Below are 57,671 nucleotides of genomic sequence, written 5' to 3' on the forward strand. Positions count from 1 at the left end.
TAAACGTCCGGCCGGCAGACGTTCTGAGGAGGAAGCTACGGCTTTAGCTCGGTCAGTGTACTATTCGGTTAAAAAAGCGGAAGAAGAAGGCTATATTCAAAAAAATTCAGGAGGGTATCGAATGCTATGGACAGCCGTGCAAAAATAGTCCTGGCGGCGCAAATAGAAGATCCCTTAAAGCGGCAAATGCGCGTTGCCGCTATTATTGCTACTGAATTGGAGCAGAAAGGCACACAGGCAGTATTGGTGGGGGGCTCGGCAGTGGAGTTCTATACTGTGGCCAATTATTTAACCCGTGATATTGATTTTGTTGTGACTAAGCCTGATCATATCGGTGAGGTAATGACAGGACTAGGCTTTAAAAATGACTCCGGTACATGGTACTTACCCGAGTATCAACAGGTGGTAGTCGAATTCCCGAAAGGCCCGCTGGATGGCAGTTGGGAGCGGGTACAGAAGGTTATTGGCCCGGATGGAACAAGTGTCAATATTATCAGTGTGGAAGATATATTAATAGACCGTGCTTCAGGAATTAGGTTTTGGAACGACCCGGATGAATGGGTAAAATATATTATGGTGGGAAACTATGACCGTATTGACTGGGAATACCTTGAGCAACGCGCCCGGGATTTGCAATGTGATGCCGTGATTCAAACTAGCAAGGAATGGGCTAAAGAAAAACGAGAAATTTTTCGGCAAGATTCGGGTGATCTGCAGGCGGAGGCAGAAAAGAAATCATAGGGAATAACGGGCGGATGCCGAAATAATGGCCTAATGTAAAAAGAGTAGTTTTAGGGACTGCTCTTTTTTTATTGGTTTTTCCAGGCAGGACTTGCCGGTAAGGCCGACGAAAACCTTAATAAACAGCGGCTTAAAAAGACTTTTTTACTCTATCTGCAACATGATCGGCTGCACTTGGACAAACTAAGAAAACCCTTGCACATGCTGGATTATGGAGATATTACTGTTTTGAAGAAGCCAGTATATCTCTTGGGGCAACGAATACATTAGATGTATTAAAATTTTGCCAGTGCTTATGCACGTCAGCCATTACTTGTAGGGCAACGAACACATTATAGAGGAAGGGAAGACTCTGGTGGTATTATAAAGATATTGAAGGAGGCCGTTCTATGCGATACTCGAAAGCAGTGGCTAAGAAACTAAGGGAGCTGGCTAATCAAGCGTATGAGCGGGAATTGCAACAGGAAATGAAAAAATTGGCAGATCAATTTAAACAATGGCAGGATAAACAAATAGATGTTTGGGATTTAGAACAAGCAATTCATAAATTTCATAACGGCGCGGCCAGAGAACTTTATAAGCGCTATACTATACTAAAACCAATTGAGGTTTTGCCCTATGCCCTATTTAGAAACATTATCGCCTATGAAGAACTGCCCGGGGAAATTACTGAAGAAATGAAAATGATAGTAAGGAATTTATATAACTTTGATAAAAATAGACAGAAGTATTTTGATGAATCTGAATAACTTTGCAGTGTAAACAGGGGAACAGGGGGTTGTTTTTGGTAATTACTGCCTGCATTACAGCAGGCAATTTTTTATTTTCTTGCTGCAAATGACATTTTATTACAAATAAATTATCATATAATTTAGTTAATAATTTGCCTGCAATTGTGAAAGGCAGTCATATTTTGCAAACAAGGGGGTAAGCGTGTAGTGCGGAAAAGAGTAATGGTCTTTCTAGCCGTCTCATTTTTGATTATTGCCATCATCGCTGGCGGCTGCAGCGCGGTGGAAGAGGTAGCGATACCTGTAAAAAATCAAAAATATCCCGAGAAGCCGATTACGGTAATTGTTCCCTACAACGCCGGGGGCGGTTTGGACCTGACGGCACGGTCATTGGAGAAATACGCGGTTCAGCATTTAGGACAACCCTTAACCATTATTAATAAGCCCGGCAGTGCCGGCGCCCTTGGCTGGAATGAGGTAGCGGCCGCGCCGGCTGATGGCTACACCGCCGGTGCAACTTCAAATGAACTCTTATTGCTATCGCTTTACGGCACAGGCAAATACAATTATTCAACTGCCTTAAGCCCGATTGCGCAGATAACAGCCGTGCCGCTGCTGTTGGCGGTACAAGCCGGTCAACCCTGGCAAACGCTAAACGACCTGACTGAATATGCCCGCAAGCAGCCAGGCCAATTGAAATTTGGTAATGTAGGCACCGGTTCATTTGCTCATGTTCTATGCGAGATGCTTAATCAAGCTGCGGGTATAAAAATTGAGCAGGTTCCTTTCTCCGGTGCGGGTGAGACGATACCGGCATTATTAGGCGGTCATATTCAGCTTATTTTTGTTAGTCCGGTACCCATCAAAGAGCATGTAAAAAACGGCACGGTAAAAATTTTAGCCATAACCAGTGAACACCGCATGGCTGACCCCGTGTTTGCTGATGTGCCGACTTTTAAAGAACTGGGCATTGACATTGCTATCGATAATTGGCATGGCATCGCCGTTCCCAAAGAAACGCCGGTTGCGGTTAAGAATAAGCTGGCAGAAGGGGTAAAGGCTATTATCAATGACCCTGAGTTTAGGGCGAATATGGAGAAGGTCGGCAACAAGGTCGAATATCTGGGGCCTCAAGAGTCAGCAGCAAAATGGTTGGCTGATAGCGAGCGGCTCAAACAGACGTTAGCAGAGTCCGGGATTATAGAGCAGATCAACACGCAGAAGAAATAAATCTTGCCGCCTGTCCTCCGGGGCGGGCGGTGTTTATTTAGCCTTTCATTTTTTTCAGCTTATACCGCAGCCAGCGGCTGCAGTCTGTCCAGATGGCAGTGCCAACAAAGCCGCCGATAAAGAGCCGTTCCCAGTTAAGGCCGCTATAGCACTGATCGATAAGTATAAACACTACGAAGACAATACAGACAAAGCTGCAGGCACGCATTGGTTTTCCCTCCAGCGAAGCAGAGTGTGTAGCGTTGGCTGTTGGCGGCAGAATGAGTGCAAGCAGATGGCGCACGAACTTGTTATTCCCGATTCCCAATAACGTATGCAAAGCCGAAGCGCCGGTAATCCTCCCAAAACAGGCTGCGGTTTGCCGGCAAGGGGGCGGGTTCGCGCAGACGTTTTTGTTCGTTCAGTGTTTCTTCCTGGGGCCGCTCTTCCGTATGCAGGTCTTGCCGGCACTGCGCAAACAGGGCTGCCCCTTGCGGCGAGTTTACCAAAATCACCGACACCCCCAAGGGGTCAAACCATTCCGGGCTGTATTTCTCGATGCCGAAATAATCGGCAATCGTCAAATCGGCAGCACGGTGGATATCGGTAAACCGGCACTGCGAGCAGGAAGGGCGGGCGATAGTGCCCACGTTTATGAACAACTGGTGAAACCGGTCGTCCTCATATACTGCCGGGCTGTTGTCTGTCGTAAACAGCAACCCCTTATTGCTGTTGGCCCGGCTCCAGCCGTCTTTCTTTGAACGGAATTGCACACTTGTGAGCTTGCCGCTTTTTTCCCGTTCCAGCAACCGCTTATATTCTTCCCAGATTAACGGGCTGGGAATACTGTGGCAGATTAAATCGCAAATATACAAATTCTCCGTAAGCGGTGATGGACCCAGAAAGCCGCGCAAGCCCGCAGCCTGGCAGGGGGTGCCGGTAAAAAGCACCCTGCGCCCCTGGCGCAGGTCAGCCTTGATTTGCGCATAGGTATCGCCCAGGTCGCTCTGCACATACTTTGAGATCCGCAGCCGGTCCCGCTGCGCGGGCGTTTCCGCCCGCCGGTGCAGAACCCGGAAATCCTCGTCAAAATCGGCGCCGTAAATAACGCCCTGCTGCCGCAGAATTGCATCGGCAATAGCGGTAAAGGCCCCGCCGGACGTCGATTGCCACAACACCGCCGGGGATTTATGCCGGGCCGCGTAAAAGCGGGGTATCCCCCCGGCTTTGTAATGGCCTGCCTGCAGCAGCGGGCAGCTTTGCGTACAGCGGCCACAGTCGATACAGCGGGCCTGGTCGATTGCCGGATATAGAAACCCTTCTGCGTCCGGCTTCATGGTGATGGCCTGGCGGCCGCAGACGCTGCGGCAGGCGCTGCAGCCGCAGCAAGCCTCTTTCGTTAAGTACACTGACTTCATTTTACCTGCTCCCTTCCCGGCTTGGCGCCAGATACCGGCGGTATTCATAAGCCTCATACCCAATCATGCAAATCCAGCCTAAGGCAACGCCAACGGCAACCGCAGACAGGCCATACTTCTCCACCAGCAGATAGGCGAGATGGATCCGGACCGGAATCTGCAAAGGGTGGCATACAGCGTAATGTCCATCCTGCCCAGCCCGCGGAAAAAGCCCTGGAAGATTACCGTGGCATAGGCGGAACCGCAGACCCCTAGCCCCCAATATTTACAATAGTCCCCTGCCGGCTCAAAACAGACAACCGGCAGGGGACTTGCAACCGTTAATACGAACAGGCTGTTGTCAGCCGGCTTTCTGGCGTTTGGGCGCCCATTCCTTCAGCCTGCCGATAAACTCATTCGTCAGTTCATTCAGCGTCAGGCCGCGGGCGGCTGCGTCCTCGTGGCTGAGGGTGGTGATTTTTTGGTTTTTGTAATAGATGACAGCCCCGGCAGCGGTGTGGGTAACCGTAAAACGGCTGCTGCTAAAGCCCGGATCGGCTGCCGCCAGGTACAGGGCGCCGGCTGTAAAGTAAGCACGGTAAAGCGGCTTATACCCGTTCAGGCTGACTGTGAAGGCCGGCAGCCGCCAGCCGTTATCGACCACTTCGGCTTTTTTGCCGTCTGTGGTCACCTGCGGGGTGATTCTGGCATCCTTCATGTATTTTTGGACCAGCTTCACCCGGTCCCCGGGATCAGGATGGGAGGAGAACAGTCCGTAGGAGCCTTTATTAGGCAAATCATCGAGTTTTTCCAGGGTGAGCAGCATGCTGTAGGGGTTATAGCCCGCCAGATGGACATGCTTAAAGCCCTGCTGGTCGGCTTCCCGCTCGTCTTTGCGGCTGTACCCGGCCATGATGGCATTTTGCCCCAGGTTTTGCAATAACGCCCCGCGGTCGCCAAAGGCGACCCCGAATAACACACTGACGGCCAGGGATTTTTCAATCTGTTTTACACTGTGACGCCTGACGATATGGCCGATTTCATGGCCAATGACCCCGGCTAGTTCTTCATCGGAAGGCATATAATCCACCAGACCCTTGAATATGTAAACAAAGCCTCCCGGCGCCGCCAGTGCGTTCACGTCTTTGGAGTTAAGTACTTTAAAAGAATAGGTTAAGTCTTTACGGTCCGATACGGCAACCAGTCTGGCGCCGATTTGGGCTACCCGGGCCTGCAGGGCGGGGTCATCAACCAGCCCGTGCTTTTTTTCCAACTGCTCGGCAACCTTCGCGCCGATCGATATCTCCTGATTTGTGCTGATGATCGCGGCCGCCGCCAGCGGCAAGCCGTACATATTGATCATAATGACAAAACAGATCAGGAGGCCTGTGATCCGGCGGAGATAAAGCGTCATCACCAGTCCCCCCAGTTGTCTATCAAATTTGGTTTTAATTAGGTAGTTCGACCTTTTCGCCATAAAATCCTGTTTTTAAATTCTGGAAGGGACGGGAATTGGGGTTAAAAACACGGGGACAGGGAATTGTTTTGACTCACCGGCCGTGGTATAATTTGGCCAGAGGTGAGGGTTATGGCCAGAAAGCCAAGAGCGAAAAGCAACAGCGGCATCTATCATATTTTGTTGCGGGGGATTAACCGGCAGAGTCTGTTTGAGGACGACGCAGACCGGCTGAAATTCCTGGAAGTGCTCGTAAAATACAAGGAAATCAGCCATTGCCGGATTTTTGCCTATTGTCTGATGGATAATCACATCCATATTCTCCTGCAGGAAGGCCGGGAGCCTCTGGGGCGGATGGTCCAGCGGCTGAGTTCCAGCTATGTGATCTGGTATAACGGCCGCCATGACCGGTGCGGCCACTTATTTCAGGAACGGTTTAAGAGTGAGCCTGTAGAAACCGACAGCTATTTTCTGACGGTTTTGCGGTATATCCAGCAGAATCCGGTCCAGGCCAGCCTCGTCAGTGATGCGGCTGACTACCGCTGGAGCAGTTATCATGAGTATATTGGCGATAAGCAGTTCGTGGACCGGGAATATGCCCTGGCTATGTTTGCCGACAAGACCGCCATGGCGATTGCGCGCTTTGTGCAGTTTTCCAACACCGCCAACAGCGACAGCTGTCTTGAGCTTCCTACCAGCAAAATCAGTGTGAGTGACGATGCTGTACGCAATATGATTAGACAGCAATTCGGCCTTGAACCTAGCCAGGTCGCCCGGCAGACCAGGGAACAGCAGGCGGCAATCCTGCGGGGCCTGAAAGCGGTGAAAGGCACAAAAATCCGTCAGCTGGCCCGCATAACAGGCCTGGCGGCGACACGGGTGTGGAAAGCCTGAGCCAGGCCTGTGGCGGCACCTACTTTTTTAAGCCGCTGCCTGTTAAAGGGACGACGATTTTTAGGTTTTTATCATACCCTGTTGCAAAGTACTGGAGCATACCGGCGACGGCGACGCCGGCCGTAGGCTCGACATAGATCCCCATGGCGCCCAGCATGGCCTGGGCTGCCAGCACCTGCTCATCCCCGACGGCAACAAAATCGCCGTTGCTGTCCTGCACGGCCGCGATCATTTCGTGCAGGCGCCGGGGTTCCCGGATGGCAATGCCCTCCGCCACCGTCGGCGCGAAGTCTCCGGCCGGACGGCCATGGAAGCGGCTGGCGACCGGGGCGCAGTTCCGGCTCTGCACGGCGATAATCCGGGGCAGCCTGCCCAGCTCCTTGAAGCCGATATAGGCGCCGAGCAGCATCGTACCATTGCCGGCCGGCACAAAGATGTAATCAGGCACCCCGATCTGCTCCCAAATTTCGTAGGCCAGGGATTTCGTTCCCTCGAAAAACAGCGGATTATATACATGGGAGGCATAGTAAGCGGTCTGGGCGGCTTGCAAAATTGCCCGGGCCGTATCGTCACGGGTGCCGGGAACTTTGACAATATTGGCTTTATAGGCCGCGGCCTGTTTAATTTTTCCGGGCGAGGTGTCTGCCGGCAGGTAAATGCTGCACTTGATGCCGGCGGCGGCACAGTAGCCGGCGATAGCGGCCCCGGCGTTGCCGGAAGAGTCCTCCACCACCTCCCGGATACCGAGTTCCAGGAGTTTGTTAATCAGCGCAAAGGCGCCGCGATCCTTAAAAGAGCCGGTTGGCTGCAGATAATCCAGCTTCAGGTACACTTCCGTATGCAGCAGTTTCCTTCTCAGCACAGGGGTGGGCATTTCCCCCAAGGAAACAGTCGTCCTGACCGTTTCCCCTGCTGCTTTTTTCAGGCTGAAAAGGCCGCCGCACCGGCACTGGTAATCGAGGCCGTCCAGCGGATACTCCTGACCGCAGTCCGCACAGTAAAAGTTCATTCGGCATGCTCCTTTGTTATATTGTCCGGCACGATGGATATCGTGTTTTTTTTGTCCTTATTGTCCTGATTGTCCGTCGCTGCGGCGAATCTTTGCCGCTGGCAGGCTATGCGCCCGGCCAGCTGCCGGCGGAAGTCCTCCGGCCCCAGCACCCGGATCACCGGGCCAAAGGAAAGCAGGGTAATCAACAGTTCCATTTCATCCACTTCATAATAATAAATCTTCATATAACAGGTTTTAGTGGTTTCGTCATATTCCGAGCTGCGTTCAAAGTTGGATAATTGGGTAAAAATGCGCTCAAAGCCGTTGCGCTCATTGGTGATGGCGATCTCCACCGGCTGGGGCATGCGCAGGCTTTGGATGTGCCCGGCCAGGCCGGCCGGGGCCTGCCAGTCCATCATGGCCGCCGCGGTTATGCGGGCCAGGTTTAACTTGTAAAGACGCCGCAGTTTTTTCTGGCGGATTCTGACGCCAACCAGCCTGAACTTATCGTCCTTCAGGGAATATTCCAGCTTATAAGGGGCGAAATAGGCCGACAGGCGGTTGCCTTTGCCGCTTTCATAGGTGATCAGCAGTACCCGTCCGGCCTGGAGGGCTGCCAGGATTGTTGAAAACAGGGCCCGGTATTCCGGGCTGTCATAAGCATCGCCGTCATTGGCCATGTCAACAGGCAGGAGCTGCTCCGGCCGGTAGAGCGGTTCGACCCCGGCCAGCAGGGACCGGTATCGGTCCAGGTCTGCCGCCGTGGCAAAAAGAGTAAACCGTTTATCGACGATTATCGTCTTCAGCCAGCGTTTCTGCAGTGTTGTCAGCAGCGGCGGCAGGCTGGGGGCGACCGGCTGCCAAGAGCCATCAGGCTTGCGTTGCAGTAAGCAGTAGCCTTCCCGGCCGGTATGGAGCAGGCGCGGGGTAAGGGTCAACGGGGTTTCGGCAAAGCCGAGCGCAGCCACCAGGGCGGCAATGTCGCCGGTGGTTAGGCGGCGGACGGCGGCCGCTTGCAAGACCTGGTTGATGATGTAAAAGTAGCGGCTGTGAATTTCACTAAACAGGTCCATCGTTTCCTCCGTTCCGGTACATGTTGTCCATGCGCTGTATATCGTCGATAAACTGCTGGATAACCGGCCGGTTTGAGCCGGTCAGCGAGATAATCCGCCCGATAAACGTCCGCAGCCAGGGGACCATTTCCTGCGTGTCGGTAACCTCGATATGATAGGAAAAGGTATTGGCCGCCAGTTTTTCCACACTGCCGTGTTTGCCCTCGCGCCTCAGCCGGGTCAGAACATAAGCCTCTGTGTCTTCGTCAATAAACAGTACCATTGTCAGTTGTTCAACCTGGTTTTTCCGGCCCAGGAATACGCCCCAGGTCCGGCGCAGCCTGTGTTCCAGTTCTGCCAGCCGTTCCGGGAAGTCGGCGCAGGCTGCCAGTACTTTGATATCGCTGAGGTAGTCCAGGCGGAAGGAGAAGAAGTTGCGGGTCCGGTTGTTATAGGCCAGCAGATAGCGGCGTCCGTGCTTGACGTTAACCGCTATTTTCAGCGGTACAATTGTCTGGCGGCCGGGATGTTTCGACCGGTTGCTGCCGGTGGCAATCTGGACAGACTTTTGCTCCTGAATGGCCGCTAAGAGCTGCAGCAGCACGCCGTCATCAAGGGTGTGGAAGGTAAACAGGTGGCGGAAGGAAAAGAGCCCTGGGCTATGACCGCAGTCGCGGCGGATAAAATACCCCAGCACACCGGCCGGTGTAATATTTTCGAAAAAATGGACAGGCGTCTGCAGTCTGTGCAGCAACTCAGGCAGAGCCTGATTAAAGGGGCTGGCATTGAGGAAATAGCCGAGGGTTTTGCCGTTTTTTTGTTTCTGAAAAAAGCCTGCCGCCGCGTATTCGTTTAGTTTATTGCGGACCGTCATGGTATCAGGCATTGGATACTCGTCAAAGCAGGACAGATACTCGCGGCAGAGGGCATCGGCGGCGGCCTGGGCGGTTAGCCCCGGCTGCTTTGTCAGGATGGCAAACAGGCAGAAATGCAGCAGGCAGTCATTGGCGGTAAACGACTTTGTTTCCCATACGGAAAACAGCGGATTTTGCGACAGGTCGCCGCTGTCGGTGCTGATGAACAGATGTTTGCCGCGGGCACTGGTTTCCCAGCGAATATAACCGGCGAGATAACTTTCGATCCGGCGCCGCTCATTATCATAACTCCGGCCGCTTTTACGGGTATAGTCAGTGCGGCATTTGTAGCCGTACACTAAAAAATCCCGGGCATAATCCCTGATTTTATTGAAGTTTTTTATTAACTCTGTAAATCCGGCCATAGCATCCCCCTTGTCTGTCCTGTTTTTATCATAGCAAACCTGCACTCTTTGTCAATGCGGGCCAGTTCGCAAACTTTTTTTAATGATGGCGGCTACCTAAACTGGTAAATTATACCCAGGGAGATGATTGTATGTATGTAATTTATGATAAAGAACAGAACCGGCACCCGATAAAGGTCTGGCTGCAGGCGACCGACTGCCTGGAAGAGGGCTGTCTCCAGCAGGCGGTAAACTTGTCTAATCTGCCGTTTATCCATAAATGGGTGGCCCTTATGCCTGACACCCATATGGGCAAGGGAATGCCGATCGGCGGTGTAATTGCTGCCGACGGTGTGGTTATCCCCAACGCAGTGGGGGTCGATATCGGCTGCGGGATGGCCTATATCCAGACGAATGTGGCCGCAGACCTGCTTAAACACACCAATACGGCCAACGGCTCGATGCTGCAGGGGATTATCGGCGATATCCTGCGCAATATCCCGGTAGGCTTTAAGCATCACAAGCAGCGGCAGGCTTCCCGGGTTATTGACGAGGCTCTGGCCAATCAGGACCGTTATACTTATGCGGCCAAGCTGCTGCCGGAAATCGAGTCCGGGTATTATCAGGTCGGCACCCTTGGCGGCGGCAATCATTTTATCGAGCTGCAGGAAGACGAAAACGGCCTGACTGGCATTATGCTGCATTCCGGCAGCAGGCATCTCGGCCACCAAATCTGCCGTTTTTTCCATAATGAGGCCAAAGAGCATAACAAAAAGTGGTTTGCGTCTGTCCCGCCTGAATACCAGCTGGCGTTTTTGCCGGTGGACAGCAGGGAAGGGGCGGCGTATATCGGCTGGATGCAGCTGGCGCTGGCCTTCGCCCAGGAAAACCGGGAGCAGATGCTGGCGGCCGTGACCGCTATTGTTGATAAATGGGTCAGCCGGTTTACCGGCTCCCGGCCCGAGTATGCCAATTATATCAACTGCCACCATAACTATGCCGCGCTGGAAAACCACTACGGAAAAAATGTCTGGGTCCACCGGAAAGGGGCTATCCGGGCCAGAACCGGCGATACCGGCATTGTTCCCGGGGCCATGGGGTCCTTTAGCTACCTGGTGGAAGGCCATGGCAACGCCGAAAGCTTCCATTCCTGTTCCCACGGGGCCGGGCGGCTGATGTCGCGCACGCAGGCGAAGGGAACCTTCCCGGTCGAAGCGGTTATGACAGACCTAAAAAGCTGCGGTGTTGTTCTGGGCAAGAACAACAAGGCGGATGTGGCGGAGGAATCACGCTTTGCCTATAAGGATATTGATACCGTAATCGCCAACGAGCTTGACCTGATGACACCGGTCAAGAAGCTGCGCACTATCGGCGTGGTCAAGGGATAGTGCTGTGCAGGAACAATTAGCTTGGCCGCTTGTCCCCTCAGGTTAAGGCATCTCCAGCCTTGCGGTGCCTGGGGCTATGTCCTGAGGTATGCCGGGAGAGCGGTTTGAAGAACTGATATACGGAGGTTCGACTCCTCCACCGTAGTTACTACGGTTTGCTATGCGGTTGCAGCATCAGCTAAATGGCAATCCCTTTGGGATGGGGTTCAAATCCCCTTTTGGCCTAACGGCCTGTCCGGCAGCCTGCTTCAGGAATCCCCTGCTTACTGTGCCGCAGGCACCGTAAAGCGGCAGGCTCAGACTTTGCGGGGCTGACGATCGCCTATGAGCCGGCTGGGCCCATGGCGTTGACAGTAAGCGGTTTTTCGCCGCCGGTGCAGTCAGCAATAGGTTTAATCAGCCTCCCGTCGACCAGTCTGCGGGGGTTCCTGCAAGAGCAGGTCAGTTAAATTTACTATACGACGGAGGAACACGTCATGCTAATAACAATCAGGGACCATGAACGGGGGTTAGTGTTCAAAGCCGGCAATTACCGGGGCGTATTGAAGCCGGGCAAGCATTTTGCTATGCCTTTTTCCGAAACGGTAATCGAGATTATGGATATCACCAGACCCTTTTATGTGGACGGCTATGATCTGGACCTGTTTCTTAGTGATGCCGGGCTGTGTCAGGAGCTTACCGTTGCCGACATTGCCGACAGGCAAATCGCCTTGCATTTTGTTGATGACAAGTTTCAGGAGGTTTTGCGTACCGGCAAATATGCATTCTGGAATGCGCTCAAGAAACACACATTTACCATAGTGGATATCAGCACCCCCGAAGTGGCCGCCTCTATTGACCGCAGTCTCCTGGCCAGGCCGCAACTGCGGGAGTATGCTGCCGTTTATGATCTTGAACCCTATATGAAGGGCATCCTGTTCTTTGATAATAAAATACAGCAGGTGTTGGAGCCTGGGCGGCATTATTTCTGGCTTGGCGCGAACAAGGTGGATATTGTCAAGGTCGATATGCGCAAACGCGACATGGAGATTAACGGCCAGGAGATAATGACTGAGGACAAAGTGCCGTTGCGGTTTAACTTCGTCTGCCAGTATAAAATTACCGATGCGGTCAAGGTAGTCATGGCTGTCAAGGATTATGAACAACAGCTTTACTTATTGTTGCAGCTGGTTTTGCGTGAGTATGTGGGCACCCTTAAGCTGGACGACCTGTTGAGAATGAAACAGGAAATAGCCGCTTATGTGCTAAGGGCATTACAGGGCAAGGAACAGGACTACGGGGTTGAATTTCTGTTTGCCGGTGTTAAGGATATCATCCTGCCCGGTGAGATTAAAGATATTTTAAATACCGTACTTGTTGCCGAGAAAAAAGCCCTGGCCAACGTTATTACCCGGCGGGAGGAAACGGCGTCAACCCGCAGCCTGCTGAATACGGCAAAGCTTATGGATGAGAATCAAACCCTGTTTCGCTTAAAGGAACTGGAGTTCTTAGAAAAGATCTGCGACAAAATCGGCAGCATATCGCTCAATGGCGGCGGGTTGCTGGAACAGCTGAACTCACTGCTGGCAGCAAAGAAATGACGAAAGGAGGCGATTGCATGAGGATGGCAGAAGCGCGCATGCAAGAGACAGATTCCCGATCCGTTGTGTGAGCCGGAGCCGCTTAATTCATTCTTCGAAGCTTGCTGCCGGCGGTGTGGGGCCTGCCAGGGAAGCCGTTTACCGCTGGTCCGGGCTGGCCGGAAACGAACTGAGTACAAACTGGCGGAATTTCAGGGTGGCCGGGGAGGCATAGCGGCTCTTAATCCAGGCTAGGCCGATGGTTCGGTAGCTGGGCGGGGAAGAGATCGGCACAAAGGCCAGCCGGCTGTTGCTGAGGCCAGGCAGGCGGGGGATGACAGCCACGCCAAGTCCGGCTTCCACCAGGCCGGCGACAGTGGGAATCTCCTCCCCTTCAAAGGTGATTTCCGGCGTCAGCCGTACTTCCCGGAACAGCTGATCTGTTAAAATCCGCAGGCTGAAATTGCTTTTCAGGGTGATAATGGGTTCGGCGGCGATTTCGGCCAGGGCAATGCTTTTCCGTCCGGCCAGCCGGTGCTCAGTAGGCACAGCAACAAATAGTTCTTCTGTATACAATGGGGTCCATTCCATATCTTCCCCGCTTCCCGGCGGCGTGGACAGGCACAGGTCGATTTCGCCGGCCTCCAGTTGCGCCAGCAATAAGTAGGATGGATTCTGATAAAGCCTGAAGCGGATATTGGGGTGTACAGCGCGAAACCGGCCCAGGAGGTCAGGCACAATATGGGCGCCCTGGGAATGTAGAAAGGCCAGGGCAACGGTTCCCTGATCGGGGTGAATAATGCTTTCGATCTCCCTTTTGGCGGCACGGATTTCCTGCATGGCCTGGCTACTGTGCTGTAAAAAAATTTTGCCAAACTGATTTAACCTGATATGTTTGCCCCGCCGCTCGAATAAAGGCACTCCCAGCTCCGCCTCCAGCCTGGCAATAGAACGGCTTAAAGCCGGCTGGGAGATGGCAAGCTGCTCGGCTGCCTGCGTGAAATGCTGCAACTGAGCAACGGTTAGAAAGTATTCCAGTTGATGCCACTCCATAATGGTAACCCACCTTTGTCAACAGGCTGTTGGGTATATATGGATTATCATAACCCGCTTCCCCGGCAGCGTCAACTAACTGCCGCCGGTACCATGCCAGCCCTAATCCCGTGAATACTGCCGGTCTATTTTCCGCAGCCCATCGTTGTCGTCAGTCAGCATACGTCCGAGTTATTATGATCTAAAATGCATTGATTTTATTAAAATGATGCATTGGACAGATGGCAGCGGAGCGGTTATTATAAGAGCAGAAGTTCAGTTACTGTTGGGGAGAGCGATACTATGCAGTTCATTCAAGACAAAAAACGAATTTCCTGGCACACCATTTCCGCCCTTTTTTTCGGCAGCTTTGTGACGTTTGCCTGCCTTTACAGTACGCAGCCGCTCATTCCGCTGTTTTCCGAGCAGTTTCAGGTCAGTCCGGCGGCCGCCAGTCTGTCTGTTTCGCTGGCAACCGGCTTTATGGCGGTTTTTATGCTGGTTGCCTCCTGGCTTTCTGATGCCAAAGGGCGCAAGGTGATTATGGGCAGCTCCCTGCTGGCCACTGCGGTACTGCAGGTCTTTATCGGTTTTAGTCCCAATTTTACCTGGCTGCTGGTACTGCGGGCCGTACAGGGAATGATGGTGGCCGGTTTTCCGGCCATCGCCATGGCTTATATTGGGGAGGAGTTTGATCCTGTCACCAGCGGCCTGGTGATGGGTATTTATATCAGCGGCAATTCTGTCGGCGGGTTGACCGGCAGGATGGTTGTCGGGGCGGTGACCGATTTTTTTTCCTGGCATAGTGCCATGCTGACTCTGGGCTTTATCAGTTTGGCCGCCGGGCTGTGGTTCTGGTTTACACTGCCCGATTCGCACAATTTTTCCCCCCGGCCCAGACCGGTGCTGGCAATTCTCAGGGTAATGGGGAATACGGTCAGCAAGCCGCCGCTGCTGCTGCTTAATTTGATTGGTTTTTTGGTAATGGGCAGTTTTGTTGCCGTCTACAATTATATTGGCTACCCGCTGATGGCGCCGCCTTACAACTTGAGTCATACGGCTGTGGGTCTGATTTTTGTCATCTATCTGGTTGGCACCTTCAGCTCAACCTGGCTGGGGCGTCTGGCCCTTACTGGCGGCAGGGCCAGGGTATTATTGCTGGCTGTTTGCATTATGGCAACAGGCGGCCTGATTTCATTAGGCACTGGCCTGGCCTGGAAAATTGGCGGGGTGGCTGTGTTCACGTTTGGTTTTTTCGGCTGCTATTCTATTGTCAGCAGCTGGGTGGGACAGTGTGCCGGCAGCGATAAGGCCGCCGCTTCCTCCTTGTATTTGCTTTTCCATTATACAGGCGCCAGCATTATCGGCGCCTGGGGCGGGACGTTCCTGGACAAGTATGGCTGGAACGGCATTGTGGCCCTGACGGTGGCGGCCCTGCTGCTGGCTTTGCTGTTGCTGGCTGTATTATACCTCTATACGCGGAACAAGGCGGCTCATGTTTTTCCTCAGTAGAGATAGGGGTAAAATTTTTTAAACATTTAATTGACAATGATTATCAATTTCATGTATTATTAATTAAGGAATAATAATTGAGGGCCGGGAGCTCCTTCACTAACTAGTTTTAGAGAGGGGGCTTTTTTATTTTGGAAAAAATTGTATAAATTAAAGGAGTGTGCCAGCACCTGCGAACAGGGCTGGCTAAGCGTACTTCCTCCTTCTTGCATTAATTAAAGTCAGAACATCCGTTTAACCGAACCGGGATATTACAAAGTTTAAAACTGTCAGGAGGTATATTGTGAAAAAGAAGATGGTAGGTTATGTTCTTTCGGCAGCCATCGTTACGGGGCTTTGCGGGCCGGTGGCGCCGGCCTATGCAGAAGAAACAACGATTGAACTGCAGGATTTATATGTAAATCCAGATTACGTGGAGATTGAGCGTTTAAGGGATACTAAACAAATCATTGTCATCAAAAAAGAAGAGATCCGGGAAAAAGGCTATAAGGGGGTCTCCGATGTTTTAAAAGATGTGCCGAGCATTTCCGTCGGGGCAACGGGCTTGGGCGATATTGATATTCGCGGGCAGGGCTCAGACCAGTCGGTAAGGAATATCCAGGTTTTGCTGGATGGAGCGCCGATCACCACCTTTGTCAGTCATCCGCTAAGCACAAATTATGATGTTGTTCCGATTGAGCAGATTGAAAAAATTGAAATCATTCCCGGCGGCGGTTCGGTTCTATACGGCTCGGGCGCTGCCGGCGGCATTGTCAATATCACGACAAACCTGCGCAGCATGAATAAACCGAACAAGACGATTTCGTCAGAATGGAATACAGATGGCTATCGCCTCAATTTCAATTACGGCGAGAGAATCAATGATAAATTGACGACAGAAATTGGCTATTTCAAGCAGGACCGGGATTTATATTTTAAAGATACGTATAAGGACAGCGAGTATTTCTCCGCCGGCCTTCAGTATGACGCCGGCAGGGGGCAGCGAATAACGTTTAGAATGAGCCGTTTGGAGGAAGAAGGTCAGTATATTGCCAATATCCAGCCCTACAAAGTAGCGCAGGCAGGAAGAGACTATGTGCCTGATTATGAAACATTTACCATTGGCTTGGATGCGGACGGACACAAAATAACGACTACAAGGAGGCCCTATTTATTTGCCAACAGGTCAATGGATTCATACAACCTTGGCTATCAAAAGGAGTTAAGCAGTACGTGGAAATTCAGCAGCGATCTTTTTTACAATACCGGCGATTTCATGAACAGCAAGTATGAAGATAAAAGAATGGATCATGACACCAAAGGCGCAAGACTAAAATTTGACCATGCCTATAGTGAAAAAGGCAACCTGCTGATTGGGTTGGATATTTACGAACAAACGGCAGAGATTGGCTATAACGACTATAAGCTTGTCAGTTCGGCCCAGAAGACATACAGGGCAGTTCCTTTAACTTTTCATTATAATAAAAAAACAAACGCGGCTTATCTGTTAAATAATATATCCAGGGGTAAATATACGTTTACGCAGGGGCTGCGGCGAGAAAAAATCGATTGGAATTTTGATAAGGTTGGCAATAACATCGACGGTGCAGGGACCTCCGAGCGCTGGAATACGGCGAAAGAGCTGTCGCTGGCTTACCATTACAATGATACGGGCCGGGTTTATGCCCGGTATGAGAGAGGCTACACCACTCCGGACGGAATCCAGATTACGGACGAAATCAGGGTGAATGGCAGCAAAAAATACGTTGGCACCTCGGCTAAAGATGAAATTTTTGATCTTTATGAAATTGGCTTGCGGGATAAGCTTGGCATATCCACTGTTAATCTGACGCTGTTTCATTCGAACACGGACAATCAAATGAATCGCCTGTACCTGTTTGATGCCAATGGGTCGCTGACGATGCAGACGCTTAATATGCTGCAAACCAAGCGGAAAGGCCTGGAACTTTCCCTGCGCCAAAGCTTTGGCAAGCTGGCTGTGCAGGAAGGCTATGCTTATTTGCATGGACAAAGTGATTACACCCATTTCGGACGCAATTTCCTGGAAGAAAATAACGGGAGCATTATTGACTGGACTAAAAGCGGCCTGAAAAAGGTTCCCCGCCATAAGGGCATCCTGAAAGCCGATTATGCGTTTGACGATAAGTTTGCAGTAGGGCTTAAATACACCTATTTCGGGAAATACAACAATTTTCTTAAAGACGCCGACAAAGCCGACGGCGGAGTTATGCAGGCCCATTCGCTGGTTGATCTGGATATGAAATATAAGGTGCGCGCAGATATGGAACTATATGGCGGCGTAACTAATCTTTCCAACCGCCGGTACTATGAATATGTGGGCGATTCTTTTGGCACGATTGTTCCAGGCTCTGAGCGCACTTATTATCTCGGCCTGAAATATGCCTTTAATTAGGCAAGCGGGAGTAAGACTGGCACGGGACAATTACAGTTTCGATTGTTACTGCTATTAAGTAGGTGGTATGTTATGGTGGAATGTGGACACTGGAAGAAATCCTTTTTGTTTTCATTAGGGATACACGGTTTGGTTATTCTCTTGCTCTCCTGGCTTGGTTTTCAGTTTTCTCCGCCGAAAATGAGCAATACCGGTGAAATTAATATCCAATTTATCCATTCCGGCGAGGAAAGCATGGCAGGCACTGGCGACGTTGCGGAACAGGCACAGCCTGTTGCTGCTCCGGTCATAGGCAAGCGTGTTTTGGCACCGGCAGCGGTTCCCGGGCCGGAAACAGAAAGCAGGGAACGCTTCCGGCAGCCGGACAACGGAGCGGAGCCGGTCCGGCCGGCAGAAAAAAATGCTGGCACGGGTGAAATAACCGGCACTGGCGCAAATTCAGCCGCGGCAGCAGGCCTGCGGACCGGCAGCGAAGCGGGAACAGCCAATCAATCCCAGGGGCAAGGCGCGGGCCAGGGGATTTTTGGCAACGGCAATTTTTTGGCTAATGGCGATGGCAGTTATACGGCATTACAGGCCGCGGGAATAGCCTATACGATTATCCGCGATGCGGATGCCAAGTATCCGGAAGAGGCCCGTTCCCTTGGCTACAGTCGTGTTGTCAGTGTACAGGCGAAAATTTTAGTGGGCCTGGACGGCTATGTGGAGAATGTAGAAATATTAAATTCTGTTCCCAACCTGGGCTTTAAGGAGTCCGCATTAAAGGCCCTGCGGAACATGCAGTTTGCCCCGATTTATTACCAAAATCATAACGTAAAAATGTATTTTACTAAAAAAATATATTTTCAGCCTTAAGATCAAGCCGCCATTTTATTCTCTGGCAATCGCGCAAGCCAATTATCTGTAATAAAGGTAATCAGGAGAGCCAATCTAAGTATGTTTTATAAGCAGGGCCCCCGCCAGGACAGATAAATCCCTGGCGGGGGCCCTGCGTGGGCAATATAGGCAGTCCAAGCGGGGGAGTTGAGTCAAACCCCTGACCGTAGTTAGACCTCTGCCCCCAGCTTTTCCGCCTGCTTCAGGGCCCCGGTATGAACAATATCACCTTTGGCGGACACGGCGGGGACAGCCAGTATGCCTTTATCCTGCCATTTCATATAATCAGCAATGCCCTTATAGGTTTCGATGGCACCGGTAAAAATGCCAAGGCCCGCGTCGGCGCCGCAGATTAAAAGCAGGCTTTCTTTAATCTTAAGCGGCCGCTTACAGCCCGGCATGGTATAGGCATAAAACTTATCAATCGCCGCCTTCAAATGAGACGATACCCCAAACCAGTATAGGGGGGATGCCAGCACAAGGGTATCGGCGCTTGCCAGCAACGGCTCCAGTTCGGCAAAATCGTCCTGAATCGCACAGGCGGTGCTTTTGCTCCAACAGGCCTCGCAGGCCCGGCAGCCGCCAATCTTTTTCGCTGCCGTGGCAAATTTGGTTACCCTGTGCCCGCCGGCCTGGGCTCCTTTAATAAAAGCATCGGCCAGCATGTCGCTGTTGCCGCCTTGTCTGGGACTGCCGGTAAGCACAAGAATATGTTTGCCCATGGTAATTCGCTCCTTTTTCATGGAATTTGTTTCCTGCTGGCACTATTATAACCTTTTGTCGATATATTTTGAAGTACGCACCTTTACCTTCCGTAGAGTAAAAATAATCCATACTATCTTAAAAGATAGTATGGATTGAAATGAAAAAGATAGTCTTGCCTGTTTTCCTGGTTTGCCGGTAGTGGCGCGAGCCGGCGTGAATCAGCCGAGGTCAAATTCGTGCCCCTGCGGGAACAGGCCAAATAAACCGCCGGTGTGGATAAACAGGAGGTTATTCAACTCCCGGAACCGGCCTTTTTTTATTTCCTGCACCAGTCCGTAGAAGGCCTTGCCTGTATAGACCGGATCCAGGACGATTCCCTCCAGTTTTGCCAATTCATGAATAAACTGTCTTTCCTCCGGCCGTCCCAGGGCATAACCGCGGCCGACATAACCGTCGATAATATGAGTGTTTCCGGGGTCGAAGGGGACCGGCGCCGCCAGATAAGCGCTGCTGGCCTGCAGTATTTGCTCTACTGCGTCCCGGAAATAGGCGGCATCATTGCAGACATTGAACCCGATGATCTTATGCTCTGTTTGCAGCAGTTCCCTGGCCAGCAAAAGGCCGGCATAGGTTCCGCCTGAGCCGACGGCTACTGCTATAGCGTCAAAGGTTACCTGTTGTTCCTGTTCCTGCCGGATGATTTCCGCCAGAGCGGAATAATAGCCGAAGGCCCCCAGACCGCTTGACGCCCCCTCGGGGATGACATAGGCGTTATGTCCTTGCCGGCTTAGCTCAACTTTGATATTGTCCATAATGTTTTGCCGGCAGTCCCGGTATTCAGCCTCGGTTACCCACCGGATGTCGGCTCCCAGCAGCCGGTCCAGCAGCAGATTGCCGGCAACGTCGGCAGCGGGGCTGCCCCGTAATACCAGTATGGCCTGTAAGCCGAGCCTGGCAGCGGCGGCGGCGGTGGCCCGGCAATGGTTGGACTGAATGCCGCCGCAGGTAATCAGGGTGTCTGCCTCCTGCTGCAGCGCTTCATGGATAACGTACTCCAGCTTTCTGACCTTGTTGCCGGCAAGTTCACTGCCGGTTTGGTCATCCCGTTTCACATAGATGGTGGGACCGCCCAGTTGTGCGGATAATCTCGCCAGTTTATCAATGGGGGTAGGTAAATTGGCCAGTTTTATGCGCTCCGGAATTTTGGTCATGAGCATTCACCCCTTATGCATTATAAATTAAGCAGATTATAGTTCATTTCCACCCTGACCGTCAATCAATAATTTCCAGATTGACCGAAAAAAGGGAACCCCCTGCTGCCGTGACAGGGCAGCAGGGGGGTTGTTTGTTGTGGTATATACTTACATTGACCAGGACCATAACCAGTTGAAGGCCATGCCTTCGATGGTTTCCCAGGGTTTCCGGATGAGTTCCTCATCGCCAAGAACGCCGCCCATCTCAGCATTTTTAACCGCCCAGGGAGTAAGGACCTGCTGGTTGCCTAAGCCGGGTATCTGGCTGCTGACAGGCAGGGGCGGCAGCGGACGGGGTTTAATGCTCTTATCATACCAGCCGTATTTCATTACTGCATCCACCATGGCCCGGACGTTTTCCGGTTTGGAGTTTCCTGGCAGATAGCAGCCGCCGCCCATGATGTAGCCGCCGCCTGGGCCCAGTTTTTCGCAGAGGAGCTTGACCCGGGCATCGATTTCTTCCGGTGTTCCCAGAATGAACATCCGGCTGAGGATGCCGCCGGCAATACACATGTGATGACCGATGTCTTCTTTGGCCTTAAAGATATCCCCCTGGTCATCAATATCGCAGAGGATCGTACCTTTCGGCAGCTCTAACACATGATGCCAGTGTTTGCCCCAGTCGCCTTCCATGTACATTCTGATTTTATAGCCGGCAGCGATAATCATTTCCATGGTTTTCTTAAATGATGGCCAGTAGAAGGTGTCAAATTGTTTCGGCGACATGAAGGTAGGCTTATGGGTCGGCACAAAGATTGGGTAGCGGCGCAGCGGATCTGCCGTCGACAGCGCGAACCGGGCCATAATGGGGGCCAGAATATCGCACGCTTCCAGTACTTTGTCCGGGCAGCGGCGGATATCCCGCAGCACTCCGGTCAAACCGCGCAGCACATCACCGATCGCGTCAAAGGGAGCGAGAAATGCCCCGGTTATCGGCTGCGGCATGCCGCACTGGTTTTGCAGCTGAATGCTTCTGTTGCGCATGATCTCGGCATACATGCCCTGGGCTAAACCGGCTTTGAGGAAAGCGAAATGGGAGCGGGCCGGGTCTTTGTCCATTTCACTAAAGACCCGCGGCAAAAATTTTTCCAGCATGAACTGGCCCGGATTGGCAATTAAGGCATCATATTCGTCGGCCTGCATATATTCAGCCTCTACAAACTGGGTAGCAACATGGGGAGCCAGGTCGCGGCCGGGGAACTTGTAGGTTCTGACCCCTAGCGCATCATACATGGGGGCCCAGAAACGATTATTCCGCAAAGCGTCAAATTCGGGAAAATCCCGGACGAAGTCCAGCTCGCTCTGCAGCCATTTTTGTGGATCATAGATGACTTCCTGCAGGCTGGCCGTATAGGATTCGGCAAAATTATTACTGCCGATGGCAATGGGAATCCGGTCAACCGGCTGTAAGGCAATCGCGTTTTGATAGCGGCCAAGGCGTTCTTCATAAAGTTCTTTTACATCGTTGCTCATATATATCACTCTTTCTGTGTAAATTTTTACCGGCGCTGTTATCGGTTGTCTATGCCTGGTTTACCGGCGGCCGCAAGGGCAGGAGGGCCAGGATGCCGACTATCGGACCAGCCGCCATCATATACCAGACGGTACTGAAGTTGCCGGTTAAGTCGATGACGCCGCCAAGTACCAAAGGTCCAATCATGGAGGCCAGCTGGAAGATAAAGTTTGTTATGCCGTTGGCCGTGGCGGCCCACTCTTTGCCGGCAAACTCCGAAACCATAAGGCTTAAATGCGGATTGGCGAAATAGGAGCAGAAGCCGTAAACGAAACCGGCCATATTCAGCATGGATAAGGTGGTTTGCGAACCGAAATAGACAGTTAAAGGGGCACTGATGAGATAGGCCGCAATGACAAGATTTTTACGATTGCCCAGCCGGTCCGATACCCAGCCTGAGATGACCGGCGCAATTACACCGCCGACACTGTACCAGATGAGAACCATGCCGGCTTCTTTAACAGTAAAGCCAAGGTTTTTAATATACACATTCGCCCAGGTGGCCACCCCTAATTCCATCCACATCAGACAGAAACCGGCAACAGCTACCAGGACGATATTTCTGTTGGCAAAAAAGACTTTAAAGCCGCCGAAAAACGACTTCTCGCCTTTGGGTTCATCCGAAGTCTTGACCAGCAGGTAAATTAATACCCCCAGGAGAGCGGTGGCAATGCCGATGCCCTGAAAAGCTCCCTGCCAGGAAAAAATGGCATTGAGCGTCGGTACGATATAGTTTGCCAGCAGTAACCCGCCTGACGGCGCCGCTAACAGCAAGCCAAAGGCCGTACCTCTTTCATGCGCCGGAAACCACTCCATTAGCGCCCGTGCGCAGCAGGCCATAATGGCGCCTGCCCCCAGGCCGGTCACAACCCGTAACACGAAGCCCATATCAAAAGAGGTGATTGAGCCCATGGCCCAGGTTGAAATCCCTTCAATCACTAAACTGACACCGAGAATCGTACGTACTCCAAAGCGGTCGGCAAGCATACCGGCGGGTATTTGCGTAATTACATAGCCAATATAAAATGCCATCATGTAGGCCCCGGCCTGCGACATATTCATATTTAACACCGGAACAACCACCGGAATGAGCGGCGGCCACGCGAAACGGGCCAGGAAAGTTAAGACGAAGCTGGCAAACATTAGCATCATAATGACCCAACGATATTGACTGTACTCTTGTTGACGTTCCATACATTCCCTCCTTTTTTACTCCATAAAGAATCTTGTTTATTCGCGTATACGTCTATACAAGTTGTATTCTGCATCAGTTTTCAAGTTCCTGCCTGTTATTGCAATAATTTTGAAATAATTTTAAACTTTCTTATATTGTCTTGCGAAAATAAAGAGTACAGATCCCGGTCGTTTGATGATATCATAGAATAAGCAGCAAGCAAGCCGGCCAAGGGGCGGCACCGCCTGCCGCCTTAGGCCTGGCTGTAATTCTTCAGCAGCCGGCCGCTGCCTATAGTGTGGTCAAAATAGCCGGTGACTTATACCTATTGTATATTGGCGTAAAAACCGTTAACAGTAAACAGCAGCTTGCCGGGAATGATCGCAGGCACCATCGCTGGACAGGCGGAAGTGAGATGAGGCGGCGCTTCCCTACGGGGCGGCGGCATTGGCCCAGCTGGCCTGGGATTATCTCACCGCCGGCGGCCCTGGGGAGTAGCCGAATTAAACCGTAAAGCCGGCCGGCATGGTTGCTCATGCCGGCCTGCAGCTTTACTTATGCGGACAAATATCTTATAATAAATATAATTGGGTTGTTCCCAGCTATATATAGTTATCTGATGCCAGGGCTATGCAGCATTGTTTGGATACGGTGACGACTATCTTATTACAGGTAGTCGTTCTATCTTTTATATCTCCAGCGGCTGAATGCGCAAAAAAATAAGGAAAGGGCTGATCCGGTGTCAAAAATTATTTTTATTACCAGTGCGGATAAAGAAAAATTGCTGAAAATGATTGGTTTGGAGAAAGAATTTCATGTGGGAGACAAAGAGTATCTGCAGAACCTGGTGCGTGAACTGAAGCAGGCTGTTGTTGTGGAGCCTGAGGAAATCCCCGGTGATGTGATTACCATGCGCTCGCAGGCTGTCCTGCAGGATCTGGACAGTGACGAACAGATGACCTGGACGCTGGTTTATCCGGAGGAAGCCGATCTGGCCGAAAATAAAATCTCCGTATTAGCGCCGGTCGGGACGGCGATGTTAGGCTACCGGACCGGGGATGTGGTCAACTGGGAGGTTCCCGGCGGCCTGATTCGCCTGCAGGTAAAGGAAATATTATTCCAGCCTGAAGCCAGCGGCAATTTTGAGCTATAGACACGGTGCGGCGCCTGCTGCCGGCGGTTGAGCAAAAGACCTGATTATAGAAAATCGGGTCTTTATTTTTTTCTCTGCCGGCGTATTGTTTTTTCCTAAGAATAGTAATGGCAGGCAAATCAAAACATAATAATAACAATCGGTAATTTTATTTTCAGTGCAAGGCATAATTTGTTATAATAAGCAATGATATATACATAGGATACGCTGTCTGCAACTACCATTTTTATGAGGCCGATACAAAACTAAATTTCCGGAAGTGGAGTCGTGCAATGCGTTTTTTACATAAGTTTACACTATTATTTAGTATATTGATCATCGCCAGCAGCTTTATTCAGTTTGGTATTTTTGAGCGTTCGTTTATCGCTACTACCAATTCTTTGTTCCTGGCGACAAATGAAAAAGCGGCATTTAATGTCGGCGAACAGCTTATTGCCTATTTTAACAAGATAGAGACCTCGCTGAAGGCGGTTGCCGCCAGCAAGCAAATCAGAAATAATCAGCTGCTGCTTGATGATATTAATTCCTTTATCCCGGAATTGGATTTGATCTTTATTATCGATAAGCAGGGCCGTGTTTTGCTGGCCAGCGGGGTGGACGGAGACCGCACCGGCTGGGATGTGTCCCAGCGGGATTACTTTCAGCAGGCTATCCGGGGCGAAACCTATATCAGCGGCGTCTTTGCCGCCCAGAGCGGCCGGAAAGTGATCTCCATTGCGACGCCGATCATTGAGAACGGCGGCATTACCGGCGTGGTGTTTGGTATTGTCCGGCTCCATGGCGATACCTTGGCGTCCATGTTTGATGATAAATCATTCGGCCGGGGCGGGTTTATTGCTATTTTAGACAGGCAGGGAACTATTGTTTATCATAACGACAGGAACCGCATCGGCGAGCAGGGCCGGGATTTTGTGCAGTTGCAGGGCGTAACCGGCTCGTCCATCATGCAGTACGAATCAGGCGCAGATTATTATCTTGGCTACAGCAGGGTGCCCGGGCTGGACTGGACGGTGATTGTGAATACACCGTCGGCAGAGATGACAATGCTGCGCAATAAGATCATTTACGAAATCCTGGCGGTTTCGTCGTTAGTGATTCTTGTCATTATCGCCATCGGCAGCTACACGGTGCGCCGGTATACGAAGCCGCTGGATAAACTGGTGGAGGCCTTCAGCGCTGTCCGGAAAGGAAAATACAAGAAGATTGCCCCTTACGGCTATGCAACTGAATTTAGCGAGATGATCCAGGTCTACAATGATACAATTGAAAAGCTGGAAGAGGTGCATGCCGCCCTGGAAGGCGCGGCCGATGTAGATGAGCTGACCAAGGTGTATAACCGCCGGTCTTTTGATAAAATTCAGGGCACTATCGAGAGTGAGATTCAGGCCGGTTCGCTGGAAAGCATCGGCATTATGATTCTCGATATTGATAATTTTAAGCTGACAAACGATACGCAGGGGCATTTGGCCGGCGATGAGGTACTGAAAGAATTTGCGGCAATTATTGCGTCGGTCGTGGGCGGGCGGGCAGTATTCCGGTTCGGCGGGGATGAATTTGCGGTGATTGTGCGGAATTGTTCCTATGACCGGATTGCCGCGATGGCTGAGGAGATCCGGCGGCGGTGTGAAGAGTCCTGCCATGGTTATACGGTCAGCATTGGCACCGCCGTTTATCCTGATAATGCCGGTTCGCTCGGGGCGTTGCTGGAACGGGCCGACAAAGCCCTGTATGTCAGCAAGGAGATCAGGAACAAAGTAACGGCCTATAAAGAGGGTTATTAAAAAAGCAGCCGGGAGCCGGCTGCTTTTGCTTTGGTCTACCGGAATTTATAAAGGCATTCTGTGGCCATAAGAACGAAGATATCCTAAAGGGTATCGTCCCAAAGGACTTGGCACAAGCCTTTTCTTACGGTTAAGGGAACAGCAGTGGCGCCGAATAGACGGCCAGGGTTAAGGTAAGGCTGCTTAACAAGGTGGTCACGAGGACAACCTGGGCGGCAAATTCGGGTTCATTGTTATATTCCAGGGCCAGGGCGGCACTGTTGCGGGAGGTTGGCATGGCACTGGCAAGCCATAATGCCTGGGCAATGATCCCCTGCAGCTGGAGCTGGCTGATCAGGAAAAAGCCAATAACCGGGGCAATAATCAGCCGGATGAAGCTGCTGATTATTACGGTTGCTGTATTCTGATGCAGGCTTATGCGGGCAATCTGGGCGCCAATCGAGACCAGGGCCACCGACAGCATGCCGTTGGCAATGGTATTTACCGGTGTCCAGATAAAGCCCGGCAGCTGCAGGTGAAACAGGTTGAAACCCAGGCCGGCGGCAAAACAGAGGAATACAGGTGTTTTTAGAAACCGGACGGTTGTTTCTTTTAAACCGCTGCTGCTGGCGCTGGTGTTCAGAATGCCAAAGGTAAAGGTAACGAAAATTTCAAAGAGCACCACTACCATTTGCACCGACATAGCCAGCGGATTATGATGAAACACCAGGTCATTCACCGGGATGCCGATATTGCCGTTGTTGGAGAGGACAATGCTGTTGGTAAAGCTGGCCGTCATGGGGCCGGTCAGCCTGCGGCTGCCGGCAATGGCCCGGGCAAGTGCATACAGGATAATAAACTGCATGACCAGGAAGCCGAATACCAGCAGCAACAGGGTTGCCGATGTTTTGGCCTCGTAGATTTTCACAAAGGCCAGGGCCGGAATGTAATAATAAAAGAGGAGCTTGGAAAACGTCTTCATCTCGAAGTGGAAAGTCCGGTGCAGGATGATTCCCAGCCCGACCAGCACAATCACCGGGAGAATCACCTGATTGAGGATGTCCAGAATAACCAGCGGGGCCACCTTCATTTCTTAATTTGTCAGCTGCTTTTCCCGGATCATTTTTAGCTTGCGGGTCAGTGTTGACCTGCCGATACCAAGGTAGGCCGCTGCTTTTTCCAGCGTGTCGTGCTCGGCAACCGCCCTGAGGATCAGTTCATGCTCCAGATCCTTTACCTGCGGGCGAATCTGATGGCTGTCGTCAACCGGCGGGGGTGTCAGCGCGCTTAAAATATTGGGAGCCACCAATTGCAGATAGCTTTCGATATCCTGCTCCTGCTCAAAGGAGTCGACAAAGAAGGCAAACCGCTGGACAATGTTTTGCAGTTCGCGGACATTGCCGGGCCAGCTGTATTTTTCCAGGTAAGGCAGTGTTTTAGTGATAATCGGCAACAGCTGCTGTTTCTTGCCGGGAGGAAGAAAGTGTTCACACAGCGGCTTGATGTCCTCCCGCCGCTCCGCCAGGGTCGGAATTTCCAGCCACAGTACATTGAGCCGGTAAAACAGGTCCTCTCTGATCATATTTTTATTCAACAAGTCTTCCGGGCTTTTGTTGGAGGCGGCGATAACCCGGATATCTACAGGAATAATGGATTCGCCGCCTATTCTGAGGACCTCCCGCTCCTGCAGCACGCGCAGAAATCGTCCCTGCACCTCCAGGGGCAGGGCGTCAATCTCATCGAGAAAGATTGTGCCGCAGTGGGCCAGTTCAAACAAGCCGTATTTGCCTTTGCGGCGGGCGCCGGTAAAAGCGCCCTCTTCGTAACCGAACAGCTCGCTTTCCAGCAGGGTGGGAGGGAGGGCGCCGCAGTTAACGGCCACAAAGGGATGGGCATAGCGTTCGCTGGCATTATGGATACTCTGGGCAAACAGTTCTTTGCCGGTGCCGGAAGCGCCGTACAGCAGGATTGTCAGGTCCGACTGGGCAAAGTTCGCCGCTACTTTTTTCTTGACGGCCAGAATTTTGGATACGCCGATGATATCGGCAAAGGTGGCTTTGGCCCTGAACTGGCTGTTGCCTGTTAACTCTTTGCGGATCTTGTTCTCGGCCTGCACCACCTTGGACGATTCCTGGAAGGTGGCCACGGCCCCCACAATTTCCGGGCCGCATTTGACCGGCACCCTGTTGGTGAAGATCCGGGCGTGGCCCGTATCCTGCAGCTCGCCGATTTCGGCCTGACCTGTGCGGAGGATGAGATCCAGGCGGGAGTTGGGGACAACATCGGCGATGTTTTTGCCGATAACGCTGGCTGCATCCAGTTCCAGCGCTTTTTCCGCCGCCTGGTTAAAGATCTCCACCGCTCCGGTGGCATCAACGGCGATGATCCCGTCATACGTGGCGTCAAGTATGGCTTCCAGGCGGCGGGACTTGCGCGATTCCTCCTTGCGCAGGGTGGCCAGTTTGTCGGCATCCAGGAAAGCGGAGTGCAGGGTGGCCCGGTTTGTCCGCAGAAAAACATTAGCCAGCCCGTATTTTTTGGCATACTGCACAGCCGGCCCCCCGCCGACAACGCAATATTCGCCTGAATGGGCCAGGGACCGCACTTTTTCCTCCAGCTCTTCCAGGCTGTGAAATAAAAGCTCGGTAATAGCAATGCCAAGGACTTTTTCCATGAGGTCCAGTCCCAGCAGCGGGGTGTCAAAGGTGGTTATGGCAATGTTTTTGTTAATCTGCCTGGCCTCGTCTAACCCCTCCAGAATATCATAGGGACTGGTATTAACCCGGACAACCGGGATCGTGAAGGCATTGGCCAAATACTTGGCCGTTCCGCCCCGGCTGATGATTACATCAACCGGGGGGCCCTCCAGTTTCCGGAGGATTTCGGCGGCCTCCTCCAGCCAGCCTTCATAAAATTCCACCTCTACATCGATGCTGGCGGCGACGGATTGGGCCAGAATCGATAAATCCCGGTAAGGAGAAACAAAAACAATACGATTCACAATACCCCGCCTTTCATAAATAGTGAGTAAACAGCGCTGCGTTATGGGCTGTGGCTGTAAAAAATCGAATAGCTGCTTAGGCAGTGATATCAATATTCTTGCATTATACTAGAGTTCGTTCAGTTCTTTGGCGGCAAGATCCAAATCATTGGCCAGCGCGCAGACCTGCTGGGTCACGGCGGACAGGTCCGTCATGGCGCTGGCAATCATATTTACCGCCTGGTCGGCGGTATGCACCTCGTCTGTAATCCTGGTGCTGTTGGACTGAATCCTGCCAACGGTGTTGACGCCGCTTTTTACCGAAACCTCTCCCTGACTGGCAAGTTTTCTCATTTCGGTGGCCACGACATGAAAACCTTGCCCGAATTTTCCCGCTCTTGCGGCCTCAATGCTGGCATTCAGCCCCAACAGGCTGGTCTGGCTGACAATTTCCTTCAGGGAGAATAACAAATCTTCCGTGCTTTTAGCATATGCCTGTGACCCCTGGACTATTTGCAGTAGTGTTTTCATGACGGCGGCAATTTCTTCAGCCTGGGCAGCCACTTTTTCGCAGGTTGCGGCGATACAGTGCATCTGCCTGTTGAGTTCGGTGGACATTTCCCGGGTTTTTTCATATTTATCGACAGGCAGGGAGATGGCATAGGCGCCTACCACCTCGCCGCCGCTGTTGATAATCGGGTTCGCGCAGCCAATATAAGGCAGGCCGCGGGCCGATTTATCCACTTTCCTAAAGATTTTCCGCTGTTCCTTCATGGCTCTGTCAACTAAGCTGCCTTCCCTGATTGGCTGGCCTACCGGAATCTGCAGATTAAGGTTTTCCGGCGGCACAAATGCCAGGTATTTTTCCCGGTCTGTAATGGTTATACCGATATTATAGGGGAGAGTCTTGAGAAAAAGCGGGTAGGTGTTCAATACTGCGGCCAGGATATCTTCGTTAGTGTTGGTCTCCATTATTTCCTCCAGGTAATGTAATATTCTAATTATTAAATATTTAAATGCAATTTTAATGCCAATATGCAGGGAATAAGCCGCATGGCAATGGCCGCCAGGCCCGGAGGCGGGGGAAACGGTCGGAGCTATCGGCAAAAAATAACAGAATATTAGCGTTTTTGGCCGTTGGGGAGGTGGGAATAAAAGCTAAGGCTGCACGGAAATGCAAGCGGAAAACTTGCAGTTTTTTTTTGTCCTGAACGCGGTTATGGCGGGTTTTGGCTCATATATGAGCCTGGGCTAACGAAATTCAGGCTCACATATGAGCATCGGCCTCCGGATGTTACGCGGCTGGAGCGGCTGCTTAACCAGGAGCGGCAGTAGAGCTTTTGACCGGAGAGGTTCACCGGCGAGCCTGAAACGGAAGCCGGAGGCTCGGAAATAAGCCTGATTGCCGCCCGCAGGCCCGTGAAAATCGGCCTATATATGGAAGTTAGATGATTGGCACAATTCTTGCGATTAGTCTTGGGCGTGAACCGGGAACAGTTTGTGATGGAGGGAGGCATTATTGGCCAGTCTAAAAACACCACATACTCACCAGACGCTGTCTATAGGGTAGCTAATTATCAATATGGAGGGATTTTGCATGAGTGGTAAGACAAGTAAATATCGTTGGTTTGTTTTAGGGTTGCTTTTCATTCTCTATACGGTGGCTAATGCCGACCGGGCGAATATTGGCTTTGCACTGCCTTATCTCCGGAAAGAGTTTGCAATGTCGAATACGGAAGCCGGAGCCATCATCAGTTTGTTTTTTATTGGGTACGCGGCATTGCAAATTCCGTCCGGGTTTCTTGTCAAGAAGTTTGGCGCCAGGAAGATGTTTACCCTGGGCATGCTGATGACATCCTTGTTTACCGGCATGATTGGCACGGCCAGCTCCGTACTGGGACTCAAGGCCCTGCGGGTGGGGGTCGGCATTGCCGAAGCGCCTGTGGCCATAGCTTGTACGGCCACAATCAACAGTTGGTTCCCGGCTAAAGAGAAGGGCACGGCTTCCGGTATTTTTCTGGCCGGCTCCAAGCTCGGGCCCCTGATCGTGCCGCCGCTGTGTGCCTGGATTATCTCGGTCTGGGGCTGGCGGGAGATTTTCTACTTCTTTATGATCCCGGGAATGCTGCTGGCGATTGCCTGGTTCTTTCTGGTTGCTGACAAGCCAGCCGAAAGCCGGTTTGTTTCGGAGGCTGAGGCGCAGTATATCGCCAATGAGACCGCCGCTGAGGCTGTGAAGCAAAGCACAGGCGACAGGCGGGAGTATAAGCTCTGGTGGCTGGACAAGATTGTCCGGGCCAAAAAGATTGAACCACTTGCCAGTTCGGCCCAGGTTTTCCGGTCCTGGGATATCTTTGGGGCAGCTTGCGGTTATTTCTTTATGGTGGGGATTGTCAGTGTACTGATGTCCTGGCTGCCGACTTATCTCGTAACGGTCAAGCAGTTTGCAATTATGAAAACCGCATTTGTTTCGGCCGCGCCTTTTGCCGGGACGGTTGTCGGCAATTTCCTTGGCGGCTGGGTATCGGACAACATATTAAACAAGCGCCGTAAACCGCTGATGATGGTTACCGCCCTGTCGACAACAATCATGATGTACTCGCTGATTAATGCGCCGGCTGAGCCTTATGCCCTGGCCTTCCTGCTGTTTGTTACCGGTGTTTTGCTGGCTCTCGGCTATTCGGCATTTATGGTGTATCCGATGGGCCGTACTAATAAAGAAACCTATCCGGTTGCATTCGGTATTGTCAATACCGGTGGTCAGCTTGGCGGTGCCGGTGCCCCGCTGTTTGTGGGCATGATCCTGGACAAGTTCAACTGGGATGCGGTGTTTTTGTCTTTGGCCATTGGGTCGTTGATCTGTCTGGCTGTTGTGGCGACCATTGTTGAACCGGTGGAAGACCCGTTGGAACGGGCTTAATTATATAATCAGAATCGCTCGGAGGAGGAACAGGGATGTTAAAAAATTCAACTATGCCAGGAGCTTTGCAAGGAATTACGGTACTTGACTTAACACGGGTTTTGGCAGGCCCTTTCAGTACGATGATGCTGGCCGATATGGGGGCTAATGTCATCAAAATCGAGGAACCGAAAAAGGGCGATGACACCCGCCATTTCGGACCGTTCAGAAATGGTGAGAGTATTTATTACATTACCAATAACCGCAATAAGAAAGGCATTTCTCTGAACCTGAAAGACCCCAAGGCCAAAGAGATGTTCAAAGAGATGGTTAAGAAGGCCGATGTCATTACCGAAAACTATCGTCCGGGGACGATGGAAAAACTGGGGCTTGGCTATGACGTGCTGAAGGAGATCAACCCCCGGATCATTTATGGCTGCATCTCCGGCTTCGGGCATTACGGCCGCTACAAAGACCGGCCCGGCTACGATATTATCGCCCAGGCTATGAGCGGGCTGATGAGCACCACCGGCTGGCCTGACTCGCCTCCCACCCGTACCGGTACGGCCACCGGCGATGTGTTGGGCGGGCTGTATATGACAATTGGCGTGCTGGCGGCGCTGCAGGCCCGGCATATAACCGGACTGGGCCAGAAGGTCGATGTGGCGCTGGTCGACTCGGCCATTGCCGCCATGGGCAATGTCAATATGCTGTATCTGGCTGACGGCACTCTCCCCCGGCGCATCGGCAACCGCTATGAGTCAACCTATCCGTATGATTCCTTTGCGTGTAAAGACGGCAGTTGCGTCATTGGCGCGGCTAATGATAAATTCTGGCAGATACTGTGCGGCCTGATGGAGAAACCGGCCATTGCGGAACTGCCTGAATACCTGCGCATCCGCGACCGGATAGAAAATCATGTTGCGGTAAAACGGGAGATTGAGGAATGGTCGAAGACCAAAACCGCCAGTGAGGTTGTTGATGCCTGCCTGGGGGCAGGCATACCGGCCGCCCCGGTGTATAATGTGGCTCAGGTCGTGGCTGATCCCCATATTTCTCAGGACCGGGAGATGTTTGTTGACCAGGAGCATCCTACTGCCGGCAAGGTGACTGTTACCGGCAGCCCGTTTAAACTGTCAGGCACCCCGGCTACCGTCAGAACCCCGGCGCCGGCGCTGGGGCAGGATAATCTCGCGGTTTACCAGGAACTGCTGGGGCTGGATGAACAGCAACTGGCCGAATTAAAGGCCGCAGGCGTAATTTAAAACAATAAGCGTGGCCAAATAGTTAATGTGAAAGAGGCGATCATATGCAGCTTCCTGAAAAAGTTGAAATTATCGAGGTCTGCCCCCGGGACGGCCTCCAGAATATAAAAACACCAATCCCTACGGCGGTAAAGATAGCCATTATCGACAGATTAGTGGACTGCGGTTTTAATTGGATTGAGGCCACTTCTTTCGTCCATCCCCGGGCGATTCCGCAGATGGCGGATGCCGCTGAGGTATTGACGACGGTTAAAGCCCGCCACGGCAACAAAGTTGGTTTTATCGCCCTGGCGCCCAACCTGTTCGGGGCGAAACGGGCGATAGAAGCCGGCGCCGATGCGATTACCTTTGTTGCCTCGGCCAGTGAGAAACACAACCTGGAAAATACCCGGCAAACCATTGCCCAGTCGGTTGCCGCCTTTGCCGAGGTTTGTAAGATTAAAGCCGACCGCAAGGTGCGCTTAGCTATCGCCACCGCCTTTGACTGCCCCTTTGCCGGCCCCGTGGCGCCGGCTAAGGTGGCTGAACTGATTGAAGCCGGCCTGGCGGCCGGAGCTGACGAATTTTTGCTGGCCGATACCATTGGTACGGCCAGTCCCCGCCAGATGGAGGCCTTGCTGAGTCTGGTACGGGTGAAATACCCGCAGCTTTCGTTTATTCTGCATATTCATGATACCCAGGGTATGGGGCTGGCCAATGTGCTAACAGCCCTCAACTTCGGCGTGACGCGGTTTGAGGGTTCGGCGTTCGGGCTGGGCGGCTGCCCCTTTGCCCCCGGTGCCGCCGGCAATATTGCGACCGAGGACCTGGTCAATATGCTGCACAAGATGGGGATAGACACCGGGCTCGATTATGAAAAGGTGCTGCAGGTAGCCCGTTTTATCGAAGCTGAACTGGGCATTCTGCCTGTGGGACACATGGCCCGTGTAGCTTGCCCGCAACCGTAATTTGTATCCTCCTTCTCTTTCCCTGCTGAGGGCGGATGGACGGATCGCTGGCGTTTTTTAGAGAAAGGAGGTGCAATATGGCCAGACCTGTATTTAACGGCGAGAAATGCAAAGCTTGTGAAATGTGTGTCCAGGCTTGCCCCAAGAAGATTCTGGAGCTGGGGGAGGCTTTTAACGGCAAAGGCTACAATATCGTTCGCTGCCAGGACGAAGCAGCCTGCATCGGCTGTATGATGTGCGCTAAAATGTGCCCTGATAGCGTAATTGAAATCTATAAATAAACAGTGGGAGAGAGCAGAAGATGAGTGAAAAGATATTGATCAAGGGCAATGAGGCGATCGGGGAAGCGGCCATCCGCGCCGGCTGCCGCTACTATTTCGGCTATCCGATAACACCGCAAAGTGAGCTGCCTGAATATATGGCCAAAAAGCTGCCGGCCGTTGGCGGCGTGTTCCTGCAGGCCGAAAGTGAAGTGGCGGCCATTAATATGGTCTATGGCGCGGCCGCAGCCGGGGCGCGGGCCATGACTTCCTCCTCCAGTCCCGGATTTAGCCTCAAGCAGGAAGGCATCTCCTACATTGCCGCGGCCGAACTTCCCTGCCTGCTGGTCAATGTCCAGCGGGGCGGCCCCGGCCTTGGCACCATTCAGCCGGGGCAGGCCGATTATTTTCAGGCTACCAAGGGCGGCGGCCATGGCGATTACCGTCTGCTGGTCCTGGCTCCTAACAGTGTGCAGGAATTATTTGACCTGACCGTGGAAGGCTTTGATCTTGCCGATAAGTACCGGCTGCCGGTGCTGATTCTGGCTGACGGGGCGCTGGGGCAAATGATGGAGGCCGTTTCCCTGCAGGTTAAAACGGCGCCGCCGGTGGCGAAGCCCTGGGCGGTGACCGGGCGGCGGGGACGCAAGGAAACCAATGTGGTCAATACCCTGTCCTTTGACAAGGACGCCTCCGAGCAGACCAACCGGGACCTGAAGAAAAAATATGAGCTGATCAGCCGGCAGGAAACACGGTGTGAGGAGTTTTTCACCGCCGATGCCGATGTGGTGCTTGTCGCTTATGGCATAACCGCCCGGATTGCGAAATCGGCGATGGAAAAAGCCCGCGCCCAGGGGCTGAAGGTCGGGCTGCTGCGCCCGATCACGCTGTGGCCGTTCCCCGCAGCCGAACTGCTGCGGGTTGCCGGGACCGCCAAAGCCTTCCTGGTATCTGAACTGAGCACAGGCCAGATGATTGAAGACGTTGAACTGGCAATCCGCTGCCGGAAGCCGGTTTATTTCTATGGCCGGACAGGCGGCAACATTCCTTCAACCGAAGAATTGTATCAACAGATTGTAGAGATTGTAAACAAGGGAGGTAACTAGGATGCAGGAGAAGCTGTTTGCGATCACCCCGGGCCTCAAAGAGGCATCAACCCATTATTGTCCTGGTTGCCATCATGGTATTATTCACCGGCTGGTGGCCGAGGTCCTGGATGAGCTTGGCGTACTGGATAAAGGCATCCTGGTGGAGCCTGTCGGCTGTTCGGTGCTGGCCCATAACTATTTTGAACTGGATACCATTCAGGCCGCCCACGGGCGGGCCCCGGCGGTAGCCTCGGCTGTAAAGCGGGTGCACCCGGAGGCGGTGGTTCTCACGTACCAGGGGGATGGCGACCTGGCGGCGATTGGCTGTGCGGAAATTGTTCATGCCGCCATGCGGGGCGAAAAAATTACCACAATTTTTGTCAACAATGCGATCTATGGCATGACCGGTGGTCAGATGGCGCCCACAACCCTGGAGGGCCAGGTAACCGCCACCTCGCCGTTTGGCCGGAAAAATGCGGAAGCCGGCCGGCCGATACGGGTGGCGGAGATGCTGGCGACCCTGGACGGGCCTAAATATATTGCCCGGGTGGCCGTGAACAAACCGGCTAATGTCAACAAGGCCAAGGCGGCTATCAAGGAAGCGTTTACACGGCAAATCAGGGGTGACGGGTTTACCATGGTGGAGGTTTTGTCAACTTGCCCGACCAACTGGGGCCTGAGTCCGGTAAAAGCCAATCAATTTGTTGAAGAAAGCATGATGCCGTACTTCCCCCTGGGAGTGTATAAGGATGAGGAGGGCAAGCAATGATGACCCATGAAGTGCTGTGTGCGGGTTTTGGTGGACAAGGTGTATTGCTGATTGGCCGTCTGGTAGCCTATGCGGGCATGCTGGCAGGCAAAGAAGTATCCTGGATGCCGGCTTACGGGCCGGAGATGCGGGGCGGCACGGCAGCGTGTTCGGTTATTGTTTCGCCGGCAGCCATCGGTTCGCCGGTAATTGCCCAGCCTACCCTGTTTGTGGCGATGAATAAGCCGTCGCTTGATAAATATGAGCCGTCCGTCCGGGCCGGTGGTGTGGTCATTGTCAATCAGTCGCTGATCGGGGAGCCTGTGGCCCGTACCGATGTGGAGGCTTATTATGTGCCGTTAAATGAACTGGCGCTGGCGGCCGGCAATGCCCGGTACGCCAATATGATTGCCCTGGGGGCGCTGATTGGGGCGAGCGACATGGTCCCGCTTGATGCGGTCCGGGCGACTTTAGCCAAAAATTTCGCCAAAAAACCGGAAGTGGTTGAACCGAACATGCAGGCTGTGCTGCGCGGCCGGCAGTTTGTGCTTGATCAGAAACAATAGCCGCAAGATCAACAGCTTACTATAGTATTTGGGTTATAGCCGGGGGCAGGTGGCAGGCACCGTTACCCCGGCTGTTCTTTTGGGCTACGAACGTTAATATAAAAAATAGGCAAGGTGGTGCGGCCATGCAGGCAGGGGGTAAGCTTTTACAACAGGGGGCGCGGATCAAACTTTTCCTGGGGGAGTTTGGCAGCGGCAAGACCGAGCTGGCAATCAACTGGGCATTGCAGACAAAGCAGCTGGGCTGCAAAACGGCGATTGTCGATATGGACCTGGTTAAGCCTTTTTTTCATACCCGTGAGCACAGAGCACTGTTAACAGCCAACGGGGTCGAGGTCATTGCGGCTGATCAGCGTTTTGCCCAGGCTGAACTGCCGGTATTGCCCCATGCTCTGAGCCGGGTGCTTTACCAGCAGGACTACCGGGTAGTCATTGATGTTGGCGGTGGCGAGTCGGCCATTGTGCTGGCCCAGTTTCAGCAGCGGTTTGCCGGCAATCCGTACCAGGCGCTGCTGGTCGTCAATAGTTATCGCCCGTTTACCAATACTGTGGACGGTATTATTGCCATGCGGCAGCGGCTTGAGCGGGTGTCCGGGCTTACGATATCCGGCCTGGTAAGCAATGCCAATCTGGGAGCGGCGACAGCGGTTGAGCATGTCCGCGCCGGCATCAGCCTGGCGACTGCCGCCGCCGCCCGCCTGGAGCTGCCTATTAGCTGCGTTGTGGTGCCGGAGTGGCTGGCCGGACAGGTTGATACCTTGTACCCCGTATTTAGCCTGCGGCCTTACAACCGGTTTTCCTGGCAGGGGTAGCCATTAGGCATAACACTGCTGAAAGCAGTCTTTTTATGGTCTATGGACATAAGAACGCTATACCCTAAAGGACACAGGCAGCTTCTGCCGTCGCCCTAAAGGACTTGGCACAAGCCAAGTCTTTCTTGTATATATCAGAATTTATAAGTTTGAGAGGCTGAAAGTCCTTATAAAATAAGGGAAACTAAGGTCAATGCCCAGCTTGAGCAGAGACGGTGCCCCCGCACTTTTGTGGCGATGACAAAAGTAAGACACGGCCCTTGCATTCCAGATCAACTGACGTGTGCAAAGACAAAGGACCGCGGCAGCGGTCTTTCTTACATTTGACTGGTAAGCTTTGTCTGGCTATTGCGAGGCATCCGGGCGGGCAGGCAGGCGGAAATGGAAGACGGTTCCCTGGCCGGGACGGCTGGACACGGTTATTTGACCGTTATGCTGCTCAATGATCCATTTGACAATCGGCAGGCCCAGGCCTGAACCGGAGTCTGCTGTTCGTTTGCGGGCCGGGTCAGCCTGGTAAAATCTGTTCCAGATTTTACCGAGGTCCTCGGGAGCAATACCGATGCCGTTGTCTTCAATGCTGCCGGTTATGCTGCTGCCGGCCCGGGAGAGACGGAGTTTGATCCAGCCATTGTCCCGTCCGTAGCGGATCGAATTTTGCAGCAGGTTAAGCAACAGCCGCAGCATAGCGGTCTGATCGGCCACTATGATCAGGTCAGGTGTGATTTCGGCCCTAATGGCAATATGTTTGGCTTCGGCGAACGGTCTCATTTCTTCCAGCACCATTTCTGCCGTTTCGCTGAGATTGACCGGCTCAAAGTCAAGCTTCGCCGACTGGTGGTCGGCCCGGGCCAGGAACAGCAAGGAGGAAATCAAGGTCCCCATTTTGTGGGCCTGCCGCTGGATGACCTGCAGCGCCTCTAGCATTTCCTCCGGCTTATCCTGCTGGCTTAAGCCGTATTCCGCATGGGCCAGAATGACGGAGACCGGGGTGCGCAGTTCGTGCGAGGCATCGGCGGTAAAGCGGCACTGCGTTTTAAAGGACTGTTCCAACTGCGCGAGCATGTGGTCGAAGGTCTGGGCCAGCTCATAGATTTCATCCCTGCTGCCGGTTAGGCGGATGCGTTTGGACAGATCGCCGCCATTCTCAATTTCCATGGCTGTTCTCTGGATGAGACTGACGGGCAGGAAGGCTGTTTTGGTGATAAACCAGCCGCCACAGGCCGCCAGCAGAATTAAAAACGGGAAAAGCAACACACAGATCAGCAATATTTGCTTGCGGGTCTCATAACTGGGGCCCAGGGAGATGGCCCCCCGGAGCCATAACGGTTCAGGCCAGTTGGCTGTAAGATACAGGTCATAGAGCAGCCAGGGGGAGGCCGCGGACTGCAGGGTCTGGATTTTCCCTGCCTGCAACGGCACACCGGCGGGAAAGCCGGCGGGAAGGAGGCCGCCTACTTGCTGCTGGGCCTGGTTATATACGGAAATATAGATGCCGTCGTCAAAAAATTTGCTGCTCTGAAAATCGAAGGCGCCGTTGGTATAATGAATTTCCTCGACCGCATCGAACACCTCATCTTCCAGTTCCCGCTGCATTTCCAGGATAAGAATTTTGTCGGTCCCCAGAATCAGGGCGCCTAAAATGATACAGAGGATAAATACGATCAGGCCCGTATACCAGACGGTAATTTTGGTTTTAATGGACCAGGGTTTCATACATCCTCCCGCAGGACATAGCCGGAGCCCCGAATCGTATGCAGCAGCTTGGGCTCGAAGCCGTCGTCAATTTTTTTGCGCAGATACCGGATATATACATTTACCACATTGGAACCGCCTTCGAAATCATAGCTCCAGATGTGTTGTTCAATTTTTTCCCGGGACAGGACTACTCCTTTATTGCGGATCAGATATTCCAGCACGGCAAATTCTTTAGTAGACAGAGCAATGTTGCGTCCGCTCCGGGTCACCTGGCGCGTACTGTAATTGACGGTTAGATCGGCGATGGCGGCGATATCGGAACGAACCCCGGTATTCCGCCGCATCAGTACGCGCAAGCGCGCCAGCAACTCCTCGAAGGCAAAAGGCTTGACCAGGTAATCATCCGCACCGGCGTCCAGGCCCTCCACCCGGTTTTCCACACGGTCTTTAGCGGTCAGCAGCAGTACGGGCGGACTGTCCGGGTGGCGGCGCAGCCTCTTTAACAGCGTGATGCCGTCCAGACCGGGCAGCATCCAGTCCAGAATCACTATATCATACGCGGTGCTGTCCAGATAATCGGCAGCCGCAAGGCCGTCGGCTGTGGCGTCAACGCCGTAGCCCTCCTGATCCAATCTCTTTTTCAGCAGCAGCCGCAGATCTTTTTCATCTTCGGCAATGAGGATTCGCATCGCAGTTATGCTCCTTTCCTTCTTTAGGTTTTATTATAACATTATTTTCTGCGCGGGTTTTTTAAAAAAGCGGGTGCTTTAATCTGGGTTTAATCTTGGCCGGTTACACTATAGTCAGCAGGAAAACCTGAATAGCGCAGAAAGGAGGAGCAATATGAACAAAAAGAAAGTACTGGGGATTTTATTGGCGGCGATGACTGCCCTCGCTGTAGCGGCAGCCGCATTTGCGGCCACCGATGAGGCGACGGCGCGCCGGCTTGCGGAAAAATGGGTACCGGCATCTGCCGTGTATTTGCTGACAAAAGCGGAAAAAGATGAATATGAAGTAAAATTTCTCGACAAGGAAGCCGGTGTTGATTATGAGGTGGAGGTCAGCAAACTGACCGGCGCAGTGACTGAAGTAACAACCAAGGTAAAGACGGACCGGGGCGGCCTGAAGGTGAACCTGGGCCGGGCTGATGTGGAAAACATCGTCCGGAGCGAATTCCCGGCAGCGGCCATTCAGCAGCTGGAGCTGGAAAGCGACGACGGCTACAGGCATTATGAAGTGAAATTCACCCAGGGTGCCGTCAGGGGAACAATGGAAATCAATCCTGAAACAGGGGCAATTATGGAACGGGAACTGAAATACTGATGACAAAGAAACACAAGGGTGCTAAGCAGCCTTGTGTTTTCTTTGCCCGGTTCTGCCGGGAATCACGTTGGCCTTGCCGTCCCTGGTTACAGAAGTAAGTAAAATGCCGCGGTTTTGCTTGCAAAGTTACATAATATCAGTGTATTATAGTAACGTAGAAATGGCAAAGGCGCCTTGCGGGTTACCCGCCAGGTGTCTTTTTCCATCAGAGAGGGGTTGGAGTAGTTGGTATCAAGTAAACGGCTGCAGGCTCATCTGCGTGAATTTGCGGCAATCGGCGCCACCAGGGAGGGCGGTATTACCAGGCTGGCTTATAGTGATGCTGACTGGCAGGCCCGTTCTTTGGCAACGCGGCTTATGGAACAGGCCGGCCTGCAGGTTCGCTGTGATGCCGCCGGCAACCTGATCGGCCGGCGGGAAGGGCGCAATCCTGACGCCCCGCCGGTTATGGCCGGTTCGCATATCGACAGTGTTCCCAACGGCGGCAATTTTGACGGCGTCATCGGGGTACTGGGCGCAATTGAAGCAGTACAGGTTTTGTCTGAGGCGGGGATCCGGACCGAGCACCCCCTTGAGGTGGTGGTTTTTGCCGCCGAGGAATCCAGCCGCTTTGGGATAGCTACCGTCGGCAGCAAGGCTTTTGCCGGCACTTTGCCTGTTGCTGCTTTGCAGCTGCAGGACAAGGACGGAATTACCCTGGCCGAGGCTATGGCCAGCCGGGGGCTTGCCCCGGCCTTAATCGGGGAAGCCCGTTATGCTTCACCGATTAAGGCTTTCCTGGAGCTGCATATCGAGCAAGGCAAGGTCCTGGAGAAAGCAGGCAAAGCCATTGGCATCGTAACCGGCATTGCTGCGCCAACCCGGCTGCGGGCCATCCTTACCGGCCAGGCCGATCATTCCGGTGCCACGCCTATGAACCTGCGGCAGGACGCGCTGGCCGCCGGGGCCGAGCTTATTTTGCTGGTTGAGCAGCTGGCCTGCGCGGAGATGGCGTGGGGAACTGTCGGCACAACCGGCATTGTCAAAGCCGAACCCGGCGTTATGAACGTCATCCCCGGCAGGGTTGAGCTGGGTATAGATATCCGCAGCATTAGCCAGGACAGCAAACAGCGCGTGGTTGACAAGCTTGGCCGCGAAATTGAAAAAATTGCGGCCCGGCGGGGTGTTGCGGTTGAGCTGGAGATTGTAGGCAATGACGAGCCTGTACAACTGCCGGCGGCGATGGCAGGACGGCTGCAGGGTATCTGTGACAAGCTGCAGGTTGACTGGATGCCGATGCCAAGCGGCGCCGGCCATGATGCCATGCATCTGGCGAAACTGGCACCTACCGGCATGATCTTTATCCCGTGCCGGGGCGGGATCAGCCATAATCCGGCCGAGTGGGCCGGGATCGGCGATATTACAGCCGGGACTGAGGTTTTGCTGGCGGCGGTCAGGCAGCTGGCGGAAGCCGGGTCGCTCTAGACAAACGGTTCCTAGCCTGAAAAATAGCATTTTTCATCTTTGCTGGTGCCGTTGTAACGGCATGACTGTCTATCAGGGCAAAAAAAACCGTCCGGACCGGACGGTTTTTCTGTGGGCAGCTTATTTAGATCTTGTACTTAATTGGTGTTGTCAGCTTTGCATAGTATTCGATAATCTCCCGGCGGCGAATAATGCCGATAAAGATGCCGCTGTCATCGACTACGGGAACAAAATTCTGCACAATGGCCAGCGACAGCAAATCCTCTATTTCGGCATTAATCCGTACCGGTGTATTGGTCATCCGCTGCGGAATTTCTTTGATCATAATTCGCTCTGTGTCGGGAAAGGTTAACCCCGGGGTATTTTTCATTGTCCACAGCAGATCGCCTTCCGTAATGGTACCGGCATATTTTCCCTGGCCATCGATCAGTGGTACGGCTGTATAACGGTGGTATTCCATTTTTTCGAGAGCCTGGCGCATGGTGCAATGTACAGGCAAATAGACTACTTCCTGTTTGGGGATGAGGAAAAAAGTAATATTCATGGAATGGTCTCCTCCAGTAATCTTACTCAATCATTATATTCCACACGCAATTTATTTTCCCTTTGTTTGCGTTTGCGGTTTCAGTACTTACTGTCTGGGGTAAAACAAAACAGCTGGCTGTCCTTAAGGATAACCGGCTGTTTTTATGTGAGCAAAGATGTGAAATAGGATAGCTCTATTTGTAAACAGTATGCTGCCTTGGAATTGTTTTGACCGATTATGGTAACACAATTGATTTGTGTTACACGTTTTAACTAAACTAATATATAAAATACGCGGTTTTCACCATTTTTCCTCTTTTTTTATCAAATTTTGCTATTTTATTTACAAATTTAGGTTGATATAGATATTATCCAACTCGTCTTTGGTAATGCCTATGTAAGCCAAGGTTACGCTGGGAGCTGAATGATTAAGCAGTTTTTGAATTTTTGTTACATCGGCGCCGCTTTTATAGGCCCAGTAGCCAAATGTTTTCCTTAATGTGTGGGTGCCGATAGCTCCATGGATGCCTACGGCCCGGGCAGCGCGGTTCATGATCCGGTAGGCCTGAATGCGGGTAATCGGCTGTTCGCCTTTTTTGCTTTTAAACAGCCAGTCGTTGTCGGTGGTGATATTGGCCAGATATTCATTTATCGTCTTTTTGCAGGTATCGGAAAGGGGGAAATCCTTTTTTTTGCCTGTTTTTTTTTCGCGAATGGTCACCCGATCCTTGGTTTTTACATCACTTATTCGTAAAACCAATAAGTCCGAAATCCTTAACCCGCTGTTAATCCCTAGAACAAAAAGAAGATAGTCACGCAAATTCTGCTCTTTTAAGTAATTTTTTACTGCATCAATTTGCTGCTTATCGCGAATCGGTTCAACATATTCCATGGCGCCTCACATCCTCATCATGTTACTAACTATGTAATTATATAATAACTTACCTCCCTAAGGCCAAAAAAATGTAACACAAATCAATTGTGTTACATTACTTCTTTGAAATAGGCTAATATCGTGATAGTAAGCTCAGAGGAGGTTTTATGGCCGAGTGTTATTACTAACGACAGATAGGAAACGGGCTGCGTAGAGTAGCGGGTTTAACTGGCATTCGGGCCGATGGCCGGGTAATGTTACGAAACAAAGGAGGCGAAGACGCTTCGGGCAAGTAGCTTATCAGTCCTAATCCAATGAATACAGACGGTCTATTTTCCGCAATCCTTCGTTGTCGTCAGTCAGCATACGTCCGGTATGCTTCCCTCCTCCGCCTTGATTTGCGAAAAATAGCCTCGCCATTATTCTATCGTTTTAGAGCTGACAAGCTAGAGAAGCGGAAATTTATGAAGATGAACCTAGCAACAAAAATGGTTATTTACTTTTTATTGGTCGTAATGGTGGCCGCAGCCGGATTTATGTACACTGTATGGAGGGTGGATGATGCTGTAGAAGAGAATCTCGGACTCAAAAACACCATGCTGCCCCTGCTGCTGCAAACAAATGAAATTACTTATAACGCCACATCCCAGATGGCTTACCTGCGGGCCTGGTTTATTTACGGCGAGCGCCAGTATTATGATGCCTGGCAGCAAGCCAGTAAGACAGCGACTGCCAAAGAGGAAGAACTGATCAGAATGTCGGTTGTCTCCGAGGAAGGCCGCCGGCATGCCGAGCAAACGAAGGCTTTGGATAGTAAATATACAGAACTGGCGGAGACGAAGTTTGTCCCGCTGATGCAAGCCGGGAAGCGGGATGAGGCCCTCAAAGTCATCACTGAGGAGATGGGGCCGGTTGCTAAGGCCCTTGATGACCAGCTGGTGGAACATACCAAGTACAGGACACTGCAAATCAACAATGCCCTGGACGATGCTGTTGCCAATGCCCGGCAGGCGAAGCTGGCAGCCATTATTGCGGCTGTGCTTGCTACCATAATCGGGATTGTTATCGGCTTTTTGGCGGCCCGCAGCATATCCCGGCCGGTTAATTCCCTGGCTCTGGCCGCCGGAAAGGTTGCGGCCGGCGACCTGACTGAAACGGTAGCCGTAGAGCGGCAGGATGAGATCGGTCAGCTGGCGTCGGCTTTCAATACCATGGTTTTGCAGCTTAAGGAGCTGATCAGGCAGGTAAGTGTCAACGCCGAGCAGGTGGCCGCCTCCAGTGAGGAGCTTACCGCCAATGCCGAGCAATCGGCCCAGGCCTCCAACCAGATTGCCAGTGCGATTACCGATGTGGCGGCCGGGGCTACCGCCCAAATGGAAGCAGCCAATGATACCTCGGCTGTTGTGGAGCAGATGTCGGCGGGGATTCAGCAGATTGCCGCCAATGCCAATCAGGTATCTGACCAGTCGGCTCAGGCAGCGGATAAAGCCAGAAACGGCGACAAAGAAGTGGCAAAGGCAGTCAGCCAGATGAAACAAATTGAGGATACTGTCAATACCTCCGCCGCGGTAGTTGTCAAGCTGGGCGAGCGGTCCCGCGAGATTGGCCAGATTGTGGACACCATTTCCGGCATTGCCGGCCAGACCAATCTGCTGGCCTTAAATGCCGCCATTGAAGCGGCCCGGGCCGGCGAGCAGGGCCGGGGCTTTGCCGTGGTGGCGGAAGAGGTGCGGAAACTGGCTGAACAGTCCCAGGAAGCAGCTAAGAAAATCGCCGAACTCATCGGCGAAATCCAGGGAGATACGGAAAAAGCGGTAGTGGCTATGTCGGAAGGTACGCAGGAAGTCCGGCGGGGAACCGAGGTGGTTAATGCGGCCGGGAGCGCCTTTAAAGACATTATGACGGTAGTGGATCAGGTATCTGATCAGGTAAAGGAAATCTCGGCGGCAATTCAGCAAATGGCTACAGGCAGCCAGCAAATTGTGGCCTCAGTTAAGAAGATTGACGATCTTAGCAAAAAGTCCGCCGGCGAGTCGCAGGGAGTCTCGGCAGCTACCGAGGAACAGCTGGCTTCTATGGAGGAAATCGCCACCTCCAGTCAGGCCCTGGCCTCACTGGCGCAGGATCTGCAAACCGCAGTGGCTAAATTCCGGGTGTAATTTGTAATTCTTGACAGGAAAAAGCACCTCATAAGAGCGGCAGCGGCAGCCGGCTTTTACAAGGTGCTTTTTTCATTGCTCCAGTCGAGGTGCTGCCGGTCATTTGCCGAACAGGCCCGCCACCAGGGAGAGCATACCGGCGGCAATGAGCGGACCGACGGCAATCCCCTGGAAAAAGGATATGCCGACAATGGTCCCCAGAATGAGGGCGGTAATTGTATCAGGCGAAGCTTTGAAAAACATTACCCCCCTGCCGCCCAGCCAGGCGGCAAAAACACCGGTTATTACGGCCAGCAGGCCGACCGGACTGACGAGCGCGTCATACATATCGCGCAAGGTAATTTTGCCTGAGGCCAGCGGGGCTAAAATAGCGATGGTAAGAATGGTTATGCCGATATTTATCCCCCGGCTTTCCAGGACCGAAAACCACGAACTGAAACCAAGCAGCTTAATGATTAGCAATATGGCGGCAGCCATGGCTACCGACTGGTTTTTGGCAATCAGCGCCAGTACCAGAATAATAAGAATGGGTATATTTTCGAAAGACAACCCTGTCACTTCCTTGCTGATCAGCTAATTTTCAACTCGGAATAATTGCTGTTATTGAAATTGGCCGGCGGCCGGACTGCTTTGGCAGTGCCATCGGCAGTGACTATGTTTTCCGCTACCAGAAAATCCATGCGCCGGATGGAATCAAAGGTGTATGAGCCCACATGGGCCGTCGCGACAACATTATCCAGGTTTTCCTTAAGCAGCGGATCGTTAACCGCCGGTTCAATATCAAACACATCCAGGGCGGCGCCGGCGATTTGCTTAGTCTTGAGGGCCTTAAGCAGGGCGGCCTGATTCACAAGGCCGGACCTGGCGGTGTTGATGAGATAGGCGGTGGGTTTCATCAGGGAAAACTCCCTGGTATTGATCATTTCCCGGGTTTGTTCATGTAAGGCGGCGTGCAGCGTGATGAAATCCGCCTGGGCAACCAGCTCTTCTTTAGAACAAAGTGTTATCCCGTTAGCGCTAACATATTCCTGATCAGGATGCCCGGTGCAGGCTAGAATTTTCATGCCGAAACCCCGGGCCCGGGTAACAACGGCCTTGCCTATGCGCCCCAGGCCGAGAATACCCAGTGTTTTTCCCCAGATATCGCTGCTGACAGGGCGATACCACTTATTTTGGCGTAATTGGGCATCAATTATGTGTATTTGCCGGGCAACAGTGAGCATGAGGGCAAAAGTCAGATCAGCGACCGTTTCATAGCCTGGCATGTCAGCTGTCGTTTTTATTGGTACGCCGGCGTTTTGTGCGGCTGCGAGATCAATATTCTCCACGCCGACACCGTGCCGGGACACTACTTTTAGGCTGCGGCAATGCTCAAATACGGCACTGCTGATCTCGTCCGAACTGGAATAAACCGCGATCGCCGCCAACGGCTGCTCGGTATTTACTTTAATAATATCGGCCGCACTCATGGCCTGGTCGCCGGGGTTCCAGACAATCTGCCAGCCATTGTCTGCAAAATAGCTTATAAGCTGTTGGCGGTGCCGGCTGTCGAGCTGAGTGCCAAAGGCCTTGGAGGTGATTAAAACGTTTTTCATGTCCTTATCCTTTCCGCTAGGTATAGCCTTTATTTTTTCCTGCAACACCATTGACCACGTTCTGCGGGCGTTCCTGCGCCAGCACCCGGCCAATGTTCTCCAGCGCCTGGAGGAGCATAGCCCGGAAAGCGCCAATTGTGACCCCGGCGATATGGGGAGTAATCAGCAGCCGGTCCCGGGCGGCCGGCGAGAGCGCGAGCAGGGGATGATCCGGCGGCGGTGGCTCGGGTGCTACTACGTCCACGGCCGCGCCGCCCAGGTGGCCTGTTTCCAGCATGGCCGCCAGCGCCTGCTGATCAATGACCTCGCCCCGCGCGGTATTGACCAGGAGACTGCCGGCTGGCATCAGGCCAAGCTCATGGCGGCCGATTAATCCCCGGGTGTCTGCGGTTAACGGTACATGGACGCTCACAATATCGCTAACCGCCAGCAGTTCGTGTAAAGGCTTATAGGTTATTGCCAATCCTGCCGCCTGGGCCGCAGCGCGGCCGGAACGGCTGTAGCAGCACACCGAAGCCCCCAGAAATGTCATAATTCTGGCTACCTGACAGCCGATAGCCCCCAGGCCCACCAGGCCAATAACACTGCCGCTAATCTCGTTTAGCCCGGTTTTAAGCAGTGTCTGCCGGATGGCGGTGTAATGGCCGGCTTTGGTTTCCCGGTCGGCAATGCAGAGCTGCCGCTGCAGGGCGATGATCAGACCTACCGTAAATTCCGCCACTGCTTTTGCATTGGCTCCCGGTACGTTTGCCACCGGAATGCCAAGCGCGGCCGCGGCCATACTGTCGATGAGGTCGTAACCGGCGCCGACTGTCTGAATGAGCTTCAGGTGCGAAAGCTGGCGGAGCATGGTGGCATTGATAACGGGGAAGCTGGCCGGTACCAGCAGGCAGTCGGCCTGCCGGCAGGCAGCAATTAAGTCGGCGTCGGTGGCCGGGTTGATAAACTGACAATCCCAGTGTGGCGGCAAGTCGACGCTGGCGGCATCAAACCGCCACTTGGGCATGGCGCTAACGATAACTGCCATAGCTATTCCCCCTTTTTCAACCGTATTTTTTCTGTAAATCGTTCATAACAGCGGCAATACGCTCCAGCCCTAACCGGCAATCCTCGTAAGATACCGCATAGGAAATACGGAAATGGCCGTTGCCGCCCTCGCCAAAGGCCAGGCCATCGACCACGGCCACACCCGCATGATTCAGCAGGTAATCGGCAACCTGGGCCGAGGTGACCTGGGGCAGCGTAATCCGGGGAAAAGCATAAAAAGCGCCCTGGGGCAGTCCGGGCAATTCGAGTCCCGGTATCTGCCGGAGCATGGCCAGCACAAGCTGGCGGCGGCGGGCAAATTCCTGCATCATATCGGCCACGCAGGCCTGTGATTCCGTGAGCGCAGCCACCGCCCCGTACTGGGCAAAGGTGCACAGGGACAGCATAACATTTTGCTGGGCCCGGACAGCAGCCCCGATCACGGCGGCGGGAGCGGCAATATAGCCTACACGCCACCCTGTCATCGCAAAGGTTTTGGACAATGTGCCGCAAACGATGGTCCGTTCCTTCATGTCCGGCAGGCCGGCAGGCGATATATAGCTGCTTTCATACAGCATTTTGTCATAAGCCTCATCGGAAATAAGCACTAGATTATGGGCAGCGGCAAAATCAGCGACAGCGGCTAACTGCTCTTTTGTTAACACACTGCCGGTGGGATTGTGGGGAGAATTGACAATAATTGCCTTGGTGCGGGGCGTGACCGCCTGTTGGGCTGCGGCTAAATCGTAGGCATAGTTATGCTCAGGCTGCAGCGGCACCCTTACAGGCACGCCGCCTGCCAGGATAACGCCTAAGGCAAACGGGCCAAAGCACAGATCGGGCATAATAACCTCATCACCGGCATTGAGCAGGGCGAGAAAGGTTAGATATAAGGCTTCCTGACCGCCGGCTGTCACCATAATTTCATCGTCGGCGTCGTAAGTGAGTCCTTTATCGACCTGGAGCCGCATCGCCAGAGCTGTGCGTAATGGCGCTATGCCGTTATTGGGCGCATAGTGGACATGACCCTGGTCCAGGGCGGCTTTGGCTGCGGCTTTAATGTGCGCCGGTGTATCAAAATCGGGCCGGCCAATCTCAAAGTGAACAACTTTCCGGCCCTGGGCTTCTAGTTCATTGGCTTTTTGAAATACTTTCCGGATTCCGGCATAAGGGATATGAGCAAATTTACTGGCAATCACAGGTGCCATAGTGGAAAACCTCCTTTGATAATCCGGTTTTAACGGACAGTCGCAAATATGGAACATTCAATGCCTCATCAATGATGAGTAGCTAAATGGTGTTATCCCCCCTTTTAAACCGGTATATGTTCGAGCAGGGCTGCAACTCCGGCTTCTCATTTATAAAGGACAAAACAGAACTGCAACTGTTTGCTTGCGAGCAACAAGAAACCGACCCAGATTGGTTCTGAGTCGGCACGTCATTGTGACCGCTAGCTGAATACCTGTAAGTGTAGCTCATTAATGATGAGGAGCAATATATTATGTCTTTATTCTACACAAAAACAGTTGGCTCTGCAAGAATTATTTTTTGTATTTTAGTTAAAAAAATTTGGATTAAATTACCATAATATATTTTCTTTGTTTTTATAAATGTAAGCAGGATTTTGTCGTTTAAAGTAGAATTTAATCAGCATTCGGTCATCAATGATGAGTGGCAATGTCGCCTAATTACAGCGGCATTGCTGTTTTTATTTACTGGCAGCCACTCAGCCTTATGATGGCAAACTGAATAGTTACTCAGCGCCGAGTAGATTTGGAATTTGTTCTGAATCTACTCTTATTTTTTTAACAATACTTTAGGGGGTTCTTATTTATGAAAAAAGTGGTAATCGTTGGCGGCGGCTGGTCAGGGACGGCGGCTGCCCTTGCCGCCCGGAAAGCCGGCTGTGAGGTACATTTGTTTGAAAGGGCGGATATGCTCCTGGGTACCGGGCTTGTTGGCGGTATTATGCGCAATAACGGCCGTTTTACCGCCACCGAAGAGATGATCGCCATGGGGGGCGGCGACTTGTTCGAGCTCTGTGACGCCCATTCCCGGCACAAGAATATTGAATTCCCCGGCCATAAGCATGTCAATTTGTATGATGTCTCCACCATTGAACCGGCCGTTAAAAAAGCCCTGCTTGCTGCGGGGGTCCATATTTATTTAAAAGCCCGTGTAAAAGATATTGAACTGGTGGACGGCCGCATTGTGAAAGTTTTTGCCGATATCTTTCCCGGCAACGAAACGCTGGAACTAACCGGTGATGCCTTTGTTGATGTATCCGGTACTGCCGGCCCTCAGGGCAACTGTATGAAGTACGGCAATGGCTGCGCCATGTGCATCTATCGCTGCCCTACCTTCGGACCCCGGCTTAGTATTGCGGCCAGAGCCGGTATTAAGGAAATTATCGGCGAAAAGCCGGACGGCACATTTGGCGCTATGAGCGGGTCCTGCAAACTGCATAAGGACTCATTGTCGCCGGCAGTCAGGGAGGAGCTGAACAAAAGCGGCGTTTGTGTTATCCCTGTGCCGCCCGCTTTGCGCAAAAGTATGGACTCCCTTGGCCAGAAGGCCTGCCAGCAGTATGCGTTAAAGGAATTTGCCGAAAACATAGTCCTGCTGGATACTGGTCATGCTAAGCTAATGACTGCTTATTATCCGCTGGCGATATTGCGGCAGATTCCGGGTTGTGCCAATGCCCGCTACGAAGACCCCTATGCCGGCGATATCGGCAACTCTATGCGCTATTTTGGCATGCTGCCCCGGGATAATGCCCTGAAGGTGGCGGGGCTCATCAATGTATTCTGCGGCGGTGAAAAGGCCGGCCTGCTGGTTGGACATACGGAAGCTATTGTTACCGGCACGCTTGCCGGCCATAATGCCGCCCGTTTTGCCTTGGGGTATGAACCGGTTGAGCTTCCTGCCAGTATTGCCTGTGGGGATGCCATTGCCCATGTCCGGGAAAGGATGCAGACGAAAGAAGGGATTACCAAGAAATATACCTTCTCCGGCGCCAATTACTTTAAGCGGATGCAGGCCGAAGGTTTGTACACCACCGATATAGCGGCAATTAAAGCCCGGGTCGGGGCGGCCGGTTTGACCGGCCTGTTTGCCACACCCATCAGCGGCAAGGAGGAGGTAAAGGCATGACAGTTGAATTGACAGCTGCTCACTGGTTGTTTTTGTTCTGGGTTGGTGTTGTCATTGTGGTTATGGCGCTCAGAAAAGATCCGGTCATTCCCTGTATTTTAGGACTCTTGTCTGTAGGCTGGCTGGTAAAAAACAGTTTTATCAGCGGTGTCAGTACGGTCTTTACTGCCTTGATAGTGGCCGGCAACGAATTCTGGGGCATCATTGTCGTCATTTCGCTGGTCGTGGCTCTGTCCAAATTGCTCTGTGACACCGGCGCCGACTATTTGGTGATGCGGCCTGCGGCCCGGCTTATGATTAATCCTGATATTGCCTTTTGGACAATCGGTATTGCCATGCTGCTGACATCCTGGTTTTTCTGGCCGTCACCGGCTACAGCCCTCATTGGCGCTATTATGGTTCCGGCGGCTATCCGGGCCGGTTTGCCGGCCATGGGGGCAGCCGTGGCGATGAATCTTTTCGGTCATGGGATTGCCCTGTCAACCGACTATGTGATTCAGGGAGCGCCGACGATAACGGCTAAAGCGGCCGGTTTCGCCGACCCCTCGCCGGTTATTGCCGCCAGCGTCCCGCTGGCCATTACCATGGGGTTAGTGACCACCGTTGCGGCCTACCTTATGCTGAAGCGCAGCATGGCCCGCAATCCTGCGCAAATTATCACCGAACAGGCCGCCCTAACCGCCCGGGAGGTCGAACGGGAGCTGGACTGGGTATCCTATTTCCTGGCGATTGTCACCCCGGTCGCTTTTGCCCTGGATGTTGTGGCTATGTGGGTCCTTAAGCTCCGTGGCGGCGATGCCACCGCCCTGCTGGGAGCAACCGCTGTTTTAATTCTGACGCTGGGCACTGTGCTGAAATACCGCTGGGCAGGGTTTGAAAAGATTACCGACTATGTCCGCGACGGATTTATGTTCGGTATTAAGATTTTCGCTCCGGTCATTATTATCGGCGGCTTCTTTTTCCTGGGCAAGGGGGAGCTTGCCAAAACAATCCTTGACAGCCAGGCGGCAACCGGTTTTCTGGAGGACTTTGGGTTAGCCTTATCGCAGGCTGTGCCGCTTAATAAGGTGTTTGTGGCTATAGTCAGTTTATCGACCGGGATTGTCGTCGGTCTTGACGGTTCCGGTTTTTCCCCGCTGCCGCTAGTTGGCGCCGTTGCCGCCACTTTTGATAAAGCCATTCAGCTTGATAAGGCAACGCTGGCAGCGCTAGGGCAGATTGCCGGGGTGTGGACGGGGGGCGGGACCATCATACCCTGGGGGCTGATCCCTGTTGCCGCTATAACCGGTGTTAATCCCATAGATTTAGCGCGTCAGAACTTTATTCCTGTCGTTTTAGGCTTTATTGCCACAACCATCGTGGCGATACTCCTCCTGTAGCCCGGAAGCCAAATCTCTCATGCAGGTTGATTGCATGAGAGATTTTTTTTGGTCGGCCAGAGTTTATTAAATAAATTTTTGGGGCATAGAACGCCTATAACCTAACGGGCATCGTCCTAAGGACTTGGTCCAGGCCAGGTCTTTTCTTACAGTACGGCAGGAATCCTTTTGCCGCTGCCGGGAGAGAAGGAATTAGCTTAGGTTATCTAGAATGTAACCACCTCATAAAAGTATAATTCCTAGGGGGAAGACGCGTGGCGCTTAGTGATAAAGAAAATCTGGAGTATGATATACTCTCGATCATAAATGAGTCTAACGGGCGGCCGATGGGCTGCGGCTCGATTGCCGTCAAGCTGCAGTCGCTGGGTTATTCTTTCAGCGAGGCTACTGTCGGCAGAATATTGCGGGATATGGATATTGCCGGCTGGACGGAAAAGGCAGGGTTTCAGGGACGGAAACTGTCAGGCAGCGGGAGTGAACGGCTCGAGGATTTGGCCGGCAAAGAGCGCCGGCAAAAACAGGGTGAGGAATTGCTGGCGGCCGTGCAGGGCCATACCCGGGAGCAGCTGCTTGAGGTGCTGATCGCCCGCCGGGCTATTGAGGGTGAACTTGCTTTTCTGGCTGCTCAAAACGCTAAGCCGGACGAGATTCAGGCTTTGCATGCGGCCCTGGCTGCTGAAGATGTCGTGTTTCACAGTATCATTGTCAATATGGCCGGGAATCGTGTGCTGGCCGCGGCCATCAGCCTGATCAGGCAGGATACCCAGCTGTCGCCGGTACTGGAACATATCCGGCTTCAGGTCCATAGCCTGGTGCATGTGGATCATCAAAAAATTGCTGAAAGCATCAGCAGCGGTAATGGCGATAAAGCCCGGGCCGCCATGATTGAGCATATCAACAATCTGATCAGTGACGTGGAGAAGTACTGGCAGCCGCAGCCAGGCAGCAACTAGGCGGAAAATAGGCAGGAGGCCCGGCGATACGAGGGGGACGGTGGTTGCGTCTGACGAAGACGAAGCCGCCGTCCCTGCATTTTGGGGAACAGGTTACATAATAGAGCGATGAGCATAAGATAAACTAAAAACTGTTTAAGAAGCGATCTGATGTATTCTCAATTAATTAGTTGAACTTATCGGGATATAAATGGGCGGCGATCTTTTCAATCCCGTCAATTGTGCGAATGCCGGCATTATTGACTGTAAAAAAGGGCAGATTTATGATATTGCCCTGTTGGATGGCTGTCAGGCCGCGCAGCTCGGTAACGGCCTGCAGGCTTTTTATTGCTGCCTCATCACTTAGATCTTCAGCAAAATTATTTCTATCGACAGATACAAAGATAATAAAATCAGGATCATAAGCCAGTACTTTTTCCGCACTGACAAATGAGGTTCGGTTTTCACATAGATTAATGCCACCGGCCAGTTCAACCATGTGACTGACTAAGTGCTGGCTGTCGTAGAGGGAAAAGGTGCCGTTAAAATGGTCCTGCAGAACGAGCACTGTTTTTTTTCTGGGCACGTCCTGGAGCGTATTCCGGATGTTAGCCACCCGGGTCTTCAGTTTTTCGATATAGGGACCGGTGACCGGCTGGATGTCAAAAATCCTGCCCATATCGGCAATATTGCCGTAAACCATGGTTTCCAGCGTGGGTTTGGCTTTTACCAGTGTACTTGGCAGAATGTAGGTGCCGATATTCCGGGCCTGCCAGGTTTTTACCCGGCCCATACCGGTTGGCGAAAACTGGTGAACCCAGCCGATAATCATATCAGGCTGCAATTCCAGCAATTCTTCTTCTGTCGGCATATACGGGGTTTTCAGGATATTCAGGCGGGCATATTTTTCCGCGACCTGCGCCGCCGGCTTGCCATAGGGGGCTGTTGTCGCCAGTATCCGCGATTCCAGCCCCAGGTCCAGTAACAGTTCCGTCGCCCCGGGATGAGTGACAACAACCCGGGCCGGAGGCTGCTGATAGGTAAAGTCAATTTGGTTTTCAACATAATCGTAATTTGTTATCGTCACAGGATAGGCGGCGGAACCGGTCTGAACCGGCGGGGTTTTCGTTACCGTTTGGTTTAAGCCGCACGCTGTGGTCAGTACTGTAAAGGCAATAGCCAGGATAATGCCTGTGCCTGGCTGTCTGTTCATCTGGTCAGCTCCTTCCGTGTCCGGCGGCAAGCTGGGGCATACGAATACATTCGCTTACTGACCGCCAAAATTTAATGACTGTTTAACGAGAATATACATGAAAAAGGGAGCTCCAACCAGGGCGGTAAGAATGCCGATCGGCAATTCGCCGCTAACGAGGATAATTCGCGCCAGCACATCGGCCCAAATTAAAAAAATAGCACCGGCCAGGATTGTCGCCGGTATTAACCGCCGGTGATCGGCACCGACAACACCCCTGACAACATGGGGCACAACTAAACCGACAAACCCGAAAGTACCGCAGGCCGCAACAATTAAGCCGGTAACCAAAGCGGTAATGACAAAATAAAGGCGGCGGACCTTATCCAGATCAACGCCCAGGGAAATCGCCGCTTCTTCGCCCAGCAGCAGTGTGTTCAGCGTGCGGAACTGAGTAAGAAAAAAGATACAGCAGGCGACAACGCCGGTGGCCGGCAGCGCCAGGGTATCCCACTTGGCTGCCGCCAGCGACCCCATGGTCCAGAACGTGACGGTGCGCATGCCTTCGGCATTGCTGGCAATATAGATAATGAAATTGGCAAGAGCAATAAATAAAGCACTGGCGATCGAGCCGGCCAGCACCATTTTAACAGTAGATGGCCGGCCGCCGATACTGGCTAAGGTCATAACAAACAGCGAGGCTGCCAAAGCACCGATAAAAGCCCAGACAGCCGTACCCAGACCGAACAGTATTCCGGCTAAGCCGCCCAGCAAAATCGAGAAGGTTGCGCCAAGGGAGGCGCCGGCGGATATACCCAGAATATAGGGCTCGGCCAGCGGATTTTGGACAGTTGCCTGCAGGACTGCCCCGCAAACCGCCAGGCCGGCGCCGACAACAGCGGACATGAGCACACGGGGCAGGCGGATATCCCAGATAATATCCAAATGCGCCAAAGAGGCCTGCTCGGCGATCTGATTGATATTTAGCTGAAAGGCTTTATACAAAATGATGCGGTAGGCTTCGCCAGCTGTAATTTTAGCTGAGCCCAGACTTACCGCCAGCAAGAGGGAGAGCGCCATAATGCCCCCCAGGCATATCAGCAGCAAAACAAAATTCCGCTGTTGTTGAATGATACCGTCAGGCTGAGCTACAGAATACATTTTACCTTGTCTCATCTAATTTCTCCTGCTTCTTCTTTTTCCTAAACTATCACTTTGTAAATGAAATAGATTATCATTATCGTTATTATTGTAACTCGTAAACAGGGTTTAGCAAATACTATTTTTTTGGTTCAAAAAAGAACAGGCACTGCCCGCTAATGCCGCCGAGCAGTGCATGCCTTACCTTTCCGGACTACATCCGGTGTTCCACACCAATAAAGAAGTTGCGCCCGGCCATCGGGTAAGAACCAGGTTGGTACCAAATGTTGCCAATGAGTTCGTAGGCTTCATTGGTTAAGTTGTAAGCATTTGCATAAATACGGGTCGTTGGCGTGACCTGATAGTTAACAGTCATATCCATGGTCAGGTAGGATTTGGAGGTGAATTTTTCCAAACTGCGGTTGGTTGCCGCCCGGAGGGTAAGACCGGCGTCCCATTTATCCTGATTGTAGTTAACGCCCAGATGATAGCCGTTGGGCTGGCTGTTCTTCGGATCATTTTTATAGCCGCTGGGGCTGTCGGCCGTGGTTTTTATCTGGGCGTAGGAATAGCCGGCGGTTACATCCCACTGGGGTGACAAGGTCTTGCTTAAGGTAATGTCCAGTCCCTGTCTTTTTTCCCGGTCGATGTTTTCATAATAGCCCGGATCCGGTAACGGCCAGAATCCTTTCCATTGGATTGCATTTTTCAGGCGGCTGCTATAGACGCTTGTCTGCAGCTTAGTGCCGTCACCCAGTTCCGTGTTAATCCCCACGGTGACGGTATTGCCCTCTTCCGGTTTAAGCTGTGGATTACCGACCCAATAAATGGTATTGCTGAATAGCTGGGCAACTGTGGGGTTGCGGACATACTGCCCCCACGAGGCGTAGATATTGGTTTTGTCGTTAAGCTCGCGGTTGATGGACACGCGCGAGGTTGTATTGTCGCCGACAATACTCTGGTCATCATAGCGGGTGCCAACAGTAAGCCGCCATTTATCCGGCAACTGCCAGCTATTTTCCAGGAACACCGATCTGGTGGTAACGCCCCGGTCAATCGTGTCCTGGTCATCCAAATGCTCCTGCAGCCAGCTTACGCCGCCCACCAGGGTCTGCTTATCACTAAGTTTCCAGCTTTGCTGCCATTCCGCGCCATTGGCGTAGAGGTCATGGGTATAGGGACTGACTCCGTCTGATTTTACCAGTGAATTATACATGGTGCCGGTGGAGGTATTACGGTATGCCCGGATAAAATTTCCCGCCCCCTTGTCCTGGTTCCAGCGGTAAGTCAACGCGAGATTATTGCTCGTAAGATCCTGCCGTCCTTGCGGGTTGGCGGCGCTGCCCGCCTCCGTCACCGCGGCGCCAAAGCCTGTCTGGTCATTGGTATGCTCCCATTGGAAGGAGAGATCGCGGCCGGCGCCCAGCTCTTTATCGAGGCGCAGGGTTACCAGATCCTGATCCAGCTGGCTGGCGGCATGGGTTTTCGTTTGGCCTGTATAGGCATCCTTATATTCGAAATTATTGCGTTTCTTGTGCTCGGCGGTGAGGAAATAGCTAATGTCATCGGTTTTGCCTTC

At 52.6% G+C, this 57,671-nt stretch carries 52 protein-coding genes (2 of these 52 running past the window's edge); 26 read left to right on the forward strand and 26 right to left on the reverse strand.

Annotation, left to right across the window (positions count from 1 at the left end; translation table 11 throughout):
* The 4 genes from ACZ481_RS03045 to ACZ481_RS03060 all read left to right on the forward strand — a co-directional run.
* On the forward strand, positions 1 to 148 hold the 3' portion of the coding sequence (locus ACZ481_RS03045; protein ID WP_144348626.1) for a hypothetical protein. The gene continues 92 nt to the left of window position 1, outside the view; 148 of the gene's 240 nt are visible here — the last part of the coding sequence; the start codon falls outside the window, past its left edge; it ends in the stop codon at positions 146 to 148.
* The gene (locus tag ACZ481_RS03050; protein ID WP_144348627.1) at positions 127 to 741 is read left to right on the forward strand and encodes a DUF6036 family nucleotidyltransferase; all 615 of its coding nucleotides are present in this window, start codon (positions 127 to 129) and stop codon (positions 739 to 741) included. The genes ACZ481_RS03045 and ACZ481_RS03050 overlap by 22 nt, the downstream gene beginning before the upstream one ends.
* 389 nt (positions 742 to 1,130) lie before the next feature.
* Complete coding sequence (locus ACZ481_RS03055) at positions 1,131 to 1,490, forward strand: hypothetical protein (RefSeq protein WP_464768711.1); 360 nt, start codon at positions 1,131 to 1,133, stop codon at positions 1,488 to 1,490.
* Positions 1,491 to 1,754: 264 nt separating this feature from the next.
* Positions 1,755 to 2,702: a tripartite tricarboxylate transporter substrate binding protein gene (locus tag ACZ481_RS03060; protein ID WP_464770566.1), complete on the forward strand. Its 948-nt coding sequence runs from the start codon at positions 1,755 to 1,757 to the stop codon at positions 2,700 to 2,702.
* Positions 2,703 to 2,739: 37 nt separating this feature from the next.
* On the opposite strand, the gene ACZ481_RS03065 is transcribed toward ACZ481_RS03060, so the two are convergent.
* The 4 genes from ACZ481_RS03065 to ACZ481_RS03080 all read right to left on the reverse strand — a co-directional run bounded on the left by ACZ481_RS03065 (position 2,740) and on the right by ACZ481_RS03080 (position 5,492).
* Complete coding sequence (locus ACZ481_RS03065) at positions 2,740 to 2,910, reverse strand: hypothetical protein (protein WP_464768712.1); 171 nt, start codon at positions 2,908 to 2,910, stop codon at positions 2,740 to 2,742.
* Between the two features lie 82 nt (positions 2,911 to 2,992).
* A complete protein-coding gene (locus tag ACZ481_RS03070; RefSeq protein WP_464768713.1) occupies positions 2,993 to 4,099 on the reverse strand; it encodes a Coenzyme F420 hydrogenase/dehydrogenase, beta subunit C-terminal domain in 1,107 nt (368 codons plus the stop codon).
* Between the two features lies 1 nt (position 4,100).
* The gene (locus ACZ481_RS03075; protein WP_464768714.1) at positions 4,101 to 4,262 is read right to left on the reverse strand and encodes a hypothetical protein; all 162 of its coding nucleotides are present in this window, start codon (positions 4,260 to 4,262) and stop codon (positions 4,101 to 4,103) included.
* A 177-nt stretch (positions 4,263 to 4,439) separates the two neighbouring features.
* On the reverse strand, positions 4,440 to 5,492 hold the full coding sequence (locus ACZ481_RS03080) for a M48 family metallopeptidase (RefSeq protein WP_464768715.1): 1,053 nt from the start codon (positions 5,490 to 5,492) through the stop codon (positions 4,440 to 4,442).
* A gap of 174 nt (positions 5,493 to 5,666) precedes the next feature.
* Between ACZ481_RS03080 and ACZ481_RS03085 the strand changes: the two genes are divergently transcribed.
* Positions 5,667 to 6,428, forward strand: a complete 762-nt coding sequence (locus tag ACZ481_RS03085; RefSeq protein ID WP_464768716.1) for a transposase — start codon at positions 5,667 to 5,669, stop codon at positions 6,426 to 6,428.
* A gap of 19 nt (positions 6,429 to 6,447) precedes the next feature.
* Here ACZ481_RS03085 and ACZ481_RS03090 read toward each other — a convergent pair whose 3' ends face one another.
* Genes ACZ481_RS03090 through ACZ481_RS03100 form a run of 3 tightly spaced genes read right to left on the reverse strand, consistent with a single transcriptional unit; the run spans position 6,448 to position 9,750 of the window.
* Positions 6,448 to 7,437, reverse strand: coding sequence for a pyridoxal-phosphate dependent enzyme (locus tag ACZ481_RS03090; protein ID WP_464768717.1), 990 nt, complete (start codon positions 7,435 to 7,437; stop codon positions 6,448 to 6,450).
* On the reverse strand, positions 7,434 to 8,492 hold the full coding sequence (locus ACZ481_RS03095; protein WP_464768718.1) for a WYL domain-containing protein: 1,059 nt from the start codon (positions 8,490 to 8,492) through the stop codon (positions 7,434 to 7,436). Before ACZ481_RS03095 ends, ACZ481_RS03090 begins: the two co-directional genes overlap by 4 nt.
* On the reverse strand, positions 8,479 to 9,750 hold the full coding sequence (locus ACZ481_RS03100; RefSeq protein WP_464768719.1) for a WYL domain-containing protein: 1,272 nt from the start codon (positions 9,748 to 9,750) through the stop codon (positions 8,479 to 8,481). Before ACZ481_RS03100 ends, ACZ481_RS03095 begins: the two co-directional genes overlap by 14 nt.
* A 131-nt stretch (positions 9,751 to 9,881) precedes the next feature.
* Between ACZ481_RS03100 and ACZ481_RS03105 the strand changes: the two genes are divergently transcribed.
* Positions 9,882 to 11,117: an RtcB family protein gene (locus ACZ481_RS03105; protein ID WP_464768720.1), complete on the forward strand. Its 1,236-nt coding sequence runs from the start codon at positions 9,882 to 9,884 to the stop codon at positions 11,115 to 11,117.
* A 476-nt stretch (positions 11,118 to 11,593) separates the two neighbouring features.
* A complete protein-coding gene (locus ACZ481_RS03110; RefSeq protein WP_464768721.1) occupies positions 11,594 to 12,697 on the forward strand; it encodes a slipin family protein in 1,104 nt (367 codons plus the stop codon).
* Positions 12,698 to 12,835: 138 nt separating this feature from the next.
* Here ACZ481_RS03110 and ACZ481_RS03115 read toward each other — a convergent pair whose 3' ends face one another.
* The gene (locus ACZ481_RS03115) at positions 12,836 to 13,729 is read right to left on the reverse strand and encodes a LysR family transcriptional regulator (protein ID WP_464768722.1); all 894 of its coding nucleotides are present in this window, start codon (positions 13,727 to 13,729) and stop codon (positions 12,836 to 12,838) included.
* Between the two features lie 282 nt (positions 13,730 to 14,011).
* On the opposite strand from ACZ481_RS03115, the gene ACZ481_RS03120 reads away from it, so the two are divergent.
* From ACZ481_RS03120 to ACZ481_RS03130, 3 genes are all read left to right on the forward strand, one after another.
* A complete protein-coding gene (locus tag ACZ481_RS03120) occupies positions 14,012 to 15,220 on the forward strand; it encodes an MFS transporter (RefSeq protein ID WP_464768723.1) in 1,209 nt (402 codons plus the stop codon).
* A 283-nt stretch (positions 15,221 to 15,503) separates the two neighbouring features.
* Positions 15,504 to 17,633, forward strand: a complete 2,130-nt coding sequence (locus ACZ481_RS03125; RefSeq protein WP_464768724.1) for a TonB-dependent receptor — start codon at positions 15,504 to 15,506, stop codon at positions 17,631 to 17,633.
* Positions 17,634 to 17,705: 72 nt separating this feature from the next.
* Positions 17,706 to 18,488, forward strand: a complete 783-nt coding sequence (locus ACZ481_RS03130; RefSeq protein ID WP_464768725.1) for a TonB family protein — start codon at positions 17,706 to 17,708, stop codon at positions 18,486 to 18,488.
* A gap of 191 nt (positions 18,489 to 18,679) precedes the next feature.
* On the opposite strand, the gene ACZ481_RS03135 is transcribed toward ACZ481_RS03130, so the two are convergent.
* The 4 genes from ACZ481_RS03135 to ACZ481_RS03150 all read right to left on the reverse strand — a co-directional run bounded on the left by ACZ481_RS03135 (position 18,680) and on the right by ACZ481_RS03150 (position 23,174).
* Entirely contained in the window at positions 18,680 to 19,252 is a 573-nt protein-coding gene (locus tag ACZ481_RS03135; RefSeq protein ID WP_464768726.1) for a flavodoxin family protein, read from the reverse strand.
* Positions 19,253 to 19,432: 180 nt separating this feature from the next.
* Positions 19,433 to 20,425 (reverse strand): D-cysteine desulfhydrase family protein, encoded by a 993-nt coding sequence (locus ACZ481_RS03140; RefSeq protein ID WP_464768727.1) that lies wholly within the window; start codon positions 20,423 to 20,425, stop codon positions 19,433 to 19,435.
* A 150-nt stretch (positions 20,426 to 20,575) separates the two neighbouring features.
* Positions 20,576 to 21,940, reverse strand: coding sequence for a uroporphyrinogen decarboxylase family protein (locus ACZ481_RS03145; RefSeq protein WP_464768728.1), 1,365 nt, complete (start codon positions 21,938 to 21,940; stop codon positions 20,576 to 20,578).
* A gap of 49 nt (positions 21,941 to 21,989) precedes the next feature.
* A complete protein-coding gene (locus ACZ481_RS03150) occupies positions 21,990 to 23,174 on the reverse strand; it encodes an MFS transporter (protein WP_464768729.1) in 1,185 nt (394 codons plus the stop codon).
* 719 nt (positions 23,175 to 23,893) lie between these two features.
* Here ACZ481_RS03150 and rnk point away from each other — a divergent pair.
* The gene (rnk, locus tag ACZ481_RS03155) at positions 23,894 to 24,307 is read left to right on the forward strand and encodes a nucleoside diphosphate kinase regulator (RefSeq protein ID WP_464768730.1); all 414 of its coding nucleotides are present in this window, start codon (positions 23,894 to 23,896) and stop codon (positions 24,305 to 24,307) included.
* A gap of 272 nt (positions 24,308 to 24,579) precedes the next feature.
* Complete coding sequence (locus tag ACZ481_RS03160) at positions 24,580 to 26,088, forward strand: sensor domain-containing diguanylate cyclase (protein WP_464768731.1); 1,509 nt, start codon at positions 24,580 to 24,582, stop codon at positions 26,086 to 26,088.
* 130 nt (positions 26,089 to 26,218) lie between these two features.
* Here ACZ481_RS03160 and ACZ481_RS03165 read toward each other — a convergent pair whose 3' ends face one another.
* The 3 genes from ACZ481_RS03165 to ACZ481_RS03175 all read right to left on the reverse strand — a co-directional run bounded on the left by ACZ481_RS03165 (position 26,219) and on the right by ACZ481_RS03175 (position 30,019).
* Positions 26,219 to 27,157 (reverse strand): AEC family transporter, encoded by a 939-nt coding sequence (locus ACZ481_RS03165; protein WP_464768732.1) that lies wholly within the window; start codon positions 27,155 to 27,157, stop codon positions 26,219 to 26,221.
* A gap of 3 nt (positions 27,158 to 27,160) precedes the next feature.
* The gene (locus tag ACZ481_RS03170) at positions 27,161 to 29,068 is read right to left on the reverse strand and encodes a sigma 54-interacting transcriptional regulator (RefSeq protein WP_464768733.1); all 1,908 of its coding nucleotides are present in this window, start codon (positions 29,066 to 29,068) and stop codon (positions 27,161 to 27,163) included.
* Positions 29,069 to 29,176: 108 nt separating this feature from the next.
* Positions 29,177 to 30,019 (reverse strand): methyl-accepting chemotaxis protein, encoded by an 843-nt coding sequence (locus ACZ481_RS03175; RefSeq protein ID WP_464768734.1) that lies wholly within the window; start codon positions 30,017 to 30,019, stop codon positions 29,177 to 29,179.
* Between the two features lie 625 nt (positions 30,020 to 30,644).
* Between ACZ481_RS03175 and ACZ481_RS03180 the strand changes: the two genes are divergently transcribed.
* From ACZ481_RS03180 to ACZ481_RS03215, 8 genes are all read left to right on the forward strand, one after another.
* On the forward strand, positions 30,645 to 31,967 hold the full coding sequence (locus ACZ481_RS03180) for an MFS transporter (protein ID WP_464768735.1): 1,323 nt from the start codon (positions 30,645 to 30,647) through the stop codon (positions 31,965 to 31,967).
* 35 nt (positions 31,968 to 32,002) lie between these two features.
* Positions 32,003 to 33,211, forward strand: a complete 1,209-nt coding sequence (locus ACZ481_RS03185; protein WP_464768736.1) for a CaiB/BaiF CoA transferase family protein — start codon at positions 32,003 to 32,005, stop codon at positions 33,209 to 33,211.
* 44 nt (positions 33,212 to 33,255) lie between these two features.
* Entirely contained in the window at positions 33,256 to 34,158 is a 903-nt protein-coding gene (locus ACZ481_RS03190) for a hydroxymethylglutaryl-CoA lyase (protein ID WP_464768737.1), read from the forward strand.
* 77 nt (positions 34,159 to 34,235) lie between these two features.
* Positions 34,236 to 34,439: a 4Fe-4S binding protein gene (locus tag ACZ481_RS03195; RefSeq protein ID WP_464768738.1), complete on the forward strand. Its 204-nt coding sequence runs from the start codon at positions 34,236 to 34,238 to the stop codon at positions 34,437 to 34,439.
* Positions 34,440 to 34,459: 20 nt separating this feature from the next.
* A complete protein-coding gene (locus tag ACZ481_RS03200) occupies positions 34,460 to 35,524 on the forward strand; it encodes a 3-methyl-2-oxobutanoate dehydrogenase subunit VorB (protein ID WP_464768739.1) in 1,065 nt (354 codons plus the stop codon).
* A gap of 1 nt (position 35,525) precedes the next feature.
* Positions 35,526 to 36,275: a thiamine pyrophosphate-dependent enzyme gene (locus tag ACZ481_RS03205; RefSeq protein WP_464768740.1), complete on the forward strand. Its 750-nt coding sequence runs from the start codon at positions 35,526 to 35,528 to the stop codon at positions 36,273 to 36,275.
* The gene (locus tag ACZ481_RS03210) at positions 36,272 to 36,820 is read left to right on the forward strand and encodes a 2-oxoacid:acceptor oxidoreductase family protein (protein ID WP_464768741.1); all 549 of its coding nucleotides are present in this window, start codon (positions 36,272 to 36,274) and stop codon (positions 36,818 to 36,820) included. Before ACZ481_RS03205 ends, ACZ481_RS03210 begins: the two co-directional genes overlap by 4 nt.
* Before the next feature lie 125 nt (positions 36,821 to 36,945).
* Complete coding sequence (locus ACZ481_RS03215; RefSeq protein WP_464768742.1) at positions 36,946 to 37,632, forward strand: hypothetical protein; 687 nt, start codon at positions 36,946 to 36,948, stop codon at positions 37,630 to 37,632.
* Positions 37,633 to 37,977: 345 nt separating this feature from the next.
* On the opposite strand, the gene ACZ481_RS03220 is transcribed toward ACZ481_RS03215, so the two are convergent.
* Positions 37,978 to 39,348: a HAMP domain-containing sensor histidine kinase gene (locus tag ACZ481_RS03220; RefSeq protein WP_464768743.1), complete on the reverse strand. Its 1,371-nt coding sequence runs from the start codon at positions 39,346 to 39,348 to the stop codon at positions 37,978 to 37,980.
* Entirely contained in the window at positions 39,345 to 40,019 is a 675-nt protein-coding gene (locus ACZ481_RS03225; protein ID WP_464768744.1) for a response regulator transcription factor, read from the reverse strand. The genes ACZ481_RS03220 and ACZ481_RS03225 overlap by 4 nt, the downstream gene beginning before the upstream one ends.
* 154 nt (positions 40,020 to 40,173) lie before the next feature.
* Between ACZ481_RS03225 and ACZ481_RS03230 the strand changes: the two genes are divergently transcribed.
* Both ACZ481_RS03230 and ACZ481_RS03235 read left to right on the forward strand, forming a co-directional pair.
* On the forward strand, positions 40,174 to 40,653 hold the full coding sequence (locus ACZ481_RS03230) for a PepSY domain-containing protein (protein WP_464768745.1): 480 nt from the start codon (positions 40,174 to 40,176) through the stop codon (positions 40,651 to 40,653).
* A 225-nt stretch (positions 40,654 to 40,878) separates the two neighbouring features.
* Positions 40,879 to 42,117 (forward strand): M20 family metallo-hydrolase, encoded by a 1,239-nt coding sequence (locus ACZ481_RS03235; RefSeq protein ID WP_464768746.1) that lies wholly within the window; start codon positions 40,879 to 40,881, stop codon positions 42,115 to 42,117.
* 124 nt (positions 42,118 to 42,241) lie between these two features.
* Here the strand turns inward: ACZ481_RS03235 and ACZ481_RS03240 are convergent, their stop codons facing one another.
* Positions 42,242 to 42,661 carry a CBS domain-containing protein gene (locus ACZ481_RS03240; protein ID WP_464768747.1) on the reverse strand — a complete coding sequence of 140 codons (420 nt, stop codon included), beginning with the start codon at positions 42,659 to 42,661 and terminating at the stop codon, positions 42,242 to 42,244.
* Positions 42,662 to 42,985: 324 nt separating this feature from the next.
* A complete protein-coding gene (locus ACZ481_RS03245) occupies positions 42,986 to 43,534 on the reverse strand; it encodes a site-specific integrase (RefSeq protein ID WP_464768748.1) in 549 nt (182 codons plus the stop codon).
* A gap of 452 nt (positions 43,535 to 43,986) precedes the next feature.
* Between ACZ481_RS03245 and ACZ481_RS03250 the strand changes: the two genes are divergently transcribed.
* On the forward strand, positions 43,987 to 45,675 hold the full coding sequence (locus ACZ481_RS03250) for a methyl-accepting chemotaxis protein (RefSeq protein WP_464770567.1): 1,689 nt from the start codon (positions 43,987 to 43,989) through the stop codon (positions 45,673 to 45,675).
* Between the two features lie 99 nt (positions 45,676 to 45,774).
* Here ACZ481_RS03250 and ACZ481_RS03255 read toward each other — a convergent pair whose 3' ends face one another.
* The 4 genes from ACZ481_RS03255 to ACZ481_RS03270 are packed head-to-tail and all read right to left on the reverse strand — an operon-like array spanning position 45,775 to position 49,504.
* The gene (locus tag ACZ481_RS03255; RefSeq protein ID WP_464768749.1) at positions 45,775 to 46,224 is read right to left on the reverse strand and encodes a DUF441 domain-containing protein; all 450 of its coding nucleotides are present in this window, start codon (positions 46,222 to 46,224) and stop codon (positions 45,775 to 45,777) included.
* A gap of 20 nt (positions 46,225 to 46,244) precedes the next feature.
* Positions 46,245 to 47,270 carry a phosphoglycerate dehydrogenase gene (locus tag ACZ481_RS03260; protein WP_464768750.1) on the reverse strand — a complete coding sequence of 342 codons (1,026 nt, stop codon included), beginning with the start codon at positions 47,268 to 47,270 and terminating at the stop codon, positions 46,245 to 46,247.
* Positions 47,271 to 47,286: 16 nt separating this feature from the next.
* Entirely contained in the window at positions 47,287 to 48,297 is a 1,011-nt protein-coding gene (locus ACZ481_RS03265; protein WP_464768751.1) for a 2-hydroxyacid dehydrogenase, read from the reverse strand.
* Positions 48,298 to 48,313: 16 nt separating this feature from the next.
* Positions 48,314 to 49,504: a pyridoxal phosphate-dependent aminotransferase gene (locus tag ACZ481_RS03270; protein ID WP_464768752.1), complete on the reverse strand. Its 1,191-nt coding sequence runs from the start codon at positions 49,502 to 49,504 to the stop codon at positions 48,314 to 48,316.
* A 625-nt stretch (positions 49,505 to 50,129) separates the two neighbouring features.
* Here ACZ481_RS03270 and ACZ481_RS03275 point away from each other — a divergent pair.
* The 3 genes from ACZ481_RS03275 (at position 50,130) to ACZ481_RS03285 (ending at position 53,781) form a co-directional block, all read left to right on the forward strand.
* Positions 50,130 to 51,449, forward strand: coding sequence for an FAD-dependent oxidoreductase (locus tag ACZ481_RS03275; protein ID WP_464768753.1), 1,320 nt, complete (start codon positions 50,130 to 50,132; stop codon positions 51,447 to 51,449).
* A complete protein-coding gene (locus ACZ481_RS03280; RefSeq protein WP_464768754.1) occupies positions 51,446 to 52,828 on the forward strand; it encodes a hypothetical protein in 1,383 nt (460 codons plus the stop codon). Before ACZ481_RS03275 ends, ACZ481_RS03280 begins: the two co-directional genes overlap by 4 nt.
* A gap of 254 nt (positions 52,829 to 53,082) precedes the next feature.
* The gene (locus tag ACZ481_RS03285) at positions 53,083 to 53,781 is read left to right on the forward strand and encodes a FadR/GntR family transcriptional regulator (protein WP_464768755.1); all 699 of its coding nucleotides are present in this window, start codon (positions 53,083 to 53,085) and stop codon (positions 53,779 to 53,781) included.
* Positions 53,782 to 53,947: 166 nt separating this feature from the next.
* On the opposite strand, the gene ACZ481_RS03290 is transcribed toward ACZ481_RS03285, so the two are convergent.
* The 3 genes from ACZ481_RS03290 to ACZ481_RS03300 all read right to left on the reverse strand — a co-directional run.
* Positions 53,948 to 54,973 (reverse strand): ABC transporter substrate-binding protein, encoded by a 1,026-nt coding sequence (locus tag ACZ481_RS03290; RefSeq protein WP_464768756.1) that lies wholly within the window; start codon positions 54,971 to 54,973, stop codon positions 53,948 to 53,950.
* Positions 54,974 to 55,027: 54 nt separating this feature from the next.
* Complete coding sequence (locus ACZ481_RS03295; RefSeq protein WP_464768757.1) at positions 55,028 to 56,128, reverse strand: FecCD family ABC transporter permease; 1,101 nt, start codon at positions 56,126 to 56,128, stop codon at positions 55,028 to 55,030.
* Between the two features lie 178 nt (positions 56,129 to 56,306).
* Positions 56,307 to 57,671: the 3' portion of a TonB-dependent receptor plug domain-containing protein gene (locus tag ACZ481_RS03300; protein ID WP_464768758.1), read on the reverse strand. Its footprint extends 564 nt past the window's final position; the window shows 1,365 of its 1,929 coding nt (coding positions 565-1,929); its start codon lies beyond the right edge, outside the window; it ends in the stop codon at positions 56,307 to 56,309.

The sequence above is a fragment of the Sporomusa intestinalis genome, assembly GCF_055383785.1.

Bases quoted from the DNA above. Each gene is read 5' to 3' on its own strand.
- ACZ481_RS03205 (WP_464768740.1), top strand. From the start codon at position 35,526: ATGCAGGAGAAGCTGTTTGCGATCACCCCGGGCCTCAAAGAGGCATCA.
- ACZ481_RS03220 (WP_464768743.1), bottom strand. From the start codon at position 39,348: ATGAAACCCTGGTCCATTAAAACCAAAATTACCGTCTGGTATACGGGC.
- ACZ481_RS03150 (WP_464768729.1), bottom strand. From the start codon at position 23,174: ATGGAACGTCAACAAGAGTACAGTCAATATCGTTGGGTCATTATGATG.
- ACZ481_RS03080 (WP_464768715.1), bottom strand. From the start codon at position 5,492: ATGACGCTTTATCTCCGCCGGATCACAGGCCTCCTGATCTGTTTTGTC.
- ACZ481_RS03115 (WP_464768722.1), bottom strand. From the start codon at position 13,729: ATGGAGTGGCATCAACTGGAATACTTTCTAACCGTTGCTCAGTTGCAG.
- ACZ481_RS03190 (WP_464768737.1), top strand. From the start codon at position 33,256: ATGCAGCTTCCTGAAAAAGTTGAAATTATCGAGGTCTGCCCCCGGGAC.
- ACZ481_RS03210 (WP_464768741.1), top strand. From the start codon at position 36,272: ATGATGACCCATGAAGTGCTGTGTGCGGGTTTTGGTGGACAAGGTGTA.
- ACZ481_RS03145 (WP_464768728.1), bottom strand. From the start codon at position 21,940: ATGAGCAACGATGTAAAAGAACTTTATGAAGAACGCCTTGGCCGCTAT.
- ACZ481_RS03070 (WP_464768713.1), bottom strand. From the start codon at position 4,099: ATGAAGTCAGTGTACTTAACGAAAGAGGCTTGCTGCGGCTGCAGCGCC.
- ACZ481_RS03245 (WP_464768748.1), bottom strand. From the start codon at position 43,534: ATGGAATATGTTGAACCGATTCGCGATAAGCAGCAAATTGATGCAGTA.
- ACZ481_RS03225 (WP_464768744.1), bottom strand. From the start codon at position 40,019: ATGCGAATCCTCATTGCCGAAGATGAAAAAGATCTGCGGCTGCTGCTG.
- ACZ481_RS03160 (WP_464768731.1), top strand. From the start codon at position 24,580: ATGCGTTTTTTACATAAGTTTACACTATTATTTAGTATATTGATCATC.
- ACZ481_RS03165 (WP_464768732.1), bottom strand. From the start codon at position 27,157: ATGAAGGTGGCCCCGCTGGTTATTCTGGACATCCTCAATCAGGTGATT.
- ACZ481_RS03280 (WP_464768754.1), top strand. From the start codon at position 51,446: ATGACAGTTGAATTGACAGCTGCTCACTGGTTGTTTTTGTTCTGGGTT.
- ACZ481_RS03275 (WP_464768753.1), top strand. From the start codon at position 50,130: ATGAAAAAAGTGGTAATCGTTGGCGGCGGCTGGTCAGGGACGGCGGCT.
- ACZ481_RS03130 (WP_464768725.1), top strand. From the start codon at position 17,706: ATGGTGGAATGTGGACACTGGAAGAAATCCTTTTTGTTTTCATTAGGG.
- ACZ481_RS03260 (WP_464768750.1), bottom strand. From the start codon at position 47,270: ATGAAAAACGTTTTAATCACCTCCAAGGCCTTTGGCACTCAGCTCGAC.
- ACZ481_RS03290 (WP_464768756.1), bottom strand. From the start codon at position 54,973: ATGAACAGACAGCCAGGCACAGGCATTATCCTGGCTATTGCCTTTACA.
- ACZ481_RS03215 (WP_464768742.1), top strand. From the start codon at position 36,946: ATGCAGGCAGGGGGTAAGCTTTTACAACAGGGGGCGCGGATCAAACTT.
- ACZ481_RS03175 (WP_464768734.1), bottom strand. From the start codon at position 30,019: ATGGAGACCAACACTAACGAAGATATCCTGGCCGCAGTATTGAACACC.
- ACZ481_RS03195 (WP_464768738.1), top strand. From the start codon at position 34,236: ATGGCCAGACCTGTATTTAACGGCGAGAAATGCAAAGCTTGTGAAATG.
- ACZ481_RS03120 (WP_464768723.1), top strand. From the start codon at position 14,012: ATGCAGTTCATTCAAGACAAAAAACGAATTTCCTGGCACACCATTTCC.
- ACZ481_RS03265 (WP_464768751.1), bottom strand. From the start codon at position 48,297: ATGGCAGTTATCGTTAGCGCCATGCCCAAGTGGCGGTTTGATGCCGCC.
- ACZ481_RS03050 (WP_144348627.1), top strand. From the start codon at position 127: ATGGACAGCCGTGCAAAAATAGTCCTGGCGGCGCAAATAGAAGATCCC.
- ACZ481_RS03105 (WP_464768720.1), top strand. From the start codon at position 9,882: ATGTATGTAATTTATGATAAAGAACAGAACCGGCACCCGATAAAGGTC.
- ACZ481_RS03230 (WP_464768745.1), top strand. From the start codon at position 40,174: ATGAACAAAAAGAAAGTACTGGGGATTTTATTGGCGGCGATGACTGCC.
- ACZ481_RS03055 (WP_464768711.1), top strand. From the start codon at position 1,131: ATGCGATACTCGAAAGCAGTGGCTAAGAAACTAAGGGAGCTGGCTAAT.
- ACZ481_RS03200 (WP_464768739.1), top strand. From the start codon at position 34,460: ATGAGTGAAAAGATATTGATCAAGGGCAATGAGGCGATCGGGGAAGCG.
- ACZ481_RS03270 (WP_464768752.1), bottom strand. From the start codon at position 49,504: ATGGCACCTGTGATTGCCAGTAAATTTGCTCATATCCCTTATGCCGGA.
- ACZ481_RS03135 (WP_464768726.1), bottom strand. From the start codon at position 19,252: ATGAAAAAGGAGCGAATTACCATGGGCAAACATATTCTTGTGCTTACC.
- ACZ481_RS03100 (WP_464768719.1), bottom strand. From the start codon at position 9,750: ATGGCCGGATTTACAGAGTTAATAAAAAACTTCAATAAAATCAGGGAT.
- ACZ481_RS03250 (WP_464770567.1), top strand. From the start codon at position 43,987: ATGAACCTAGCAACAAAAATGGTTATTTACTTTTTATTGGTCGTAATG.
- ACZ481_RS03185 (WP_464768736.1), top strand. From the start codon at position 32,003: ATGTTAAAAAATTCAACTATGCCAGGAGCTTTGCAAGGAATTACGGTA.
- ACZ481_RS03180 (WP_464768735.1), top strand. From the start codon at position 30,645: ATGAGTGGTAAGACAAGTAAATATCGTTGGTTTGTTTTAGGGTTGCTT.
- ACZ481_RS03140 (WP_464768727.1), bottom strand. From the start codon at position 20,425: ATGACCAAAATTCCGGAGCGCATAAAACTGGCCAATTTACCTACCCCC.
- ACZ481_RS03110 (WP_464768721.1), top strand. From the start codon at position 11,594: ATGCTAATAACAATCAGGGACCATGAACGGGGGTTAGTGTTCAAAGCC.
- ACZ481_RS03095 (WP_464768718.1), bottom strand. From the start codon at position 8,492: ATGGACCTGTTTAGTGAAATTCACAGCCGCTACTTTTACATCATCAAC.
- ACZ481_RS03090 (WP_464768717.1), bottom strand. From the start codon at position 7,437: ATGAACTTTTACTGTGCGGACTGCGGTCAGGAGTATCCGCTGGACGGC.
- ACZ481_RS03065 (WP_464768712.1), bottom strand. From the start codon at position 2,910: ATGCGTGCCTGCAGCTTTGTCTGTATTGTCTTCGTAGTGTTTATACTT.
- ACZ481_RS03295 (WP_464768757.1), bottom strand. From the start codon at position 56,128: ATGAGACAAGGTAAAATGTATTCTGTAGCTCAGCCTGACGGTATCATT.
- ACZ481_RS03240 (WP_464768747.1), bottom strand. From the start codon at position 42,661: ATGAATATTACTTTTTTCCTCATCCCCAAACAGGAAGTAGTCTATTTG.
- ACZ481_RS03085 (WP_464768716.1), top strand. From the start codon at position 5,667: ATGGCCAGAAAGCCAAGAGCGAAAAGCAACAGCGGCATCTATCATATT.